Source organism: Halobacillus litoralis (assembly GCF_009856415.1).
In the GTDB taxonomy this organism is placed as follows: Bacteria; Bacillota; Bacilli; order Bacillales; family Halobacillaceae; genus Halobacillus; species Halobacillus litoralis_C.
Window position 1 is genome coordinate 55,785 of record NZ_WMEZ01000002.1, and the last position, 57,394, is coordinate 113,178.

The following is a 57,394-nucleotide window of genomic DNA, read 5'->3' on the forward strand; positions in this document are numbered from 1 at the left end:
GAAATTGGAAGGTGAGAAAAAAGGCTTGAGTATATGGGTCTACCATATTATAGATTAATTACCATATATCCTTAGTAGAGAGAATAGAACAAAAAGAGAGTACGGAACGTTGAACGTTCCATACTCTCTTTAATGGTTTCTTTTCATTTTTACTCCGTTGGTTGGCTATGATTAAATTTGTGAATGATAAAGGCAACGACGCCTACAATGATTAACGTCAAGAGCAACGGCAGCCAAACTCCGCCAGTTAGTCCTAATATCACATAACCGATCGAAGCAGCTCCTGCAGCGATAAGCGCATAAGGAAGCTGTGTGAGTACGTGATCGATATGGTTCGATCCTGCCCCTGTCGAGGAAAGAATGGTCGTATCGGATATCGGTGAACAGTGATCTCCAAAAACAGAGCCAGCGAGTACTGCTGACAGCGCCGGCAGAATCAGTGTAGGATCAGATACTGCTGCGATTTCTCCTGCAATTGGAAGCATAATCCCGAATGTTCCCCAAGATGTACCTGTAGATAAAGCCATGAAGCCAGACAGCAAGAAAATGATAAGAGGCAGATAGGCAAGGTTGATATCTGCTTGAGTGAACTGTTGGGCTAAATATTCACCGGTTTGAAGTTGGCCGATGATATCACCGATCATCCAGGCAAAAACCAAGATGTAAATCGCTGGTAACATAGCTTTCATCCCTTGACCAAAGACTAGAGGAACTCCTGATTTAGGCTTGGGTTGACTGATATACAGAACAAGTGCAATAACAACCGAGACAACTCCACCTATAAACAGTGAAATATTCACATTTGTGTTGGCAAAAATGGACAGAAGATCAACACTGCCTTCCGTGTTGCGAATTCCGGTGATAACCATTGTTAACACTGTACCGACAACGAGAGCAACAATCGGCCAAATAAGATGAGAGATTTTGCCATGGTTATGCTCCTTGAATTCATCATTCAAATCACCAGGAACGTCGCCTTTTTCAGGGTTGTTCAACTCTCCAGTTTCAATGGCTCGTTTTTCATGAACTTTCATCGGACCAATGTCCATACTTAAGTAAATCGTCAGAAATACGAGTAATAATGCCGCAAATACATATAAATTTGCTGGAATCATCAACACAAATGCTTCGAACGCTTGATACTGTGTGATTTCATTGGCAGCCAGAATACTTCCGATCGTTCCAATAATATAAGCGCCCCAGCTGGAAATCGGTGATATGACAGTAATTGGAGCCGATGTGGAATCGATATAATACGCTAATTTTGCCCGGGATACTTTATATCGATCGGTTACTGGACGGGCTACTTGTCCTACGGCCAGTGCATTGAAGTAATCATCAATAAAGATGATGATTCCAAGAAGAGCCGGAACAAGTGTTGCTCCTTTTCGTGTACGAATTCGTTCGACTGCCCAACGACCAAACGCACGGCTTCCTCCTGATGCTGTCATGAAGGCGGTGGTAATTCCTAGTAAGAATAGAAATGATAACAAGTAAATGTTTCCCATATTCAGTGCGCCTTCACTGACGAAGATGTTCGCGAAAATCGACCAGATTAACGATATACCTCCGCCAATATCCATTTGTGTGAGCAAGAACGCTCCTACGATGATCCCGATCCCTAAGGATAGGATAACTTTCCTTGTCAGCAGAACAAGGATTAACATTAATACTGCTGGAATTAAAGAATAGATGGTTCCTTCCATGATGTTTCCCCTCCGAAAATCTTGATGTAACGGGATTGGAAGGCTACTGCGGATAAAAATGAGGAATAAAAAAAGACAATGATAGAAAATAACCTACCATTGCCTTGTAAGTGGCAATTTGATTATCCTCCATTTCGATCAGTAGCGCCCCATGCACCCAAAAGCATGCATGACAGTGTATCTCTTGTTCAGATATACACCAGCGTCTTACAGCATGACGAACTATAAAACACTTCGGCAAACATCCCCTTCCATCAATCATCGTCGCTTGTCTGGCTCCAATTGATTACTGATGGTGTTTGCACCTCTACCTCACCGATCTGATAAGGTCACGCATATTCAATTCTCGATAATTTTAACAATTCCAAGCATTTATTGCAAGGGGTCCATTGGATAAGAAAATGATGGATCTCCTTCTCCCCCCATACCACCATAAAAATTAGGTACTTTTCCGAGGATGGTGGCTTGATCAATTGGAATGTTATTCGTTACGACAGTTGTTTCTGTAGAAAAAGGAATAACGATTCGAACATTCACTTCAAAATGAATCGTCAGTTCAAATAAAGCAGCGTTAATCCCATATTCCGTCATCTTAATATCAACTTCAGATTGTACGTCTCCAATCACTCTAAGTTGCACAGGGACTTTTGGTCCTAAGTTCGCAAGTAAACTGTTGTTTGTCGCTACGCCGATGGGAAGTTCGATAAGAGTCGCTGGCTGTTCTCCTAATTCTTCCTGTGTGCGATCAGGATCAATATTAGGCTCTAAAGAAGTATCCTCCATAGGAAGCTCGCCAAGCTCCATCCTTTTTAAAAAGTTTTGGACACGTATGGTCGTATCACGAAGCGCTCGGTTTACCACAACAGAGTTCCAACCCATATAAACGATGTTTCCTTGGTTATCTTTCTCCATATTTACGAGGTCATTGAATTGTAAATCTTCTGCGATCGTTTTGCTGACTGCTTCATTAATGGCATCCCTTGCCAGCTGCTGAGCCTTCGTTTCAGCAATTTCAACGAGCGCCGGGGTCACACCTCTGTTAATGAACCAGAGGCTTAACGCTGTGAAAAGGGCGAAAAACAGCAGACTAAGCACAATCCTTTTTCCGATCGTGGAACCAGTAGTCGCACTCTTTTTTGGCATAGAACAACCCTCCTCATCTATCTATATGAAAGAAAAGAAGGGTTTAAGCATCAACTTACCGATGTCAGATGACAATTTGCGATCATAATATTCAATTCTTTGGACAAGTCGATGTCTCGTCCTCTTGTCCCATCACTGTTTATTTCCCTTACGACGGGACGATCACACAGGTTTGGGTTTTGTTTAACGACAATCGCATCACGTCCATCATCCAGTTGAACAGATAATCCGTTTGGATAAACCGCAATACAGCGCCTGAAAGCCTCAACCATGCTTTGATCAAACAAAGAACCCGATCCTGAATATAAGATTTCTAAGCCTTCATGAGGAAGCATGGCTTCCCGATATACACGATTACTGGTGACAGCATCAAATACATCGGCAATGGCTAGAATCTTTCCGAATAGATGAATGTCATCACTCTTGATTCCCCTCGGATATCCTGATCCATCCATCCTCTCGTGGTGTTGGTACGCGCAATGCGCCGCTAAAAGAGGAATGTTAGGTGATTGGCGCAGGATTTCAAACCCAGCTTCTGCATGTGTTTGAATAGCTTCGAATTCATCCCCCGTCAACCTGCCCGGCTTGAGGAGGATCTCTCTCGGTACGTTCATTTTCCCTACGTCATGAAGGATGGCACCTAGTCCGAGTTCCTCTATCCTAGGAGATGTCAGGTTCAACTCTTTCCCTAAAGCAAGAGCGTACATGGTGACGTTCAATGAATGGGTAAAGATATAATCATCATGGGTACAAACATCCGACAACAATGACATGACTTCTCCATGATTCCGTAATTCTCTAATTAGAGAACGCACAACCCCACGCATTTCTTTTCCCGTTTCCTCTAAAACATAGCGATGTTCCGATAAGACAGAGTGATGGATGGTGGAAAAGGACTGTTTAATAGAATGGATCGCCTTCATCCGTGTCTTTTCAGAGAGAGGAGAGTCGGCAATGATATCTGATGTTCGTCCATCTTCAATATACACATAAGTAATATCAAAACTTTTTAAACGTTCGATGATCCGCGGTGTAAAAGCGACACCTTGTTGGAGAAGCGCTTGACCGCTTTCATTGTAAATGGTTTTAGCTAATACAGCCCCTGGTAGCAGTGAATTTGTTGCAACGACTCTCATAATAAACTCCTTACGATCCGTTATGTAAGAGAGCTACCTAAGAAGGTAGCTCCACGTGTTAAGACTTAAGTGCTTCAGATAAAAGATCTCGCAATAATTCCGGCATAAAATATTTCTTTGACTTCGCATAAGCGATTTCAGGAAAGAATCGACCAAACGTAAAGGTGTCAGCTGTAGCGAACTGATACGTCCGATCATAATCAATCGGTTCACCAGCAAAGGTAACACGCTTTACATGTTCACCACCATCATCATCCATTCCCATTTCTATGTCAATACCTGCAAAAACCATTTTACCGATCACTTCGCCTCTGAAGCCAAACCCTTTCAGCCTTATTTCCGTAAGTTCTTTCGTATGTGCCGCTCGTACCACTTCCAGCAGTTCATCACCTTTCAATTCGACAAGACAGGGATTCATCGGATGGGGACAAATACGATGAATATCTTCATAAGTAATCTCTCCAGCAGATAAATGATCGAGAAGCACACCTGCATTTAACATCGCTATATCCGCTGATGTCCACAAGCGTAATTGATCAGTCAAGCGTTTCATAAGCGGGGTGTCTTGAAACCATGCGATGTGCAGAGGTTCACGGAGATAAGTCACGGGAGTGCCTAGTTCATGAACAGCTTTAGAACGGATCTCCTTGACTTTTTTTGTTACTCCATCATCTTTTTTCAGTTGTTCCGTTGGTATGGCATAGGCCTCTTTCTTTTCCAGGTGGCGGGTGTCGATGTTCCATTCTACAGCAACTTCACCGAGGTGTGTCCCATGTTTACCTGCTGCTGTCAACAAGACCCCATCAATATATTCACCATTCTTGAAAAGATGGTGCGTGTGCCCTCCAATGATAATATCAATGTCTGAATAACGTCTCGCGATTTCCTCGTCTTCATTAATACCTAGGTGTGAAAGTAAGATAATGATATCCGTTTGATTTCTCAACTCTTCGATTACCCCATCCAAGATATCGAATGGCGAAAGCACATCCCACCCTAGTTGCTGGTAGAATGCTTGAAATGGAGCAGTCAAACCTAATACGCCAATTTTCGTCCCATATTTGGACTCAAGAATGTGGTAGGGCTTTAACCAAGCAGGTGAAGAGGAGCTCTTACAATCCAAATTGGCACAAACGACCCGAAAAGTCGCATGATCGTATAAGGAATGAAGATCTTCGCTCGCTAAAGTAATGCCTTCATTATTCCCGATCGTTGCCACATCATATCCAGCTTCATTCAATAGTTCTACGTTGCCTTTTCCCATCAAGCCTTCCGCTATCGGATGGAAACGATCAACATGATCGCCATTATCAAAAAGCCAGTACTCTTCGCCTTTTTTCTCGTGTTTCTTTTTTTGATCATTAAAATACCCGACGATTTGTGGCCAATTTTCAAAGTGACTGTGCAGATCGCTTGTATAATAAAAGTATAGTTTTTCCTTCATCATCAGTCTCCTCACCCTAAACCTTGCCAAATTAAACGTATGCCAATCAATACGAGCAGTACTCTCAGGAATCTTTCCACTACTTGTCCATCAAGCCGTCGATTGACCCATGCCCCAAGCGTTCCTCCTAAGTAAGCTCCCGGAATAAACCAGAGGGTGTGACTCCAGTCCACATGACCTAAAACAACATGTGTCGCAGAGCTTGTTATGCTCGCAAAAAAAATCATGAACATAGAAGTCGCTGTAGCAATATGAGGGGGTATGTTCAATAGTAAAATCATAGCTGGGACCATTAGAGATCCTCCACCTATGCCTAATAAACCAGAAAGCATGCCTACACAAAACGATAAGATGAATCCAACCCAAAAAGGCATCCGGTACTTATACACTTTCCCGTCCACTGTTTTCTCTCTCGACATACCTGTTTTAAATAAGGACTGTCCTGCTTCTCTTCTCGGAATAAAAAACAGTAAAGAAACCGCAATCATAACAATTCCAAAGAAAAGAGAAAAACCATCCGTTTCAAAAAATTGATTCAGCCAGGAGCCTAAAATGCCTCCCGGAATGCTGCCACTCAAAAAAACTAGTCCAATTCCTGTATCAACACGGTGGTGCTTCATATACGAGATGGCTGAGGACATCCCCGTAAAAATCATCACAACTAAAGAAATTCCCACGATTGTCTGGGGGGTAACCCAATCGAAGGAAGCAAAATGATCACCTAAAAATAGGAGAACAGGAACTAAAATAACGCCTCCTCCAAGGCCTGCCACACTGCCAACCAGGGCTGTGATTAAACCGATCACAAACATAATCAAAAACATATCGAATCTTCCTTAACTCTTAATAGATAATATTATAGTATCATGTTTTGTATTCATAAAACATCTTGCCTCCACTGGAGTATCAAACATCCCCATTAATTATAGAAAAGCTCCTTATTCTTAAAGACTTGATTTCGAGACTTTTGTTGAGTGGATGGGGGCTGCGGGGAATAGCTCGCTTTCCGCGGGAGCGCGGTGAGCCTCCTCGGACTGCGTCCTGTGGGGTCTCACCCTGCACTTTTTTCCCGCAGGAGTCTCGCCATTTCCCTCCGCCCCTTTGCCATGGAAGATTCTCAAAACCACTACTAAAAGGTCAGCTCGTATAATTATGGGAAGTGGATTATAGAACACCTCTATAGCACATAAAAGCTTGATCCTGAGCGCTTTATACCTCTCCCAATACGATAGTGAAAGACCATGCAACTTGGTACAGGGGTTCGTTTCTCCCTCACATCGAAAGGGGTTGCTGGGAAGCTGCGAGACTCCCGTGGGAGAAAGGAGATAGGCGAGATCCCGCAGGGCGTAGCCCGAGGAAGCTCGGCACTCCCCCACAGGAAAGTGTTCAAATGCGGAATCGCCCTGGTAGACACGACTGGCATAAGCAGAACAGCAACGGAATGTCCCTTTCATTCCTTTGCTGTTCTGCTTATGACGCGAGTGTCTGGGCGATGGAGCTAGACGAGTAGCTTCCCAGCCACCCCTGGCGCTCAACCCGGGCAACGAACCCCGAAAAGTCTCGAAACTGAGTCTTCCACAATCCTGCCATATACTTATATAACTACTAAGCAGAATCAATTTACCGGTCCACGATGAAAAAGCCGTGCAGATGATATCTGCACGGCTTTATATCTTTTATTAACCGATGGAACCTTCCATTTCGAATTTGATTAGACGGTTCATTTCTACGGCATACTCCATTGGGAGCTCTTTAGTGAACGGCTCAATGAAGCCCATGACGATCATTTCCGTAGCTTCTTCTTCAGAAAGACCACGACTCATCAAGTAGAACAACTGCTCTTCTGACACCTTAGAAACTTTCGCTTCGTGCTCAAGAGAGATGTTCTCGTTCATGATTTCATTGTAAGGAATCGTATCTGATGTAGACTCGTTATCCATGATGAGCGTATCGCACTCAACGTTGGAACGAGCACCTTCAGCTTTACGACCGAATTGAACAATTCCGCGATACGTTACTTTACCACCATGTTTAGAGATGGATTTAGAAACGATCGTAGAAGAAGTGTTTGGTGCCAAGTGGTGCATTTTAGCACCGGCATCCTGGTGCTGCCCTTTACCAGCTAGAGCGATGGAAAGCGTCATTCCACGCGCGCCTTCACCTTTAAGAAGCACAGCAGGATACTTCATCGTCAATTTGGAACCAAGGTTTCCGTCGACCCATTCCATTGTAGCGTTTGACTCTGCAACCGCACGTTTTGTTACAAGGTTGTACACGTTGTTCGCCCAGTTTTGGATCGTTGTATAACGGCAATAAGCGTTATCCTTAACAAAGATTTCTACAACGGCACTATGCAGAGAGCTTGAAGAATACGTTGGTGCTGTACAACCTTCTACGTAGTGAACAGAAGACCCTTCGTCAGCAATGATCAACGTACGCTCAAATTGACCCATATTCTCAGAGTTGATACGGAAGTATGCTTGCAAAGGCGTTTCTACTTTCGTATCTTTCGGTACATAAATGAAGGAACCTCCGGACCAAACCGCAGAGTTCAACGCTGCGAATTTGTTATCAGACGGTGGAATAACTTTACCGAAGTACTCTTTGAAAAGATCTTCATTCTCTTTAAGTGCAGAGTCCGTGTCCTTGAAAATAACACCCAAATCTTCAAGGTCTTTTTCCATGTTGTGATAAACGACCTCGGATTCATACTGAGCGGATACACCAGCAAGGTACTTCTGCTCGGCTTCTGGAATACCCAGACGGTCGAATGTGTTTTTAATTTCTTCAGGTACTTCATCCCATGAACGCTCTGAACGTTCAGATGGCTTCACATAATAAGTGATGTCATCAAAATTTAGTTCAGATAGATCGCCGCCCCACTGAGGCATCGGCATTTTATAGAACTGCTCCAAAGACTTCAAACGGAAGTCTAGCATCCACTTCGGTTCTTCTTTATAGTTGGAGATTTGTTCAACGACTTCTTTCGTCAAACCTTTTTGCGTACGGAAAATCGAAACATCTTTTTCGTGGAAACCGTATTGATACTCTCCCACTTCTGGCGCTTTTTTGGCCATGTTATATACCTCCTTTTGGTATAGAAAAGCTTAGTCTTCCTTCTCTACATCTACACCCTTTTCCATTGCTTTCCAAGCTAGTGTCGCACATTTAATACGGGCAGGGAACTTGGAAACTCCCTGTAGGGCTTCAATATCTCCAAGGTCTATGTTGCCTTCGTCGATATCTTTCCCCTGCATCAGGTCAGAAAAGAGCTCAGACATTTTCAGTGCTTCGTCAACTGGCTTTCCTTTGATTGCCTGTGTCATCATGGAGGCTGAGGATAGGCTGATAGAACAGCCCTCACCATCGAACTTAGCATCCTTCACAATGCCATCGTCGACCAACAACTGCAGCTGAATGCGGTCCCCACATGTAGGATTGTTCATATCTACAGTCATAGGATTTCCTTCGATGGAACCACGGTTGCGCGGATTTTTATAATGATCCATGATGACTTGACGATAAAGTGTATCCAGGTTATTAAAAGACATCGCCAAAATACTCCTTTGTTGTTTTTAATCCTGCAACAAGTTTATCAATTTCTTCTTCAGTATTATACAAGTAAAAGCTTGCTCTTGCCGTCGCTGAAACTTCCAGCCAACGCATCAATGGCTGCGCACAATGGTGCCCTGCACGTACAGCGATTCCCTCAGCGTCTAAAACCGTAGCAAGATCGTGAGGGTGGACATCTGATAGGTTGAAAGTGACAAGACCGGCCCTATGCTCTGGGCCATAAATGGTCATGCCATCGACTTTATTCATTTCTTGCATGGCATAAGAAGCAAGTTTCTCTTCATGATCCTTGATTTCATCTAATCCGATATCTGTAAGAAAATCAATGGCAGCACCTAGGCCGACAGCTCCACCAATGATGGGTGTGCCTCCCTCAAACTTCCAAGGGAGTTCCTTCCATGTCGAATCATAAAGATTGACGAAATCAATCATTTCCCCACCAAATTCAACAGGCTCCATTTTCTCAAGAAGTGCCTTCTTCCCGTATAGAACTCCGATTCCAGTCGGACCGCACATCTTGTGACCTGAGAAAGCGTAAAAATCAGCATCCAAGTCCTGAACATCGATCTTCATGTGAGGAGCACTTTGTGCACCATCAACAAGCATAACAGCTCCTTGGTTATGGGCAATTTGAGCAATCTCTTTCACCGGATTGATTGTCCCAAGAACATTCGACACATGCATGACAGAAACAATTTTGGTATTGGATGTCACTGTCTTTTGTACATCCTCTAAAAGAATGGTGCCATCAGATTGCAATGGAATATACTTCAAAGTAGCTCCAGTTTCCTTAACAATCTGCTGCCATGGAATAATGTTGCTGTGGTGTTCCATCGGAGTGATGACAACTTCATCACCTTCACTCAAGTTCGCACGGCCATAGCTCGCCGCAACGGTATTGATGGCTGTTGTCGTCCCACGTGTGAAGATGACTTCCTGAGTACTGGACGCATTAATAAAGCGTCTCACTTTCTCACGCGCGCCTTCATACTCGTCTGTCGCTTTTGTGCCAAGCGTGTGAACACCTCTATGGACATTAGAGTTGTATCCGCGATAGTACTCATCAAGCTTCTCGATCACCTTGATCGGTTTCTGAGAAGTCGCTGATGAATCCAAATACACGAGCGGATGTCCATTTACTTCCTGGTGTAGAATAGGAAATTCGTCGCGTACCGCTTTTACATCCATTAATATACTTTCCTTTCAATCACTTGCTGCAACTGGCGCTTAACAGCTTCAACAGGCAATTGGTTTACTACTGGAGCAAGGAATCCGTGAATGATTAATCGCTCTGCTTCGAACTTGGAAATTCCACGGCTCATCAAATAATACAATTGAATCGGGTCCACACGTCCAACAGAAGCGGCGTGTCCCGCTGTTACGTCATCTTCATCAATGAGAAGGATCGGGTTCGCGTCACCACGAGCGTCACTGCTCAGCATAAGAACACGTGATTCCTGCTCGGCATTAGACTTGCTTGCCCCATGTTCAATTTTACCGATTCCGTTGAAAATAGCCGACGCTTTATCCTTCATCACCCCGTGTTGAAGAATGTAACCGTCAGAGCCTTTTCCGAAGTGCGTGATGTTAGCTGTAAAGTTTTGCTTCTGTTTTCCACGTCCAATAGCAACTGTTTTCGCGTTGGAGTGTGAGTTGTCACCAATCAAGTGTGTGATATTCTCAGAAACGGTATCGCCTTCGTTCATTTGTCCAAGCGCCCATTCAATAACGGAATCACGATAAGCAACTCCACGGCGATTGGCATAAACGGTCGTGCCTGCTTCAAAGTTGTCGACCGCACCGAAGGATACTTTTGCTCCATCTTTAGCGATAACTTCTGTCACAATGTTCGCGGAAGTTTTCTCTTCTTTATTGTGAGAAATATAGTTCTCTACATATGTCACGGAACTATTCTCTTCGGCCACGACTAAAATGTGGTTGATCAGGGAAGCCTTTGGATCTTCCTGCCAGAAAATCGCCTGAATAGGATCTTCTATTTGCACATTCTTTGGAACGTAAAGAAAAATTCCTCCGTTCATAAGAGCAGCATGAAGGGCAGTCAAACGATGCTCATCCATGTGAACGGCATCGTTCATGTAATACTTCTCCACCAATTCACTATGCTCTCTAAGGGCTGTACCGATATCAGTGAAAATGACACCCTGATCTTTCAATTTCTGATCAATGGTTCCGTAAGCCACTGTATGGTTACGCTGAATGACCAGGTTCTGCTGTTCTTTTTCTTCATCTAAGAAATCTTTGATTTCAACTGGAAGTTCATCAAGAGTTTCAATACGATCACCCGTTACGTGATGCTCGAACTCTGTGAAGTTCCATTTGGAGATATTCGTTTTATCTGGTTTCGGAAGCGGTAAAGATTCCGATTTCTCCAGGGCGCTTAGACGAAGGTTCTTCATCCATTCAGGCTCATTCTGCCCTTGGGAGAATTGTGAGATGTACTCTTTGTCATATGGTAGTGAGACTTCTACTGTCATGGTTACCCTCCTATCTTAATTACGCGTTAACGGTTTCGTCTTCGATGCCAAGTTCCTGTTTAATCCAGTCATAACCTTCCGCTTCAAGACGCTGGGAAAGTTCTGGTCCACCAGATTTAACAACACGTCCTTGCATCATAACGTGTACTTTATCAGGAGTGATGTAGTTCAATAGACGTTGGTAGTGAGTGATGATCAAGCAACCGAAAGCATCATTGCGCATTTCGTTGATCCCTTTTGCAACAACTTTCAATGCATCGATATCAAGACCAGAATCGATTTCATCCAAAATAGCAATGGCTGGTTGGATCATCATTAATTGTAGGATTTCGTTACGTTTTTTCTCACCGCCGGAGAAACCTTCGTTAAGATAACGCTGTGCCATGTTTTTATCCATATCAAGCGTATCCATTTTCGCATCCATCTCTTTGATGAATTTCATAAGGGAGATTTCATCGCCTTCTTCACGGTGAGCGTTAACGGAAGAACGCAGGAAATCAGAATTTGTTACGCCACTAATTTCGCTAGGATATTGCATAGCAAGGAATAAACCTGCTTGAGCTCGCTCGTCCACTTCCATTTCAAGAACGTTTTCGCCGTCAAGCAATACTTCACCTTTTGTTACTTCATATTTAGGGTGACCCATAATTGCGGAAGCCAGTGTAGATTTACCAGTTCCGTTCGGTCCCATAACAGCGTGGAATTCCCCACCGTTGATTGTTAAATTAACACCTTTAAGGATTTCTTGACCTTCGATTTCTACATGAAGATCTTTGATTTCTAAAGTTGATCCTGCCATAAATGAATACCTCCAGTATCTATTTTTATAGAATGTCCAAGTTGATCGGAAACAAAGAACCATTCTCAATTTATTCTCATTACAATCTTATATCATTTAGTGCTTGTTATCAACTTTTTCCGTTTTATGTGAAGCCAAGGAAATGAACATATAACAAACAAATTTCTACATTTTTCATGTGTATTATAACATGAAAAAATCAGGTGGCTAAACACACCTGATTTTTTCGTTACATCTCATGATTTATCTATGCAATCGACGGTCGACCTGGGCAATCATTTTCTGACTCTCTTCGAATTCACGTTGGCGTTTTTCTTCTACTTTCAAGCGTGTATCCAACTTTCTGCTGTACTCCGCATAACTCATGTTATGGGATTGGTGCATGGCTTTCTCCATATCAGCAGTATAATTCAAGTTCAGATCGTCACTAATAACGAATCAACCCTTTCAGATTATTTACACAATTTAAAGTACCACAAATACAATACCCAAATAAAACCTCACGAAACTTTAAATTATTTCAAAACAAATCTTTTTGGTTGATGTAAGCGTTTACCGCAGGCGTGTATATAGAATACATCCCATTTCCTTGAATTTTCTAATAATTTTATTAATTGACCGTTGTCGTTAAATCCATGTATGCATCCTGCACAAGCGTTACGGCCTGACTTAAAGCCGCTCCACCTCCAAATGCCGCAGCCACACCACAAGCTTCTAATATTTCCTTTTCTGTTGCGCCCTGGTCGACACAGCCTTTCGTGTGGTAGATCATACAATACTCGTCCTGAGCAACAATGCTGATTCCTAATGCCATCAATTGCTTTTCTTTTTTAGATAGTTCCCCAGCCTTAAAACATTCTTGTGTGAATTCATCGAACTTATGAGAAACTTCCGGCATGTGCTCTCTGAAGGCTCCCATTCCTTCTTTATAATCATGTAAATACGTTTGCGTCCACGTCATATTTTGCTCCTGCATATGAAAACCTCCCAATAAAAATAAGTGACTGCGGTTAGTATAAACCGCAGTCACCCATTTTATCCGTTATTCAGCATCACCCGATACTGGCACAACAGCACCGTCATATTCTTCTTTTATGAAATTCACGATCTCTTCAGAACGAAGAACTTCTACAAGGGTATTCAATGCTTCATTGTCCTTATCTTCACTATTAGCAGCCACAACGTTCACGTAAGGAGAATCAGATTCCTCCAAAATAATTGAATCCTCACTAGGTGATAGTCCCGCTTCAATGGCATAGTTCGTATTGATTGCTACGAGCACGTCTTCTTCACGTTGATAAACTTGTGGAAGGTTAGCTGCATCTACTCCCGTATCAAATTCGATATTTTTAGGATTTTCTACAATATCCTGTACAGTAGCCTCTACTTTTTCAACACTTTCATCCAATTTGATCAATCCTTCTTTCTCTAAGAGCGAAAGGACTCGACCATGGGTGGATACAGAACGACTCATGACTAGCTGTGTACCTTCTTCAACGTCTTCCAGGTTTTCATATTTTTGAGAATAAACTCCGATCGGCTCAATATGGATCCCGCCAAGGTTTGCAAAGTCATACCCTTTCTCTTCTTCTTGGGTTTCCATATAAGGGATCGTTTGGAAATAGTTCGCGTCAATACGACCTTCATCTAAGTCCTGGTTCGGTAAAATGTAATCTTGATATTCTTCAATCGTTAATGTAATTCCTTCCTCTTCAAGCATAGGTTTTGCTTTCTCTAGCACTTCAGCATGAGGGACACTGGTAGCTCCTACCTTAATCTCTTTTGTTCCACCTTCTTCTCCTTCAGATCCTGAAGCGTTTTCTTCCTCATTTGATGATCCGCATGCTGCGAGCACAAGGATAAATAATACAGCAATTAAACTCGTCCAGATTTTTTTCATTATAAATTCTCTCCCTTTTTCTTATTTTTATCTTTTATCCAATTTCCGTGAGATGGCATCCCCGATGAATTGGAAAATAAACACAATTAAAATGATTAAAATAGTACAAATGAATACAACATCAAAGTTACTTCTTTGGAAACCGTAGAAATAGGCGAAATCACCAAGACCACCAGATCCGATGGCGCCGGCTACTGCAGTGTATCCAATCAATGCGATCGCTGTTACGGTAATCCCTGATATCAGAGCTGGCATCGATTCCGGAAGCAATACTTTGAAAATGATGGTCGAATACTTAGCTCCCATAGATTTTGCGGCTTCCACGACACCTTTATCGACTTCTTTCAAAGCAATTTCCACTAAACGGGCATAGAATGGAGCTCCACCAATAATTAGTGCAGGTAGCGCTGCTTGAGGCCCTCGAATAGTTCCAATCAGAAAATCAGTAAACGGGAACAATAATAAAATGAGAATGATAAACGGAATCGCTCTAAATATGTTAACGACTGAGGCTGTAATCCAATTCAATGTTTTGTTTGCCCAAAGACCCCCAGGTCCGGTCAAATAAAGGAGGAGACCCAAAAGCAAACCTAAAACGAATGTCCCAGCGACAGAAACCAGCGTCATGTACAAGGTTTCATTTGTAGCTGTAATCATGTCTTCCATTCTTACGTTCGGGAACCATTGATTAAACATGTGGATTCACCTCCACTTCTACGGATGTTGATTCAATATATTCGATGGCTCGCTCGACTTCTTTTCGGTCTCCATCAAACTGAACGAACATTGTTCCATACGCACCTTTTTGTGTTTGGGTAATCTTTCCGTGTAGAATGTTGACGTCTACTTCAAACTTCCTTGAAAGATCACTAATCAGCGCCTGGTTTGTACTTTCTCCTACAAAATGGAGTCGTATGATCTCTCCAGATTGATATTTATCCTTAATTAATTCCAAGGAAGTTTCTTTTTCTGGATCGCCCATCACTTGATCGACAAACTTCTTTGTGACTGCCTTCTGAGGATGGAGAAAGACATCCAGGACTTCCCCTTGTTCTACAATTTTCCCTTGTTCCATAACCGCCACCTGATGACAAATTTTGCGAATGACATGCATCTCATGTGTTATCAGGACGATTGTGAGGCCAAGCTTTTCGTTAATATCCACAAGGAGATCAAGAATCGAATCCGTGGTCTCAGGGTCCAACGCAGATGTGGCTTCATCACATAAGAGAACTTTAGGGTTGTTTGCAAGCGCTCTGGCTATTCCCACTCTCTGCTTTTGTCCCCCGCTCAATTGGGATGGATAAGAGCCTCCCCGGCCTTTCAACCCGACCAATTCAATCAATTCATCGACACGTTTTTGCCTTTCTGCTTTAGGGATTCCGGCGATTTCCAACGGAAAAGCAATATTATCATGTACGGTTCGTGACCAAAGCAAATTGAAATGCTGGAATATCATTCCAATTTCCTGTCTAGCCAACCTTAATTTTCCTTTGCTTAAAGAAGTAAGTTCCTGATCATCGACAAGTACGCTTCCTTCTGTGGGATCTTCCAAACGGTTCAGTAATCGAATAAACGTACTTTTACCTGCCCCACTATAGCCGATCACCCCATAAATTTCCCCTTTGTTAATGTTAAGACTTAAATCATCCACTGCTCGAACTTCTTGATCTTTCGTTTGGAAGATCTTTGATAGTCCTTTAATTGTAATCATGCTGCTTTCCCTCCACTTCCAAAAAACGCCACTCTGTTTTGAGAACAGAGTGGCGTTTTTAATCATACCTAAAATCTGTTCTCTCATCTGTCAAAGCATAATGCTTTGCAGGAATTGGCACCTGAGCAAAAAAGTTTTGCCGGTTGCCGGGCATCATCGGGCCAGTCCCTCCGCCACTCTGGATAAGAGATTTTATCTTATTAAATTATTATTACTTTAATTCGTTTAAGTAGCACAAAGAGGATTTTAGCACCGTACGAATTTTGTGTCAACTTAAAAACAGATTGTTCAGAAAAAAGGTTGAAAATATAAAAGCTCTTTTAGCCAGAGCCTTGAAATTATATTGCTTATATAGCACCCATTCCTTAAAAGTTACCAAACAAAAAATCTCTTCTTTAATAGAAGAGATTACAGCTTTTAACATGTCTCATCTATCAAAGTCAATGACTTTGCAGGATTTAGCACCGTGCAGTTTACCTGCCGGTTGCCGGGCATCGTCGGGCCAGTCCCTCCGCCACTCTGGATAAGTGAAGATGTCGATATGAATTTAATAATTATGTTAGCATGGGAAATAGATAAGCGTCAATCCAAAACCTTCACCCGATAAAAGGAGAATGATTTTGAACAAACAAGCCCCTTTATTTGAACTGCCTTATATCAACAACCACTCTTCTATATATAAACTTGAAGAAGACTTAGGGAAAGTTATTGTGTTAACCTTCTGGGCTTCCTGGTGTCCAGATTGCGGCAAAGACTTACCTATGAAAGAACAACTGTTCAAAACCATGGACCACAACAAAGTAAAAATGCTGACGATCAATGTAACTGGAAGGGAACGGCATGTAGAGGAAGGCATCGAATTCACAGAAAAGTTTTTAACACAACCTACTCTTTCTGACGAAGGACGTTACGTCTATGACTTGTATAATTGTGATGGCGTTCCTTCTACCATCATTATTAATCAACAAGGAGATATCCATGCGAATTTTGACGATCAGTCCTCCTTTTTAGATATTGTAAGCAAATTAGGAGAAATCGTATGATGTTCATAATAATAAAGCGAGCAAGGACATTGGCATGTCCTTGCTCGCTTTTTTGATACCGAATAGCTCCCACATCACATCTAAGTATCGAGAATTTTTAACACTACAATAGTAGTCATTTCCTGGGAAATATGAACACTATTCAACAAAACCAACCACTTTCTCATACATATAGGAAACAGAGTGAAAAGCATAAATCTTTTCCTCTACCTCCCCGCCCCTCGTTACTATCAGACACGGGACACTTTTTATCTTATAATGCTGCATCCACTCAGGGTGCAGAGAAGCATTCATTTCCTTGAAAACTTCTCGATCGAATACAGACTCAAGTGTTGTAAGCATTTGACGTGCTAAGTGACAAGTGGCACAAAAGGGGCTGTGAACAAAGGTGAGGGTCGTTTGTGGAGCTTCAAAGAGCTTCTTTACATCTGTTGTATTTATTTCCTCCACAGCCATCCTCCTATATTAAATAGATCGACTTTACATTAAAATGTCTACTGAGTAAGGCTCTTGCCAATTCAGGTTCTGGCGTAGCTGCCACTTCCCTGAAAGCCTTATCTATATAGATATGTTCGGCGTGAGGAAGCTCTTCCGTCAATTGTTTTCTTAATTTGTAGCCAGAGTCATCTTCATCCACTAGAATATACACGGTCCGATCATCTAAGTTATGATCAAAAATCATTTCTTCCATCCGCTCGATTCCTAAAGTACCATGGGTGCAGATGATTTCAATCTCTTCATCAAGAACCTTATTCAACTTCTTTTTATCCGTGATTCCTTCAACAATGACGATTCGTTCTCCATCCATCTTCATCACCTACTATATAGAAACAGACCATGCCAATCAGGCATGGTCTGAACATGATTAAGATCAAACGTGATCATGTCAGACAAGGTTTCTAATAGCCCTGCCTGTCCAATGCACTATCCTTAGTCTTCATCAATCATTGCTTCATATTCTTCCGGTGTCATCAAGTCATTGATTTTAGAGTTGTCACTTGGTTCAACAACAACCATCCACGCTTTATCGTAAGGGGATTCGTTGACAAACTCCGGGCTGTCTTCCAGGTCTTCGTTTACTTCTACAACTTTACCACTAAGAGGAGCATAAAGTTCAGAGACTGTCTTCACAGATTCTACACTACCAAATGGCTCATCTGCTTCTAGTTCATCCCCGACTTCTGGAAGTTCTACGAATACGATATCCCCAAGTTCTGATTGAGCAAATTCAGTAATACCAACTCTGACTTTCTCTCCTTCTTCTTTCACCCATTCGTGTTCTTCAGAATAACGCAGATCTTTAGGTACGCTCATTTCAATTACCTCCAAAATAATTATAGTTTAACAACAAATATAAACATAAAAGCTATAGGCTTCTATTCCCAATAATGTGCTCACTGAGACCAAACGTTTTCAAACTCTTCTTCCTTGAATCCTACCGTTGTTTTTTCACCATCAGTTAGGATGGGCCGCTTTATCAGCATTCCATCAGATGCTAACCACTCAATCATTTGACCTTCATCTGCTTCTTTTAGCTTTTCCTTCATGTTCAGTTCTCTATACTTTTTCCCACTAGTGTTAAAGAATTTCTTTGCAGGCTTGTCACTAGTAGCGATAAAGCTCTTCATCTGCTCTTCTGAAGGGGGATGATCGACAATATGTACAGATTCGTAGTCAATCCCTTCCTCATCCAACCATTTTTTTGCTTTTTTACACGTACCACAATTGGGGTACCAATAGAAGGTTAAAGACATCTACACACCCTCCTTCATTCTTGTTGTCTAATATTTTATCATAATGAAGGTAAAGATTTCATTTATTTCTATTATTGTCTTCACAATCACCACATAAAGTCCCTCCATAATACCTCCCTATTCTTAAAGACTCAGTTTCGAGATCTTCATATGGCAAAGGTGCGGAGGGAAACGGTGAGACTCCTGCGGGAAGTGCGTGGTAGATGAGACCCCGTAGAGCGTTAGCTCGAGGAGGCTCATCACTCGCCCACGGAAAGCGAACCTTTTCCCGGATCCCCTAAACTCCAACAAAAGTCTCGAAATCAAATCTTACACAATGCTGCCATGTTGTTTAACAAAAAGAAGGTCAAAACGAAGGCCTGCACCTTCGCGTGTTCGAAAGTGCAGGCCCTGTGCCACATTTATCCGTTGATTTTTAAACCGTGTATTTTTCGGCTTCGATCAATGCTTTGGCAATCTCGCGCTTCTTAGGAATAACGTTCGTCGGCGTATGGCGCGTCAGTTTCCTTAATGCACCAAGCATCATTCTTAAGGAATCCCCAGATTCCGCTGCAATTAATGTTTCTTTTGCGTGTCCTTCAATTCGGTTAAAGGCTTCCTGCACATACACTTGTGTATAAAGAAGCTTTTGCTTGTTCTTTTCTTCACCCGATTTGTTGATGGCTTTTTCAGTACGAAGGACGGCAGATTCCATGTTATAAATCTCGCCTACCATATCCGCGATATTTACAAGGAGTTCTTGTTCATTTTCCAGTTTTTCTCCGTATTTCTGTGCGGCAAGACCTGCGGCAAGGAGGCCGATCTTCTTCGCATTTTTCAGTAAATATTTCTCTTGTTCCAGGACTTCTACGCCTGGTTCTTCCGGCATCATCATGATTTCTTCTTGAAGGGCTTGTGCTTGCTGAAGGATAGGCAATTCACCTTTCATTGCTTTCTTCAACAGTGTACCTGGGACGATCATACGATTGATTTCGTTCGTTCCTTCAAAAATTCTGTTGATTCGGGAATCACGGTACATTCTTTCTACTTCATATTCAGCCATGAACCCGTATCCACCATGAATTTGTACCGCTTCATCAACGGCAAAATCAAGGAGTTCTGTACCGAACACTTTGTTCAATGAACATTCGATGGCATATTCTGCGATAACTTTAGCAACAGCAGCGCCATCCTTTAGCTCTTCGTCAGACAATTTACCCATACTTTGTTCGAATAAACCTACCGTACGATACACGGAGCTTTCATTCGCATACGTGTTGGCTGCTACGGAACCGATCTTTTCCTGAATCAGTGGAAAGCTTGCAATTGGAGTCTTGAACTGTTTGCGGTCCTTTGCATACTTGACAGAAAGTTCAATCGCCCGCTTGGATCCACCTACTCCACCAATAGCCAGCTTATAGCGACCGACGTTTAGGATGTTGAAGGCAATGACGTGACCTCGGCCAACTTCCCCAAGAACATTCTCGACAGGGACTTCAGCATCTTCCAGAATCAATGTACGAGTGGAAGAACTCTTAATTCCCATCTTCTTCTCTTCCGGCCCTGTAGATACGCCTGGGTAATCACGCTCCACAATAAAGGCCGTAAACTTATCTCCATCAATTTTTGCATATACGACGAACACATCAGCGAACGCAGAGTTTGTAATCCACTGTTTCTCACCATTTAGCACATAATGAGTTCCTGCATCATTTAACTTGGCTGTCGTTTTCGCTCCAAGAGCATCGGAGCCTGAACCTGGCTCTGTGAGAGCGTAGGCTGCAATTTTCTCCCCAGTCGCAAGGAGTGGAAGATATTTTTGTTTCTGGTCTTCATTACCGAAGAAAACAATGGGTAGGGACCCGATTCCTACGTGAGCACCATGGGTAACGGAAAAGCCTCCAGCACGAGAAAACTTTTCAGTGATTAGAGAAGAGCTGATTTTATCTAACTGTAGTCCACCGTACTCTTCTGGTACATCAGCACCTAACAACCCCAACTCTCCCGCTTGCTTCAATAGAGCAACGGAATGCTCGAATTCATGGTTTTCAAGGTTTTCGATTTTTGGAACAACCTCACCAAGAACAAAATCTTCCGCTGTTTTTGCAATCATTAAATGTTCATCCGTAAAATCTTCCGGTGTAATCACATCTTCTGCAGTCAAATCTTCGACAATGAATCCTCCGCCTTTAATCATCTCTTTCAAATCGCTCATCCTTCTGTTCCTCCCCGAGTTAAATTAATTCAAATACTCCAGCGGCTCCCATACCGCCACCAATACACATCGTTACAACACCGAATTGTTCATTTCTGCGTTTCATTTCATGAATCAAGCTCAGCGTAAGCTTCGTTCCTGTACATCCTAGCGGGTGGCCTAAGGCAATAGCCCCACCGTTCACGTTTACTTTATCTTCATCTAATCCAAGTTCACGTATGACTCGAAGGGATTGAGAAGCAAAAGCTTCATTCAATTCAAAGAGTCCAATGTCGGATAAAGAAAGACCAGCCATTCGTAAAGCTTTCGGTACGGCTTCAATCGGTCCGACTCCCATGATCTCCGGCTCCACTCCCGCCACTGCAAAGGAGCGGAATTTGACTAAAGGTGTAAGACCTTCAGCTTCTGCTTTTTCCCTATCCATCACCATAACAGCTGCTGCACCGTCACTCATTTGCGAAGAGTTCCCCGCTGTTACAGAACCTTTCGTTGAAAAGGCAGGCTTCAGCTTACCAAGCACATCAGGCGTAGTACCTGCTCGAACTCCTTCATCCATTGAAAATAAGGTTTTTGTTTCTTTTACTTTGTGGTCTTTCCCAAGCTCACGGTTCGTCACTTCAACTGGAACGATTTCATCCTCGAATTTCCCTTCCTGGATCGCTCTAGCTGCACGCTCGTGACTCTGAACCGCAAATGCATCCTGATCCGCCCTTGAGATTTCAAAACGATTCGCGACTTCTTCAGCGGTATGACCCATGGACATATAATACTCAGGAGCGTTTTCGACCAACTGGATATTCGGCTTAATCACATGCCCCCCCATAGGGATGAGACTCATGGACTCCGCTCCGCCTGCGATGGCTGTGTCACTGTGACCAAGCATGATTTTTTCTGCGGCATAAGCGATACTTTGCAAACCAGAGGAACAATAACGGTTAACTGTAATCGCTGGTACTTTATGATGAAGTCCGGCAAGCCCTGCAATGTTTCTTGCCATGTTCATTCCTTGTTCTGCTTCAGGCATCGCACACCCGATAATGACATCATCGATGTTGCCCTCATAATTGTTGGCTCTTTTCAAGGTTTCTTTAATTGTCAAAGCGGCCAGGTCATCGGGACGCGTATGTGCGAGTGACCCTTTCTTCGCCCGACCGACTGGTGTACGAGCTCCTGATACGATAACTGCTTCTTTCACGGCTCTTCCCCCTCTTTTGGTTAAATTAATTACGTAGCGGTTTTCCTTTCATGAGCATGTGCTGCATACGTGCTTGAGACTTCGCCTCACCTACGAGACTTAAAAAGGCTTCACGTTCAAGATCTAACAAATACTGCTCATCCACGAGCGTTCCTTCTCTCAACTTTCCTCCTGATAGGACAAAAGCTAGTTTTTCAGCGATTTTAAGATCGTGTTCACTCGCATATCCACTTAGAGCGAGTGATTTAGCTCCTAGAACCATTGTTGCATAGCCCTGCTCGCCCACTACCGGTATTTTCGTCCGTTTAGGCGCCTTGTAGCCTGACCTCGCTAATCCGAGCACTTTTTGTTTCGCATCATGAAGGAGGTGATCTCCGTTGACACTAATCGCATCTCGTGAATCTAAGAAACCATTCTCTTTCGCTTCCTCGCCTGAAGTAGAAACTTTCGCCATAGCGATTTTCTCAAACACACTGTTCGCAACCTTCTGAAGGTCAAAGTCAATGCCTTCAGGTATGTTTCTCAAGTATTTGATATAAAGTTCTTTATTTCCACCACCACCAGGAATTAGACCGACACCAGCTTCTACTAGACCCATATAGGTTTCCTGTGAAGCCTGGATGGCATCAGCTGGCAGACAAACCTCAGCTCCGCCGCCAAGTGTCATTCCGAAAGGTGCGGCAACGACAGGTTTATCCGAATATTTCATTTTCATCATGCTATCCTGGAAACTTTTCACGACCATTTCGATTTCAAAGAAGTTGAAATCTTGCGCTTCCATAAGGATCATCCCAAGGTTTGCACCGACACAGAAGTTTTTCGCCTGATTTCCGATAACAAGACCTTCGAAGTTCTCATCTACATGATCGATGGCATAATTAATCATCTGAATGATATCAAGCCCAATCGCATTGCTTCTGGAATGAAACTCCAGGCCGGCAACCCCATCGCCAAGATCGATTAAACTGGCACCGGCATTTTTCTTAATAACCTCCCGCTCTTCTTTCAAGCGTTTAAGATTAATGACTTTTTCATTAAAGGACTGTTGCTTGTATTTTCCATCATAATAGAAGTAAACGTTTCCATTTTCTTTTTTATAAAATGTATCGATACCTTCATCCAACATCTTCTCTACCCACGTTGGAATCGTCTCTCCTTCTTTCTTCATACGCTCTACAGAAGCTTTCACTCCGATGCTGTCCCACATTTCAAATGGACCGAGTTCCCAGCCGAATCCCCAGCGCATGGCCTCGTCAATAGACGGTACATCATCTGCGATTTCACCGTATAACTCGGCTGAATAAAGTAGAACTGGTTTGACTACAGACCATACTAAGTCTCCCGCACGGTCCCCTTCTGCATTTACGAGCGTTTTCAATTTTCGCTGTGGACCTTTTTCCTGTTTCGCCATTTCAGTGGCCTTGGTTTTTAACTTGCCACGCTTTTCATATTCAAGGGTTTCAGGGTTAAGCTGCAGGATTTCACTTCCCTTTTCACCTTTCTGTTTCAGGAAGAACCCTTGACCACTCTTCGATCCCAACCATCCTTTTTCAAGCATGTTTTTCATGAAGTCAGGGGTTTCAAAAGCTTTTTTCTCTTCTCCTTCTACTTGATCGTACACGTTGTTGGCCACATGGATGAAAGTATCCAAACCAACAACATCAAGCGTACGGAAGGTCGCACTCTTTGGACGACCGATCATCGGACCGGTGACAGAATCCACTTCGCCGACGGAATACCCTTTTTCAAGCATTTGTTGGACGGTCACTAAAAGACCGTAAGTTCCAATTCGATTGGCAATGAAGTTCGGCGTGTCTTTCGCTTCGACGACACCCTTGCCAAGAACATCTTCTCCAAATTCTTTCATGAACTGAAGAACGTCTGGACTTGTATGCTTCGTCGGAATCACTTCTAATAACTTCAAATAACGTGGCGGGTTGAAGAAGTGTGTGCCTAGGAAATGAGCTTTGAAATCCTCGCTGCAGTCTTCGGACATGGCTTCAATGGATATTCCAGAAGTATTGGAACTTACAAAAGCGCCTTTCTTACGGTAGCGATCGACGTCAGCTAAAACTTTTTTCTTGATATCAAGATTCTCGACGACTACTTCAATGACCCAATCGACATCTGATAATCGTTCCATATCATCGGTAAAGTTTCCGACTTCAATGAGATCGAGATTTTGTTTACTCGTTAATGGTGAAGGCTTTTGTTTAAGAAGTGCTTTTTTATTTTCAGCAGCAATTCGATTTCTTACAGCTGTATCTTCCAGCGTAAGCCCTCTTTTTGCCTCTGTATCCGTAAGTTCACGAGGGACGATATCCATCATCAATGTAGGAATTCCTACATTCGCTAAATGTGCGGCGATCCCTGCGCCCATTACTCCTGATCCAAGGACGGCTGCCCGCTTGATTTTGTGATTCATTACATTTCCCCCTATCTCATTTGAATGAATACTCATTCATTTTACAGCCAAAAAAATAAGTACGGCTAATTCGTATCTATGTATAATATAAAATATTTTCAGACATTTCGCAATCCTTTTCTCCATAATTCTGTGAAATCTTCCCTTGGATTTTTCTGGTTCATGTATTCTATGCATGATCATCCTAAAGGATGCCCGCAAGACTGCGGGCTTCAGGTTATTTTCCGAACACACCTTTTAACACAAATGCAACGTTCGCCGGTCTCTCGGCAAGTCTTCTCATAAAATACCCATACCAATCATTTCCATAAGGGACGTACACGCGCATCTTATAACCTTCTTTCACTAACTCTTCTTGTCTTTCCACTCTAATTCCATATAGCATTTGAAATTCAAATTGTTCCTTTGATATATCCTTTTCTTCAACAAGAGATTTCGTGTATTCAATCATGCGATCATCATGACTGGCTACGGCTGTGTAATTCCCGTTCAGCAAATGGATACGGATGATCTTTTTCAAATTTTCATCTACGTCTTTCTTGTCGGGGAAAGCGACCTTAGGTGACTCTTTATAGGCGCCTTTAACAAGTCGTAAATTTGGGTTGTATTTGTCGAGATCTTTTATATCGTCAACGGTACGGTATAAATAGGACTGTAATACGGTTCCGATATGCTGATAATCCTCACGCAGCTTCTTAAAGATTTCAAGCGTCTTTTCACATCTTTCGTAATCCTCCATGTCAATGGTAACAAACACATCTTTTTCTTCAGCGACATCCAAGATCCTGCGCATATTCTCCATGACAAGGTCTTCAGATATATCCAGACCCATAGAAGTTAATTTCAGAGAAAGCTGGGAATCCAACTGATGTTCTGCAATTGCTTCGATCGCTTTTATACAGCCTTCCGCTGCCTCTCTTGCTTCTGCTTCACTATCAATAAATTCCCCTAGGTGGTCGATGGTCACAGCCATCCCTTTCTTATTTAATTCTTGGATTGTTTCAACGGCATCAGGAACAGTTTCTCCCGCTACGAACTTTCCTGCACCAAAGCGAAGGCCATATCTTTTTGCCAACTTTGTAAAAAACCGGTTTTTTGATAAAAATAGAAAAAAGTTTCTGAGTATCCGTTCCATTCTCCTACCCCCTAAACCTTGTTCCCGTTCACAAAAATTATTCTGATTTTTCCGTCATGTAATCGTTAACATACTACTATTTTATCATTTATTAGATGAAATGGGTAAAAATAATGTTTCCTTCGACAAACTCCCATCTCTTTCACCAAAGCAATCTTCAATTATCATGCATGAGATTTTTCTTATAGAAATGAAGAGGAGGGTCATAATAAAAAATGAAAAAAGAAGGAGGAAACGTGATGCAACAACAAAACCAATCGATGCAGCAATCCCAACCTATGTCTCAAGTACCTAACATCGTGAGCACAAAAGATCAGCTTTATCTTGCTGATATGTTGTCCTGGAACTTGAATGCTTGTAAAAAAGCTCATTTCTTCGCACAAAATTGTCAAACGCCGGAAATACAGGCCGCTTTAGAAGAGGCGGGTCAAATGCACCAACGTCATTATGATAAGCTGCTTAACCATTTGAATTCTCAATCCCAAACCACCAACTAAGGAGGAACATCATGAATCAGACGCAAAAGATACAGAATCCTGAAACAAACGTCCCTAAAACTCCACAAATGAATGAGCGAGACTTTGTTAATGACCAGCTGACAACAGAAAAGTATATGACCGCTTCATACAACATTGCATTAAATGAAGCGAGTAATCAAAACATGTATCAGGATCTTGCTACAATATTCAAGGAAACGCAGGACTGCCAACGGAACTTATACAACCTCATGTTTAAAAATGGGTGGTATGCGCTTGAGCAGGCAGAAAAACAAAAAATTGACCAGACGTATCAACAATTCACAGGGTATAAAACCCAATTGCCATACAACGTCCAATAATTCTCAGTGTTTATAGAGCTAAAAAAGAAGCCCGGGTCTGCCGGGCTTCTTTTTGTTTACCCTACAGGCTCATATCCCTGAGCCTCTACGGCTTCTTTCATCATCTTTTTGCTTACATAAGCTTCATCGTATGCAATGTTTACTTTCCCGCTGTTTAAATCAACTTCCACACCATAGACGCCTTCCAATTCTTGAAGGGCACCTTTCACGGACTGCTCGCAGTGATTACATGTCATACCATTTACTTCTAACGTCATTTCCATGATTTCACAACCTTTCTCAATGTAAGCTCTTGTTGAACTATTCCACAAAAGCGTATTTCTTTAACATATTTTTATAAAAGGATGTTTTTTAACCATTTAAAAACCCGCTTCCTATAAAAGGAGCGGGTTATGTTAATAGCTGCAATATTTTTTCAAAGCCTGATGAAGAGAATTAATAAAAGTAATTTCTGATGAAAAATGAATCATTTGAATACGTTTCACCTGCTCCGGACGAACTCCGGTGATGATGACTTGTGAGCCCATATAACATAAAGAGGTCATTAAATTTTTTAGTAATTGAGCGCCATCCTCGTCGATTTGTCCTACTGCGGTAAAATCAAAAAGAACCCTGTCAATATCCCCATCCTGAGTGGCTTGAAGCAATGGCTCTTCCACTGTGTACATTTTATCAGCCGTAATATGACCAAAGAGTGGGATTAAGGCGGTTTCTTCCGTTAAGCGGATAAACGGTGCGGACAGTCGATTCCCGTGCTGGATCGCCTCTTCCAATTTCTCTTTTTCCTCAAGCAGCTGAAAGTTTGTGTCATTTAAGCGTGACCTCAATTGATCCATGGTTTTCGTGACTTTTGATAACTGTTCATCCTTTGGAATAAGCAACACTTCTGCATACAAATCATTTTTCCACTTCACATGCATATCGCATGTAATAGGGTTCTGTTTTTCCTCTGAAGGCTTGAGCGCGATTTCGACAGTGAGTTTATGAACATCAGGGGTGACCCATTTTTCAATTTTAGACAGGCTTCCTTCATCCACGACATTCAATAGGTTGTTCACTTCACCGAACATCGCAACAGCTTCATCCGATAAGGATTCAATCTTAAAATTTTTATTGATGATAAAGTGTGGCAAAGGAAAGCTGCGTTCAACTCGTTTCATTGATCGTTTCTTCCCTTCCTTCATTGAACCAACGTTTAAGATGATCCAGATCCTTGACAACCATCACTTGGTCAGATTCAAATTCTTTCAAGTCGTATTTCTTCACTATTCTTCCGCCTATCATAATCAGCGGATTCCAATCGAATTGAGAAAAACGTTCCAACAACTTCTTGATTGTTTTCAAACGATAGGGCAATGCCGCTGAAATTCCAATAACATCAGGTCGATACTTTTCAATTTGAGTGAAAGAGTGCTCCAAAGGAAGAGCAGGTCCCAAATAACGCACTCTCCACCCGTGGTCTTTAAACGTATCGGCTACCATCTTCAAACCTATGTAATGCTGCTCTTCTTCTACACCGAATAACATAGCCTTGAAATTTTTTTGATGCTTTCTACTTACAGTACCGGTTTCCGAGTCTAATTTTGAAAGCACAAAGTCGCAAATGGCCGTAGCCAAATGTTCGTCTGCAACGGATATTTCATTTCTCTCCCAAAGTTCTCCAATATAATACATGGCGGGCGTTATGATATCTTCATACAGATAAGCCCGCGGATGTTTTTCCAATAAAGTTTTAATATACTCTGCTGCCCCATGTTCATCTCCTTGAAGGAAATAATGGGCTAAAGTTTCGTGTTGCACGTCCAAAGTATTCACCTCTTTGAAAGTGTATGCAAATGTTGTAAGGACTCGTCCAAATATTTGATATAACACTGTTTTTCGTCCTCGTCGACAACCTCCATGTTTTTCAAAAGGCGTACGAGGCGTTCATAGTTATCAATAATCAGCGAAGTGGGAACATCCCTTGAGGTAAGAACGGTATTGAGCCACGTCGTATAATCAATAAAAAAATCGACACTTTTCATCTCATAGGCTGCTTGTAAATGATCTAAATGATGAAAGTTATCTTCTTCGGTACGGTCTCTTCCGTTCTGACCGAACTTTTCCCAAAGGTATGGATAAGCTTCATAAATTTCATCTGCTACTAACTGAACTAAACGGCTCTGCTCCGACTTATTCATGTTGCCACTACCTCGTATTTAGAAACCTTCGGAACGATCCCTTGAAGTTCTTGATCGGGATACTGCTTTTCTAATTCATGGATTTTTTTGAACTGCTCACTACGAGCCCACTTGAGGTAGGCTTCTTTAGATTCCCACTCCAAGTGCACCGTCAGTTCTCCAGGCTTTCTGTCGTTCTGTAACAGTTGAAAAGAAATAAAACCATCGGCTTGATCTACTAGGCGAGATCGTTTTCTATATATATCAATTAAGTCATCCGCTTTATGGTCTGGTACCTTCACCATAGAATCTACGACGAACATGTGTAATTCCCCATTCTGATTTATTTTCATTAAATAATATTTTATCATACCTATTTCTTTTATGTATAATGTTAAGATTCTCCTCAAACCTAAATCAAAAAGGATGGGAACCCCTTGGAGAAAATAGAAACCTTGGCTAAGATTTAGGCAGCGTAAACTCATATTGCTATTCTAAACAACTGAACGTCCATTTATTTCACAACTCTCTAGACAATAAAAAGGTGCCGGCTCTATTGCCGGCACCTTTTTTTATCATCCTATTGTACAACTTCATCAAGCACATGCATTTCTTCATGATCCAGAAGATTCTTGTTGATCATATCATCCGCTTCTTTATTCATATGATCCTGTAGATCTTTCAGCTCTTCTTTATCTCCGACAAGGTAAAAACGCTCCCAGCCATAGTCTTTAGCTAGCTTATCAATCTTAGGAGCTACACTCTTGTACCAACGATAACGGTTGGCCTCGAAGCGCTCTTGAAATTGATCCCTCTTGGAGGTCTTGGCACCGCCAGATCCCATAGAAGGCTGGGCACGGTGTGGCCCTTGATGCTGCCTCCAATCTTCCGTATCCAGGTCAAGTTCAAACAACTGGGTGTCATTTAACGTTCCAAGTTCAGCATCAATCAATTTGATTTGATTTTTCTGAGTTAAGACAACACCTGTTTTAGGGAACTTTTTCTGCATCTCTTTCAATTGATTCAGAGCTGGTGTTTCTTCCCAGTAGAATTCTGTTTTCACAGGCATCTGGAAACGCTCGGCAAACCAAACCGTATCATCACCTGTTGCAAATAAAACAACACTCTTAGCGAAGTTTTGTTCATTTTCTTCTATGAATTGCTCCACTTTTTCTTTTACAGCCCAATAGTTTCTCTTTTCATCCGAATCGCCATCTTTTTGAAGATAGGATTCGAAATTATTCAACCCATTTTTTAAATGGATCTTCCATTCTCCCCCTTGTTGATCCGGGTCGGAAGGGTCGGTGTTTAAATACATCGTAAATACTTTTTGTGGTTTTTCTAAATGTACTGCCTCTAGTTTCTTTATTTCTTTATTTAAGTCCATAAAACAGCGACTCCTTTCAAGAATTGTAAATCGAATCTATACTGTATGTTTCCTGAAAAAGAAGTGCTTAAACTCATTTCCTAGAGGTCATTGCTTTTTCTCTACGATTTTTTGTTTCAGTTCTTTCAATTCAAGCGCAAATTGCTCTTTTTCCTCGTCTGTTAACGTTTGACTGCCATAACGCACTTTCTGATAAAAGACAGTGTAATCAATATCAAGCCCTATCCTATGAAACCAGTCCTCTAGTGATTCATTAGAATATCTGCCACATCCATTCCGGGCTGCAAAATGTTCAAATGCACGAAACTGTTTTCTCACCCATCCTTCTGTCCGGGACCTATGAAAAGAAAAAGAAGAGGAGGATCTCTTTTTTTCTTCTTCACTATATGCGTAATACTGATACTTGAGAGGATCAGATGCGGTTTCCACATCCATGGTCGCTCTTTTTCTCAAAAAGAAAATAGTGACCATGGCTAAAAGAAGAGCAACGACTATCAGGACGACGGTTCCTGATTCAATCGCTTCTGCTACTTTTCGAGTGGTTTCCTGATTGCTATCATTCATTCGTTGAAGCTCTTCTTGCCTTTCTTGAGATGAAAACTTCATTTCCGGCAAAGAACCTTCCTCCATGGACTCGATTTTAGAAACATCAAGACCTATTTTGGCGAGGAGTGTCAAAATTCCGTTGATTCCTATTAAAAAGGCGTACGAAACCCCACCCCAGAGTTTCCCCATCAATGAACGTAGAAATGGAAAAAGAAGCAACATGATGGAAGTTCCCGTGATCAAAGAGAAGAAGATGACAAAGAGACTTTTCCACCCTCCTTTCCTCTCCCTTTTGTCTACATTATAATAATGGGAAAAAGCATAGCCGCCCCACGTTACTACATACAAGGAAACCAGTGCGTAGACCAGGTCCCAGGACTGGAAGAAGAAGATCATAATAAATGTCAAAATCGATGTGGACAAAATTAATGATCGTTCATGATTCAAATCAGGATCCCTTTCATGACGGTAATATCTCCATCCAAGAAATGATCCGACGAAGAGTCCCAGCAATAAACTCGCGCCTACAAAATAGGCAATCGCTATGATTCCCGCAAAATTAAATAAATAGGGGATCAAGCCTGGTAACCACCTTCTTATTAGAAAGAAGAGAACGATACTCACGATCGCGTATGTACTAAACAGAACGTAGGAAAGGGACATGGACGTCCACTGAATCAAAGGGAAAAGAAGCACGAAGAAAAGCATCGCTTCCCCTAAGATCTGATAAACAAAAATGATATTCTTTTTACCTTCTACCATATTTAAGCACCCCCTCTTTGTAAGGCGGGGCGTAAATAGGCAGATGAACCGTCCATCTGCACCTGAAGCACAACCGTGCCTCTCGACTGCAAATCTTTTAACTGATTTATGATTCCATTAGGAATATCCCCTACTATAAGAACAACTTTACTGCTTAAGCCGCGCGATCCGAACCAGTGGAACAGTTGATCCATGGGAAGCAGCCGCTGTTCTTTATCAATCCGTGCCAACATCTCTAGTGATTGCCTTAAATGAACGCTTCCTTCCCCTTTTTCTTGATAGAAATAAGGGTGCCTTTGAGGTTTGCGCATGTTAATGATCATCTCATATGGATAGCCCCGCTCTGTAGCCGTATAGCATAAATAGCATGCGTAGGATAATAATGACTCGAGGCGAGGAGACAGGTGTTCATTTCCCAGTCTCGTTTGTTCCACTACGTTGACGATGATCGTCCAACTCCCATCCACCTGACGCTCCAATACTTTCGTCTTCAAAGATTGAGATTTCGCACTCGCTTTCCAGTGAATTTTATGAAAGGCGTCTCCCTGTTCATAATTACGCGTCCCCACAGGTGTTAAAACATCTTCATAGGGTGAAAAATTCGCGCGTTGTTCCCCGATGGACGGATAAATATATTCTTTGAGACCTCGCACGGGTTCCGGAGTTGGATAAACAATGAACTCTGTTTGATACGGTTTTTTATACCACATTTTTATAGGAGTGAAATTCAGTAAATGTGGAAAACGGAATGACAAATTCCTTGCTTTTGTTACCCCACGCATTTCAGCTTTCACCGGGATATGTACTACCGACTCCCCACGACTCATTAATGAATAGGGGATTTTGTAAGAATAGGAATGGTTTAATTCATTCATCATTTCTTTTCGGCTGCTTATCATTTTTCCCGTTTCAAATGAGAACGTTCCATTTAACATAGGCACCCTTGAATAATTGTTCACATGGATCTCCCACTCTGCTTCATCTCCTGGAAACAAACGAACGGAACGTTTAGCATTGTGCAGCTCAAAATCCGAACCACTATAATAATCGAAAACCTTACTTCCTAGTATAAAAATGATGAGCAGGCCTGTAGGGAAATAAAAAATTGGCTGGTTGATCACGAACCCGACCAATCCGGTGAGAATCACCGCAGATAAAACACCATCATAAAACCTTCTTCCCAACCCAAGTTGTTTTTCCCAATGGTTCACTGTACCGAACCTGTCTCAACGGGAACAGGAATTTCCTGGATCACTTCCTGGATCACCTGGCTTTTTGTTTTCCGTATGGCGCCCTCCATAGAAAGCACAATACGGTGCTCTAAGACATAAGGAGCTAGGAATTTCACATCTTCTGGGCGGACAAAATCATTTCCCAATAGTAACGCCCGCGCCTGACTCGCTCTCATAAAAGCAAGGGCTCCCCTCGTACTGACTCCTAACTCGATATCTTCATATTCGCGTGTCAATCGAACGAGGTCTAAAAGATAATTCATCGTATCTTCGGCCAAAGCGATATTTTTTGATTGGGCCCGTATATCCAAAATTTCCCCTAAGGAAATTTGGGGTGTCAGCGTCTCAAAGGGTTCATTCTTTTGATATGTTCTTAAAATATTCTTTTCTTCCTGTTCCGTTGGGTATCCCATGTCAATCTTGAACAAGAACCGGTCCAATTGGGCTTCAGGAAGAGGAAACGTCCCATGGTTTCCTTCCACAGGGTTTTGAGTTGCAATGACAAATAGTGGGGGAGCAATCTTCAATGTTTCACCATCGACCGTCGTTTGCTTTTCCTCCATGACCTCAAGCAGACTGGACTGCGTCTTCGGAGTCGCCCGGTTGATTTCATCTGCAAGGAGGACATTCGTCATGACCGGACCCTCGCGCAACTCGAATTCTTGGGTTTTAGGATTGAAGAATTGAATGCCTGTGACATCACTTGGAAGGACATCAGGAGTGAATTGAACCCTCGAGAAATGACCATCCATCACTTTAGCGAAACTCTTCGCTAGTTTCGTCTTTCCAGAGCCAGGCACACTTTCCAGAAGCGTGTGGCCATCTGCAATGATGGAAATAAACAACAACTCCACAACCTCGTCTTTGCCGAGGATCACGCGACCGATGGTTTCTTTCGCTTTTCTTATTTTCTCTATACTCATTATGTATAAGCTCCTTTGTACTAAAACTTCAGTTACCCATTATACCAAATGATGTTAGATAATTCTTTCAATTTCAGATGCATCCCTTTTCCATCGAAATTCCCAACATAAATGTTTAAAGGTAACATTTCAAAACTTCCTTCATATAACAGAATGTCAATTCGACTGAGTTGCCGACCGCCCCCACGCACGAGTCCCGAAATTGAATGATTTTTTATGTTTGTACAAGCAAAAAAAAAGACCCACTCTTCTCAGAGCGGGCCTTGGTGTATTATTCTTTTGTCCATTCATCGATAAGGTCTTGATGCTCATCAATCCACTTTTGAGCACCTTCTTGAGCATCGCCAGCTTCATTAATGCTAGCCATGAGGCTGCCAAGCTCATCATCGTTCAACATGAAGTTGTCAAACCACTTGACCACTTGAGGCTGATCCTTTTCTAAACCTTTGCGCGCAGCGTAAGAAATGTTTTCGGAATCGCCATAAACGTTTTTAGGATCTTCTAAGAACTTTAGATCCATTTCAGAAAATACCCAGTGCGGCTTCCATAGAGTCGCAACAATAGGTTCTTCACTTTCCATGGAACTCTTCAATTCTGTGATCATTGTTGGCTCAGAAGATGCTGCAAGTGTATAATCCAGTCCATATTCACTGATGACTTTCTCAGTGAGAGACATGATACTTGCCCCGGCATCAATCCCTACAATCTGCTTGTCAGGAAAGGCATCCGATCCTTTTAGATCTTCGATTGAATTAATATCTTCCATATAACTTGGTACGGCCAGTCCTAATTTTGTTCCTTCATACCAAGTTTCGCGCCAGTCGATATCTTCTTTATACTTTTCATAAAACGCTTTGTCCGTGTTCGGAAGCCAGATCTCCATACCGATATCTAAATCCCCACTGGATAAAGCCTCATATAGAAAACCTTTTTCTACTTGTTCCAGCTCTACTGTGTAGCCCTTCTCTTCAAGAACAAGCTTCCACATATTCGATACAGCAACGTTCTCCGCCCAGTTGTTCATACCAATTTTGACGGTTCCTTTTTCTTCTGAAGTTTCAGCATTTTCTCCTTCGTTATCGTTGCCATTGGATGTATCTTCCCCTGACTCGCCGCCACAAGCAGCTAAAGTTAAGAGAATACCCAGCAATACAGCTGGCAACCATTTGCGCCATTGTTTCATAACAGATGACCTCCTCTAAGTATTCTTTCATTTCCTATGTGATTCATCATTTAAACACAATTTGAAATTATACCATATAGTAATTTAAGTTCAAACAATTAAAACTGTACAGAATGTATTTTTGTATGATTATTCCACACCAGGTCATCCATATTATGGATGACCTGGTGTGGGTATATTTACCAATTATTGTTTTTTGTGAGCGCGGCGATCTGCGGCTTCTGCTCTTTGTTGAGCGATTTTATCTTCACGATCCGCTAATTCTTCAGAGAACTCTACATCAATGTTCTTCTGATTTTTAGGAGTTTGAGGTAACTTACGTTTCTGTTTCCCTTTGTTCTTACGGTGTTCGTCTCTACCCATGTTCTTCCCCTCCTTTTTAGTTGGAACAATGATAGTATTTTTCGAATCACCAAAAATATTCTTCAGATAAATCTTCAAAATCCTATTTCGGTTTAATCATCACATTTATGGGGGTTCACACACTTTTTACATAAAAAGAACCCAAAGTCCCCACATTTGTTAAGGAATCGTAAATCATGAATCATTGGTTGGAATCTCACTTTTTTTGGAAACTCTTACAAAATCTCTTTCAACCGCTTCCAATGCCTCTATAATCAGTCGAATGGTTCTTACGACTTATGGTAACGATTCCACATTTCCTTTATTGCCACTTTTTCACTCTCGGTATACAGTTGATTTGCGCAACCGGTTGACGCAAAAAATTCTATCGAGGTGAAAAATTAAATGCACAAACCATCCAAAAAAATCTCCCGCTTAGTTGCTACTACGGCTATTGCGGCTACGGTACTCGCAGCACAAGCACCGAACGTACTAGCGGTAACACAACCCCATCCTGATCAAGAGCTGAACCAGGAGGCTGTAAAAAAACAACTTCAAGTAGAAGGTGTGGAACAGCTTGAAAATGGAGTGAAGCTCGATTTATCCTCTGATCAAAACGCTTTTATTCGCCTTTTCTCTGAAGATATGGCGAAAGTTTCAATTTTAAAAGAAGGTGAAGAAGAGTATTTCTCTGAAGCCATCAGCAAAAAAGAGTGGGACACTCCATCTTTTGATGTTTCTGAAGAGAAAGGCGAAATCACCCTCACTACTGACGAAATCACCATCAAAATTAAAAAAGAACCTTTCGGCATTAAATTCCTGGACAAAGAAGGAAATGTGATCAACGAAGATTACATGCAAAATGGTTCTGGATATGATGGAGAAAAGCCTTACGTTTATAAAAAGACCACAGAAGATGAAGCCTTTTACGGATTCGGTGAACAATCCGGTCTTGAAGTGAACCAACGTGGGAAAAGCATCGGAATGTTCAACACAGATGCATATGCATATGAAACAGACACGAAATACTTATACACATCCATTCCATTCTTCATCGGTCTGAAAGATGAAAAAGCATACGGAATGTTTTTCGATAACACGAACCGTTCTTATTTTGAAATGGCGAGTGAAAGTGACGATTATTATTACTTCTACGCAGATGACGGTACGTTGAACTATTACTTCATGTACGGTCCTGAAATTGAAGATGTACTTGATCGTTACACAGAATTGACAGGTAAGATGGACAAGCCTGCCAAGTGGACGCTTGGTTTGCACCAGTCCAAATGGGAATACTCAGCTGATGATATCGAACGTGTAGCGGAAACGTATCGTGAAAAAGAGATTCCAGTAGACACCATGCACTTTGATATCGACTATATGGATGAATACCGTGTCTTCACTTGGTCTGATAAGTTCGGTGACGATGCGCTTCATCAAAAACTAGATGACATGAACTTCAAAAAAATCACAATCAACGATCCAGCCGTCAAAAAAGATCCTGGCTACTTCATGTACGATGAAGGTACAGCCAACGACTATTGGGCAAAGAACCCTGATGGATCTAACTTTGTAGGTGAAGTTTGGCCTGGAGATTCCATGTTCCCTGACTTTTCAAAGGAAGAGGTACGTGACTGGTGGGCAAGTAAGCATGACATCCTTTTCGACAAAGGAATCGATGGCGTATGGAATGATATGAACGAGCCTGCTGTGTTTGATGGTCCATACCACACCATGCCACTGGATGTGACATTCGGTGAAGGAGAAAACAAACGAACGCACGAGGAATACCATAACCTTTATGGACATGATGAAGCGGAAGCTACATATGATGCTTTTGAAATGTATAAGCCGAATGAGCGTCCGTTCGTTTTGACACGTGATATGTACGCGGGTTCTCAACGTTACGCAGCTCTTTGGACAGGTGATAATGTAAGTGAATGGGATCACTTAGAGATGTCTCTTCCAATGAACATGAACGTCGGCCTTTCCGGTGTACCATTCGTAGGAAATGATATTGGTGGTTTCGCTGGACGCCCGGATGCAGAAATGTTCGCACGCTGGATCGAAGTCGGCGCCTTCCTTCCATTTTCTCGTATTCACTATGATAGTGATAAGAAAGCAGAAGGCAAGAAACAAGCACAAGAACCTTGGGCTTTCGGTCAAGAGGTTGAGGACATCAGTAAGAAATACATCGAGATGCGCTACAAACTGATGCCTTATCTTTATAATGCATTCATAGACGCTGCCGAACAAGGGACTCCTGTTCAACAACCGCTTGTTTATCAATTCCAAGATGACGAAAATACTTACAATGTAAGTGATCAATTCATGTTTGGAAAAGCAATGATGCTTGCACCAATTGTTGAACCAGGACAAACCGAACGTGATGTTTACTTGCCTGAAGGAGAAACGTGGATTGATTATTGGACGGGTGAAGAGTTTGACGGAGGTCAGACCATCACGACAGAAGCACAACTTGATCACCTTCCGATTTACGTCAAAAAGGATTCTATGATCCCTACTCGTGAAGTACAGCAATATACAGGTGAAAAGCCACTGGAAAACCTTGTTCTAGACACCTACTTGGATGAGAAAGCCACTTATTCCTTCTATGAAGATGATGGGGCAACATTAGATTACAAGGATGGCGAGTACAATGTGACGGACCTGGAAGTAAAACGGAAAGGGAAGCACATTGAATTCAAGAAAAAAGAGAAAGCTACAGGCTACGATACTGACTTAGAATCTTACACGCTGAAGCTTAATGGCGAAGAAGCACCTAAACGTGTACGTGCTGCAAAAGCGAAGTACAAGGAAGTCAGCTCTGTAGAGGAAGTGAAATCGACGCAAGAGTCCTTCTTCTATGACAAGGAAGAACAAGCTCTGTATGTGAATGTTCCAGCTGATGAAAAGCATAAAGTGAAGATTTTCTTCAATGGTAAAAAGAAGTAAGCAGGCAAGCCTGAATGACCATCTAATCCTATCCTTATCGTAAGATGATTACACATTTTAAAGAAATTCCCATCTAACATATTCATTAAATCAACATGGCTAGCAGATGATCTGCTAGCCATTTGTTATAAGGCTGATCTACTTATGAGAACAAAAATACTGATGATACTATTCTTTCTAGTGGTCGTTCTACTCTTTGTCTTTCAATCGTTTGATTCTAGAGATGAGAGCACGGAAATCGAACACCTTTCAAAAGACCAAGCAAAGTATCAACCAGGCAATGAAGTACACTTCAATGCTCAATTAAACCATAACTCTTCCACTGCTTTTATTGTGAACTATTACTACAAAGGAACAAAGATTGATCAAATGAAGGTCACACCGGAAGAGTCGGTTATGGAGTGGAAATGGAAACCTCCTGAAACCGACCATCAAGGCTATTTAGTCGAAGTCCTCTCAAGTTCTACAGACAAAGAAAGGGAAACTATTGCCGTGGACGTCTCTTCTTCCTGGACGGCTTTTCCTAGATATGGGTTTCTATCTCATTTTTCCGGTATCGAATATGATCAACAACAAAAAGTAATGGACACCTTAGCTCGTTTTCATATCAATGCCATCCAATTTTACGACTGGCACGATGAGCATCACCAACCACTTAAATTTGAGAATGAAAAGCCATTGGATAGGTGGGCCAACATAGCCAGCGAACCCGTAGAATTTAAAACAGTAGAAGAGTATATTGATTTAGCTCATCATCATGGCATGCAGGCGATGGCATACAATCTTTTATACGGAACCCTATCAGGAGCGGAGCACGATGGTGTTCGTCCGGAGTGGTATGTGTATAAAGACAAGAGCACAACCGCAGTAGATCGCCACGCCCTTCCTGACAATTGGAAAAGCGATATCTTCTTAACCGACCCTGGAAATCCAGCATGGCAGAACTATATTTTTGAAAAACAACAGACTGTGTATGATGCTCTCTCTTTTGATGGATGGCATATTGATCAATTAGGGGACCGCGGGGATGTTTTCAAGCATTCAGGAGACCCTTTGTGGATGAAGCAAAGTTATCAATATTTCCTGGAAGCTGTGAGAGAAAGGTTTCCCGATTATTCTTTCATTATGAATGCAGTCAATCAATATGGCCAAGAGGAAATTTCCAATGCCGGTGCTCCATTTTTGTACACGGAAGTATGGGACCCCATCACAACCTACGAACAGTTAAAAAACATCATAATTGAGAATAAACAAAAGTGGAATAAAAACACCGTATTGGCTGCATACATGAATTATGACCGCGCCGATCAAGAAGGCGCATTTAACCTTCCTGGCATTTTGCTTACAGACGCACTAATTTTTGCTCATGGTGGTGCCCATATCGAACTCGGAGAACATATGCTGTCCAAAGAGTATTTTCCAAACGATCACTTGATGATGACAAAAGATTTAAAAGAGCGGCTCCTTCATTACTATGACTTCATGGTTGGGTATCAAAACCTTTTACGAGGACATGAACTTTCTCCGGATGAGTTAGCGATTTCTTCAAATACAGTGAATGTCTCCCTTCAACCAGAAAAGGGATCGGTCTATGCATTCAGCAAAAAAACAAAGGACAAAAAGATTGTTCACGTGCTTAATTTTACAGATGTAGAGCATATGAATTGGCGTGATCCGAACGATACACAAAAAAAGCCCGAAGAAAAAAAAGATATCTCTATGCAAGTAGATGAAACGCGCCAAGTGGACAAAGTTTGGATGGCGTCCCCTGATTCGAAGAAAGGGGTTCCTGTACCTGTTGAATTTGACCAAACCGATGGGCGACTCTCCTTCACCCTTCCTCACTTGGAATACTGGAACATGATTGCCATTGAATACAAAGGAAAATAAACAAAAACCCCACCGCGTCCGGTGGGGTTTTTGTGTTATTGCTGGATGGCTTCTTGTTTATACGTTTGTCGACCACGTGTAATGGAGAAATAGGCGGTGGCCAGTGCGACAAGCACAAAGAATCCTCCAACTGTAGCGTTATGAATAACGGAACTCTGCTCAATGACAATTCCACCGATGGAAGAACCAAAAGCAATACCGAAATGTAACGCAGAGTTATTCAAGCTTTGCTGAATATCTGACGTTTCAGGTGCCGAAGAAATCAGATAATTTTGTTGTGCAGGCGTTACTGCCCAGCTCAATGCACTCCAAATCACCATCACCATTAAGAATAATGGTAGGGAGAACGTGACATGCGGAATTGTGAAAATAGCGACCGCAAAGACTAGGATTATGCCTAGGATGCTTCTCTCAGATCCAAATTTGTCTGATAAGAAACCTCCGACTCCTCCACCCATAACGGCAGCGACACCGAAGATGAAGTAAACAATGCTCACCCAAGTCCCGTTCATCCCCATTTCCGATTTAAGGAACGGAGTCAGATAAGCATACAGGGCAAGGTGCCCGGTCAAAAACAAGAACGAGGTCAGCTGTGCAGAAAAAATCTTTTTATCTTTCAACGTCCGTAGTTGCTCTTTAACAGAAATAACAGGTTTCGGAGCAATATTACCTAACGAAATCCATACAGCCACAAAAGAGAGCAGAGTCATTACACTAATCAGTAGAAACGGTGCTCTCCATCCAAAGCTATTGCCAATGGTGAGCCCAATGGGTACTCCTAGAACAAGGGAACCACTAATGCCCATAAAGATGGTACCAATTGCTCTCCCTCTATACTCTTTAGTAACAATGGCAGAAGCAATCGTCACAGCGAGCACGACAAGCAATGATCCACTCGCTGCTGTTAATACTCTTGCCAGCATGATTGTAGAATAATTCGGACTCAAGTAGGCGAGCATGTTTCCAAGAAAGAAAATAACCAACGTGACAAGCATCAATTTTTTCCGGTCAAACCGAGCGGTTGCCGTAAGTAAAATCGGTGAGGCCACCCCAAATACCAAAGAAAAAATAGTGATCAATAGACCAGCTTGACCAAGGGTAATACCAAGATCATCGGCAACAAGGTCTAAAATTCCACCGATAATCAATTCAACGGTTCCAACGACAAAGGCAACAAGTGCTAACAAATAAACTTTTTTATTCATAATTTCATGACCCTCTCTATTAGGTTACCACTACAATGGTAACCATACAGAAAGGATAAAACAAGAGGAAATGTTTACGTTTTTCATTCCTCCATGTATTCTAAATCTAAAGCATCAATAAAATGATTCCATTACACTAAAGCTCCCGATTGTGGAAGACTCAGTTTCGAGATGTTCCCGGGGTTCGTTGCCTGGTTGAGCGTTAGGGGTGGCTGGGAAGCCACTCGCTTTCCTGTGGGGGAGCGCCGAGCTTCCTCGGACTGCGTCCTGCGGGATCTCGCCTATCTCCTTCTCCCACGGGAGTCTCGCAGCTTCCCAAACACCCCATTCCATGTAAGGGAGAAACGAACCCCTATACCAAGTTGGCCTGTCTCTCCATTATCCCACCGATAGAAGTATGAAGCGCTCTGTATCAAGCCTTTACGTACTCTGGAGCGGTTTATACGATCCGCTTCTTCAATCATAAATACCGATTATTGCGGAAGTGGTTTCGAGAATCTTCCATGACAAAGGGGCGGAGGGGAATGGCGAGACTCCTGCGGGAACAGAGTGCTTGGTGAGACCCCGGAAGGCGTTAGCCTGAGGAGGCTCACCGCGCTCCCGCGGAAAGCGAGTCATTCCCCGCAGCCCCACCCACTCAACAAGAGTCTCGAAACTGAGTCTTCCACAATCCTGCCATTATTGAAGAAGGTTATTCTACAACTCATCTAAAATCTGTTCACAAAAAGTGAGGTACATGATGTTACAGAAATTCGGATTTACTCAATATGAAAGCCAAGTTTTTGAAGTCCTTACAGCAAGCGAAGAACCGATGGATGCTACATCCATCGTCAAGTACTCCCAAGTCCCAAAATCGAAGATCTATGAAGTCCTTCAGCGCTTAGTTGAAAAAGGGTTGATTCTCACTTCTTTTCAAGAAAGAAAAAAACTTTACACGGCCCTTTCACTGGAAACGACCATTGATAAGCTGACAGATGAATTTCAAGCCAATATCGACGAAATAAGAAATACGACTTTTAAACTTCATGATTCGGATGAACGGGTTTGGACCATCCAAAATAATTCTTCCATCAATGCTTTGTTAAGAGAGCGAATTCAAAACGCGAGGAAAGAAATACTGGTGACCGGGTGGAGTGATGAATTAGCCCCTCTTCTTCCTCTTCTGGAAGAAAAAAAGAAAGAAGGCCTCGAAGTAGAGCTTCTTTCTGTTGGTGAACTGGACCCAGGGAAGCTGCATGCCCATGTCCTTTTACCGGACGAAAAACATGAAGCCCTTGAAAGGCACAAGCTCATGATCATTGACCACGAGGAAATTTTATTTGCAGGTGTGGAGGGCGATACGTTCCAAGGCATTCATACCTTATCCAAACCATTAGTGAAATTCTTTACTGAATTCTTCTATCATGATGTGGCATTGACTGAAATTACGAAGAAATACGAGGAAATACTCATGGCCGATGAAGAGATTAAGGAAATTCTTATGAAGCTAAGATACTGATGTTATAACGATAAAAAAGGCGCCCTTGTTGGACGCCTTTTTCTATACCTTTTCTACCACATAAGCTTTCTTTTCACGGAAATACTTTTCTCCATCCTCAGAGGAATGTTCAAAAAACCCTTCAAATGCATCGACGACTTTATACTCTCTTTCAGGTTCTGTGAAAAGTTGTGAATCATTGTTAGAAAGAACAAGTACATCTGTCGTGGATACAAAACTGTCTAACTCTTTTGCCTTGTAATTTTTACCGACTTCTACATCACTCAAACGATGTTGTGTCATGTCACATTCCACCTTTCTAATTCAGGGTTTTCCCAGAAAAATGGATAATCAAACAACAGAACCGTCTAAATCGGCAACAACCTTTTACGATACAAACGGATGATAAACTCTATAAAAAATCGCGGGAATTTTTTCGGGACATAGCGGCGCTGATAAAAGGTTTCATAGGCTTTTTTCAAGTCACGCCAATGCGGACAATCAAACTCCTGCGTGAAGCGAACCACATCAATCACTTTCACTTCTCCATCTGTAGTGAGCAGAATGTTCTTCAGGTGGGTATCAGAAGGATTAAATCCTAAACGACAGGCAAATTCAAGCGCCTCATCTACACGCTGGACCATCTCTTCCGTAATCGCTACCCCATTGACGAGACAGTCATAAAAAGTGATGCCTTCCACGTACTGCATCGTCAAATAGCCCTCTCCTTGTTCATAAAAAGCTGGAAAGAACTCATGGTTGTTCAGTTTTTCGTACACTTCCCCTTCAATATGTGCCAAGTCCTCATAACCTGGATAAAAAATCTTGATCGCAAGGGCAGTTCCCTTCAAACGGTAGACCACGGCACTTCTTCCCTGGCCAATCCACTGAAACTCTTGGGGAACAACGATAGCACGGTCCCCGTCAAACTGTACTTTTCCAACCAAATCTTTGATATTCCCCATAAAGATTCTCCTCTATGAAAAAGCCATTTTATATATATCATTATACCAAAATTATCAGAAAAAGAAGCGCATTTTTGTTTGACATTGATAATCATTATCAACTATTATTGTTTTATCACCTTGAAAGGAGAATGGCTATGGAGAATACCTTAACCGTTCTACAAACGTTCACATATGAAAAAGGCAATCAAGAATGTACGTGCCATGAAATCATTGAATTTACCCAAGGCGATCATCTTCACATCCTTGAAGATCCCTTTTATGTAGATCATGCCGGCTGGTATATCGCTGTTAGAAAAAATGATACGGATCCTTTTTATATGTCCATTCCTTTTATCGACGAAAAGTACGAAGATCGTTCACTCTATACAGAAATGGATTTAGAATTAGCAATTCTTGTCCATCAACACCAGATCGATCAGTCCCTTATATATAAGAATAAATCCGAATTCCTTTACCATAAAAAAGAACTGGATCAATTGATGATGATACACCCGAAACACATGTTAGCTAATAAAGAATAAGCTTTTTTAAAGAAGTTACGAATGTGTTAAAAAAGAGGCGCTGGTATGCGCCTCTTACTTTTGATCTTGTTCCATCTGCTGTTGTGCTCTGAGAATCAATTCTTTTACCATTCGGCCACCAATTTGCCCACCGATTTTACCGGCATCCCTCGTAGACAAATCACCATTGTTTCCTTTTTTTAAAGGGATCCCTTGTTCCTTTGCCACTTCATATTTCGTTTGATCGGGAGAGGAAGACTGGAGGAGGTCCGCTTTCATTTGATCAAGTCCTGCCCTCGCTTCTGGAACAAGCAGTTTATTTCTTCGGGCCATCTTCAGTCACGCTTCTTTCCTTTTTTGATAGCCTCACCTTTATGACTGATCAACTGACCGTTTTCATCCACTTCATCAATCTTGGCATCGTACGTACCCTCTGTCAGTGTGTCGGATACTTGCTCCTGTGTTATAGATAAGCCCTGGGAACTGAAGTCATCCATGTTTTGATTTTGATTACGGTTGGGTTTGTTTTGCTTTTGCTTCATACCTAACTCCTCCTTTGCGCTTAGCTTTTGCATGTTTGAACAACCCATTCGTTGTAAGCTTTTGCCTATAGAAAACATGGATAAAAACCGAGCATTCATCCAAAATAAGCGTTAGGAGGTGTGCTTATGAGTAAGAAAAGCAATGCATTCAAACGAAATGCCGGCAACACAGTAAACCCACAAGGACTTTCTGAAGATGTCGCAGATCAGCAGCCTCGCTCTCAGTTGGAACAAAAAGCAAAAAAAGCGAATGCTAAACGATAAAAAGCTGACATTTACTTGTCAGCTTTTTTTGATAAGAACGGTTGGATGGTTTCTAACGCTTTATTGTCATCATAAAGTTGGTAAATGGTTTGCGAGAGCCGTACAGGATCTCCGAAAAAGAATCGTTCATAGAGCGTTTGTCTGGAACCGAAACTGCTCATGGTCAAGTCCCAGGCTAATCGAAAAAGCGAGACTCGATCTTCTCCTTTTACTTCCACCCCTTGCAAGAAGTGATCCAGCTGTTTTCCGACTTCCCCTTCAAAATCAGCCTTTTGTGGAATCGACATCATCCCACTCGCCCCAAGAATCTGTAAGATTTCAGCAAACCTCGGATAGGATTCCTGAAACTGATTCACAGCCACATATAAGGGTTGTCTGGCAGGAACCATTATACCTGAAGCATCGACTGCCGCTTCATGTTCGGATTTGATGATCAAAGCCTTCATGACTTCCAACCCTTTGACTATTTCCACCACTTTACTTTGTACATGTTGATAGTCACCAATTTGTATCGTATCCACAATCCCCTGGGCAATTCCTAAGAGAAAATCCGTTTTAATGATTTGTCGTGAAACGATTTGATGTAACGTAAAAGGAACAAATTTTCCTTGCACATACAAACGAGTAGCAGCACGGATATTATCGTGTATGAAGACACGCTCCCACGGAACGAGAACATCATCAAAAATGACGAGAGTGTCTACCTCATCAAAACGTGAAGATAAAGGATAATCATAAGACACTCCCTCATTGGCGAAAGATTCCCTACATATAAATTTTAACCCTTCGGTGTTGCTCGGAATCGAGAAACAGTAGGCATGAGCATTATCCTGAGCACCAGGAGCGGAAAAGACAATAATCTCATCCGTTATCCCTCCTTGTGTGGCAAGAAGTTTTGCCCCTTTAATAATCAAACCTTGCTCGGTACGGTCCATGATTCGAGCATTGGTGACATCCTCTTCTAAAAAGGCTAATTTTGAACGGTTGCTTTGTGGATTTACGAAGGTATGTGTGAACGACAAATCATTCTCCCGCGCATATTCATAAAATTGCAGAAGCCGGTCCGGATAACAATTTGCTTCCCCGTCTAATACATCAATAGATGCAGCAAAGGCGGCGATTACAGTGTTCATGTAATCCGGGCTTCTCCCCATCACCCCGCCTGAATGAAGAGCCCACTGCTGAATCATTTTCCTCCTTCTTTCCAAATCCCCTTTCGTTTTTGGAATTAAGTAAGAAAGCCCTAACCTGTTCCCTGTCGTTTCCGAGGAAAAAGTCATATTGTCTTGATCATCACACTGAAGACCGTAGAGTTCTGCCTGGCTGCGGATGATCCCTTTGAAGGCAGGATGCTCGGAAATGTCCCCCGTCACTTTATTTCCGGCCACCCACACTTCCGCATTTATCGCGTTGATCCGTTTTTTATATTCTTCTCCTGAAATCACCGGCATGATATCACTCCTGATTTTCACAATCACTGAAAATAACTGATATCATACGATATTAAATTAGCGGAGAATTGTGATTTATGGTCAAGAAAAAGAAACGCCTGGAGGTTCACACTCCCGACGTTTCCCACTCACTTATATGCTCCGATTAAGAAGAAGGGCTGACAGTTTCAGAGTTGAATTGTTCGGTTTCTGTAGACCCTTTCAATGCCGTCGTGGAAGATGTTCCACCTGAGATCACTTGAGCGACTTCATCAAAATATCCTGTTCCAACCTCACGTTGGTGTCGTGTCGCTGAATACCCGTGGATTTCACTCGCAAATTCCGCCTGCTGAAGTTCAGAATAGGCTTCCATACCACGATCTTTATATTGTCGAGCAAGTTCGAACATGCCGTGGTTCAACGCATGGAATCCTGCCAAGGTAACGAATTGGAACTTGTATCCCATTTTCCCGAGCTCACGCTGGAAATTTGCAATCGTCTCATCATCCAGCTTCTTCTTCCAGTTGAATGAAGGAGAGCAGTTGTAAGCTAATAGCTTTCCAGGGTATTGTTCATGGATGGCTTCTGCAAAACGACGGGCTTCGTCCAAGTTAGGCTCCGATGTTTCACACCAAACAAGATCGGCATATGGCGCATAAGCCAAACCACGGGCAATCGCCTGATCCAACCCAGACCTTGTTTTGAAGAAACCCTCAGCTGTTCTCTCTCCAGTAATGAATGGCGCATCATATGGGTCCACATCACTTGTGATCAAATCTGCTGCATTCGCATCGGTTCTTGCGATGATGATGGTCGGAGTTCCCATGACATCCGCAGCAAACCTTGCGGAAATCAGGTTACGAACCGCCGTCTGTGTCGGCAAAAGGACTTTTCCTCCTAGGTGACCACATTTTTTCTCTGAAGACAGCTGGTCTTCAAAGTGAACGGCTGCTGCACCCGCTTCAATCATTCCTTTCATCAACTCAAACACATTCAGCTGTCCACCAAATCCAGCTTCGGCGTCTGCGACAATAGGCGCAAACCAGTCAATGTCCTCTTTGCCTTCCATATGATGAATTTGATCTGCTCGTTGCAAGGCTTGATTGATCCGTTTCACCACTTGGGGTACGCTATTAGCCGGATACAAGCTTTGATCAGGATACATATGCCCTGAGAGGTTAGCATCAGCGGCCACTTGCCATCCACTCAAATAGATGGCTTTCAACCCTGCTTTCACCTGCTGCATCGCTTGGTTGCCCGTCAAAGCACCCAGCGCGTGGACATAATCTTCTTCGTTCATCAACTTCCAAAGCTTTTCGGCACCTTTTTCCGCTAACGTATGCTGAATATCCATGGATCCTCTTAGCCGAATGACTTCTTCGGCTTCATATGGTCTCTGCACCCCGCTCCATCGACTCTCATCCTGCCACTGGTGATGCAACTTTTCTACACGCTCATTCATTATGAAATCCCCCTTAAGATAAATGGTTATAAGCTTCTAAAGTTAAAAACTCAGCAAAATCATCGTCACGTATCAATTGATCAAACAATTGAGCGGCTTCCTTATAGGAACCCTTATCAAAAGCATTATCTCCTACTTCCCAGCGAATCGCTTCCATCTCTTCTTCTTTCAACGAAGCGTAAAGCTCCATCGTAATTGCCCGGCCGTCTTCTAATTTCCCTTTCGGATGTCTGATCCATTGCCAAACTTGAGCTCTCGAGATTTCCGCAGTTGCCGCATCCTCCATTAAATGGTGAATCGGTGCCGCCCCTCTTCCATCGAGCCATGACGCCATATATTGAATGCCTACATTTATATTCGTTCTTAACCCCTGCTCTGTAATGGATCCTTCAGGTACTTCAAGCAATTGTTCCGCACGATAGGACTCGGACGCTTGATTTTTTTGTATCTGATTATCATCGGGCATATGTTTGTCAAAAATCTCCATCGCTGTCTCTACCATGGCCGGGTGGGCGACCCATGTCCCGTCGTGCCCATCATTGACTTCCCGCTCCTTATCCGCACGTACTTTTTCAAAAGCAGCGTCGTTTTTCTCTTGATCATTTTTCACTGGTATTTGGGCGGCCATACCACCCATGGCATGAGCGTTACGCTTGTGACAGGTTTGAATGGTTAACCGTGAGTAGGTTCTCATAAATGGAACCGTCATCGTCACATCCGCACGGTCTGGCAGTAAAAAGCTTTCATCATGACGGAACTTTTTCAAGTAGCTGAAAATATAATCCCAACGTCCACAGTTCAATCCAGCGGAATGTTTTCTTAATTCATAAAGGATTTCATCCATCTCAAAGGCGGCTAAAATCGTTTCAATTAAGACGGTCGCTTTCACCGTTCCTTGTGGGATGTTCATATAATCTTGAGCAAAGACGAACACATCGTTCCACAGCTTCGCCTCTCGATGGTTTTCAAGCTTCGGTAAGTAAAAATACGGGCCAGAACCATTTTCTATAAGTTTTTTAGCATTATGGAAAAAATAGAGGCCAAAGTCCACAAGACTCCCTGAAAGCCGTTCCTGATTGTAAGTCATGTGCTTTTCTTCTAAATGCCATCCACGTGGGCGTACTTTGAGTACAGCCGTCTCTTCGTTTAACTCATAGACCTTCCCGTTTGGATTCTCAAAACGAATGTTCCGCCTCACAGCATCTCTCAAATTGATCTGGCCATGTATGGTATTCTGCCAGGTTGGAGAGTTGGCATCCTCAAAATCAGCCATGAATACCTTCGCTCCTGAATTCAGCCCATTAATGACCATCTTCCGATCCACAGGCCCTGTAATTTCTACCCGACGATCTTTAAGATCGTCAGGTATGGGAGATATCGTCCACTCAGCATTCCTGATGTGCTCCGTCTCTTTCAGAAAATCCGGCCGTTCACCTTGATCCATTTTCTTTTGGGTCTTTATTCGATCTGCAAGTAACTGCTTTCTCTCTTCATTAAATTTCTCATGCAATTGAATGATGAAGGATAATGCTTCGTCTGATAAAATCTCTGCAAATCCCTCGTGCATCGTTCCATGAATTTGTATTCCAGACAATTTGATTTCCATTGCATCGCCACCTCTGTTGTATACTAATAGAAAATATTTAAATCTGATATATAACAGTTACACCAAAAAATTATTCATCTTTTTTGGAAAGGCAACGATCACATTCCATCATGTAATTGTAAGTATGACCTTCGATTTTTGAACCACACTGCGGACAAGGGACATTTTGTTGTTTTTTCATTTTAGCTCCTCCTTTGTTATAACAGAAATTATTTTGTTTATCTGTTATGGTACAGTTTACTGTGGGGAACCGGAAATTGCAACCGTTTTCTGAAAGTTTTTTAAATTTGGGCAGATGTTGGAAACAAAAAAGGCGCTGTCAAAGGGTTCAGCGCCTTTTTCATATTTTATAAACTGACTAAAATTATCTTCCCTACAAAAACCATACTGTTTTAATACAGGTAAAGCCTTCGTCATTTTTTCTTGTAAAGCAATTCGATAAACTTCTCCAGCGATGGAGATAACCACTTCTTTTGATGATGAACGATTTGGATATATAACGCTAATTCTTCATGGTCGAAATCTAAAGCACATAAGCTTCCCTTCTCAAGCTCATTGGCTACTGCAATTTCCGGAAGCATCGCTATACCCAGTTCGTCAATCACACATTGTTTGATGGCTTCAAGACTTGTAAAAGAAATCACAGAGCGGGGTTCGACGGCACGTTTCTTTAAAAGCCTTTCCAACATATTTCTATAAGAACAACCTTTTTCTGTCAGAATGAGGGTTTCGTCCTCTATCCGCCGCAAATGAACCCGTTTCTTACGAACAAGCGGGTGTTCCTTAGCAGCTACCATGACCATTCTTTCTTTTCGTAAAAGTAAAGTTTTCAAGAGAGGATGCTTTACTTCTTCATCAAGAACAACAGCCAGATCATAATGACTTTCTAACACCCCATCTTTAAGATTTGGACAGAGTCCGGATTCCAACTGAATACGCAAGTCCGGGTTTTGTTCTTTAAAAGCTTTCAATGACTTGGATATGAAATAAGCGGCCAAGGATTCAACAGCTCCGATCCTCACCGTTCCTCGCATCTGAACACTGTCTGAAAGCTTACTTTCTGCTTCTTCCATTAAATCGATGACCTGATCGACATAATATAAAAGCTGTTCGCCAGACTGGGTTAAACGCATCGTCTGTCCAGCACGCTCAAAAAGTCTCACCCCGTAGTAATCTTCGAGCTTTTTTATTTGGGTCGTCACACTGGACTGAGCATAACCGAGTTCTTCCCCCGTACGTGTATAGCTCCCCCACTTGGCCACTTCTTTAAATGTGTATAAATAGGATATGTCCATACGTACACCTCTATCATTATTTACAATAGTTATTATCAATAAGTATAGATAACAATGATGATATGTTCAATGATATACTTCTTTTAGAAGTGAAGGAGGCTGGATGTAATGAAGATATTAACTATATTGGGGAGTTCAAGAGATAACGGGAATTCTGAATACCTCGTCAACCAAGCGCTCGAAGGAATAGAACATACACAGTTACGTCTCAGTGAATATAAAATTAACCCAATCACCGATATGCGGCACACAGAAGAAGGCTTCTCACCTGTCGATGACGATTATGAATCAGTGCTGACTGATTTTTTAGCTCATGATCTCATTATTTTTGTCACTCCTATTTACTGGTTTGGAATGACTTCCCACATGAAGTTGTTCTTCGACCGTTGGTCCCAATATATGCGTGATGATCGATTTGACTTCAAAATGCAGGTTCACGGGAAGAAAGCCTATGTGGTTACAACAGGCGGGAGCAATCCATATGTCACAGGGCTGCCGTTAATTCAGCAGTTCGGCCATATTTTCGATTTTGTAGGGATGTCGTTCGAAGATTATGTGATAGGGAATGCCGTCAAACCTGGAGAAATTAAGGAAGATTTACTTGCCTTAGATAAAATGAAAGCATGGAACCATACCTTTAAGAAATAAACGAACGAATGTTCTTGTTTTATTCCTTTTACCACCTTATAATAATGATGATTAAATAAAATTCCAAAAGGAGTGTTTCACGGCTATGAAGCATCAAGCAACCCCTTATTTCACTTTTAACGGGAACGCAAGAGAAGCGATGGACTATTACAAGCAAGTCTTCCATGGGGAAATTCTCAATCTCCAAACCTTCGGGGAAGCAGATTTTGAAACACCGAAGGAAATGGATGAGAGAGTCATGCACGCACAGTTCAGAAAAGATGCCTTATTCTTTATGGTCTCCGATTCATTCACGGAACAGAGTGTTCAGACTGGTAACAATATTGCCCTCGTATTAGAATGTGAAAGTGCTGATGAAATTCAAACGTATTACGACCGGTTAAAAGATGGCGGAAATGTAGTAATGGAACTTCAAGATACTTTTTGGGGTGCTACGTATGCGAAAGTGAAAGACCCTTACGGAATAACTTGGGATTTAAACTACACAAAAGAACAATGAATAAAGCGGCTCACTCCTGAGCCGCTTCTCTTAATCCAAATGGATGGTACAATTAAAACGATCACAAAACCATTGGTCCTCTCTAAGATGAACTTCTGATAAAGAAGTGTTTTTCATATGTTCATCTCTAACATTTTTACCATCCAATGCCCTTAATAAATGACTGATTAAAGCACCATGACTTACCACAATGACCTTCTTCCCTGGGTGTTTTTTTAAAACATCATCCATAAATGACATTCCCCTAGAAACAACACACTCACGGGTTTCAATGCCCAAGTCCAAAGACCGCCAGTCCTCTCCCCACTTTTCGATTCTCTCCGGTTCTGTCGTCCCTTCGATCTGACCCCCACTCGCCTCTTCTATTCTAGAATCAAATTGGATGGCCAATCCTACCTTTTCACTAATAAATTCCGCAGTCTTCTCTGCTCTCTTAAGTGGGCTTGAATAAAGAACATCCCATGTTTCCTTATGTAAGCGTTCAGCTAATTTCCGAGCATCAGCTTTTCCTTCTTCGTCCAACAGAATATCAGAGCTTCCCTGCGCTCTTTTTTCTTTATTCCATGGTGTACTTCCATGTCTAATCCATGCAACCTTCGTCATATCTAATCAACCTCCCTCTTTCCTTTTCTACAACAAGATGACCATATCCTTTAAACGTAACTTCTTTATATATCCTTATTACACATAATGACAGGATTCTTGAAGACTCAGTTTCGAGACTTTTGTTGAGTGGATGGGGGCTGCGGGGAATAACTCGCTTTCCGCGGGAGCGCGTTGAGCCTCCTCGGACTCCGTCCTGTGGGGTCTCACCTAGCACTCTCTTCCCGCAGGAGTCTCGCCATTCCCCTCCGCCCCTTTGCCATGTAAGTGTCTCGAAACGCTGCTGGTCTACTCAAGCAATATGGATAACATCATACCCTCTACAGTAGCCATTGAAAGATCGAAAGCCTGATATTGAGCCCCTTATCCCTACTTCTGAGTATGGTGTAAACACCCCTCATCTTGGTATAGGGGTTCGTTTCTGTCCCAAATGGAATGGGGTGGTTGGGAAGCTGCGAGACCCCCGTGGGAGAAGGAGATAGGCGAGATCCCGCAGGACGTAGTCCGAGGAAGTTCGGCGCTCCCCCACAGGTAAGCGAGTACCTTCCCAGCCACCCCTGACGCTCAAAAAAAGCAAACGAACCCCGGTTATCTCGAAACTGAGTCTTCCAAAATCGGGAGCTTTAGTGGAAGATTGTTGGGGATAAATAGAAAAGCCCGGATCGGAGTCCGGGCTTTTCATGGAGCATATCCTATTATTATTCAAGATCCAAATCTGTAACGGCACCTTTGGAAGAGGAAGAAACAAGTCTGGCATACTTCGCCAGCACACCTCTGTTATGCTTAGGTTCTGGACGTTTCCACTCGCGTTTTCTGCGCTCATATTCTTCATCGTCAACTTCAAAGTTAATTTGCTGCGTATCACTATCGATAGTAATCGTATCCCCTTCTTGAAGAAGCCCGATTGGACCTCCGACCACTGCTTCAGGAGCGACGTGACCGATCACGAAACCGTGGGATCCCCCTGAGAAACGACCATCCGTAAGCAACGCAACCTTTCCACCAAGCCCTTTCCCTACGATCATGGCTGTAATAGAAAGCATTTCCGGCATGCCAGGTCCTCCTTTTGGACCTACGTTTCGTACGACGAGGACATCTCCTTCTTTGATTTCATCGTTGACGATTGCTTCCGTCGCTTCATCTTCACTGTTGTACACACGTGCAGGTCCTTCAAAACGGCTGATTTTCTGCCCGGACATTTTAGCTACAGCCCCTTCTGGAGCCAGATTTCCTTTCAGAACAACAAGTGGTCCTTTTTCTTTGATCGGCTTGTCGAAAGGAACAATGACCTTTTGGCCTTCTTTGAGAGAAGGAACTTCTGCCAAGTTTTCAGCAATCGTTTTTCCGGTAACGGTAAGGCAGTCCCCGTGCAATAAACCTTCCTCAAGAAGCAATTTCATAACAGCCGGTACGCCGCCACTTTCATACAAGTCCTGCATCACATATTTTCCACTCGGCTTCATATCTGCAATATGAGGGACTTCCTGTCTGATGCGCTCAAAGTCATCCAGTGTCAAATCCACTCCTGCAGAATGGGCCATAGCAAGGAGGTGAAGGAACGCATTTGTGGAACCACCGAGGGCCATAACGACGGTGATGGCATTTTCAAATGCTTCTTTGGTCATAATGTCGCGAGGGTAAATCTCTTTCTCAAGCAGCTCGATGACAAGCTCGCCCGCTTGTTTACATTCCGTTTCCTTATAATCGTTAACCGCTGGTGTAGAGGAAGATCCAGGAATACTCATCCCTAAAGCTTCTACTGCAGAAGCCATCGTATTCGCTGTATACATTCCGCCACAGGCACCCGCTCCTGGACACGCATGACATTCAACTCTATGCAGCTGTTCATCGTCAATTTGTCCTTCATGGTACTTTCCTACAGCTTCAAACGACGACACAATGTCAATATCCTCTCCATCAAGCTTTCCTGGCTGAATCGTTCCTCCATATACATACACAGAAGGAATGTTCAGACGCCCAATGGATATTAAACAACCTGGTGTCGTTTTGTCGCATCCACCGATGGCAACCAGACCATCCAACCTTTCAGCATTTGTGACCGTTTCGATGGAATCCGCAATCACTTCACGACTTGGAAGGGAATAAAACATGCCCTCGTGTCCCATCGCGATCCCGTCAGCCACTGTAATCGTATTGAAAATCATTGGTGCTCCGCCATTTTCACCGGCTCCACTTTTCGCTTCTTGTGCAAGTTTATCGATATGTACATTACAAGGAGTCACTTCACTCCATGTACTCGCAATTCCAATCATCGGTTTTTTGAAATCTTCGTCTGTAAATCCAACAGCTCTCAACATCGAGCGGTTCGGGACTCGATTGACGCCTTCACTGATGTCTTTACTTCTTATTCTTAGATCTTTTTTCTTTTTCTCCATCCCTAACACTCCTTATAAAAAATGGTCGAATCATTGCGTAAATGAATGAACTTACCATGATAATACTAACAAGTAAGGAGCATAGCAATGATTTTTCTGAATATAATAAACATTCCCTATAATTAAAACGCTTACATTAAGAGAAAAAAATGAAAAAAAGGCCTGCTGATAAAGCAGACCTTGTTCTATAGGGGGAATCTTACACATTTGCAGGTTCAAATGTTTTACAATCCGTTTCTTCACTGTGACTTGCTTTTTTACCTTTATGGCTGACAACGAAAATCTCATCCGCTCCGCAGGAAATTCCGTCATTGTTATGGACACAGTTTCGGACTTCACATTTTACATCCAGCGCCATCCTCTAACACCTCCCTATAGCCGTTATTTTCTGCTAATAGGACTTTCAATATACGTGTCAGTCCTGCCCATAAAAGCCTGAAGTAAAATCCTACACAATGACCACTTCGTTTTGTGATAGAATAGGAAGCGTGATTGTAAATGATCAAAATGAACTTTTCCCTCGTTCTTTCATATTTTATATTAAAAGAGATCGCTGGAAAGACTGATTGAGGTCCAATCAGAAATCAACTTATAATAGGACTGGTGTTTATGAATAAGAAACAAAAGATCTATAATAAATTGTTGGAACTCGTGAAAGAGGAAAATGTGAAAGTGGATGAAATGTTGAAAGACCACTTGTACACGAAGCTGGGCGGAAAAGCCGACTTTTTTATTACTCCAACATCCTACGAAGAAATTCAGAATGTTGTTAAGCTTTCGAATGAAGACAACATTCCTTTCACACTGCTTGGAAATGGATCCAACTTAATCATTAAAGACGGCGGCATTCGCGGAATCGTCATCAACTTAAAACATCTGGATACCATCTATTCTGAAGGCAATACAGTAGTCGCCCAAAGCGGTGCCCGGATCATTGATGCGTCTCGTTATGCTCTTGATAAGAATTTATCAGGATTGGAGTTCGCGTGTGGTATCCCTGGAACGGTCGGGGGTGCGTTATACATGAATGCGGGTGCTTATGGTGGAGAAATCAAAGATGTACTCGATTACGCGTTCGTCGTAGATAAGCAAGGAAACCTTGTGAAACGTCTCGCAGCTGAACTTGATCTTGATTATCGAACAAGTAACATTTCGGCAAATGGAGATATCGTAGTAGAGGCCACCTTCCATTTGAAACCTGCGAATTATGAAGATATTAAAGAAGTGATGGACGACTTGACGTACAAACGCGAGTCTAAACAACCCCTTGAATACCCTTCATGCGGAAGTGTCTTCAAGCGACCTCCCGGATATTTCGCTGGAAAGCTGATTCAAGACAGCGATCTGCAAGGCACCAATATCGGTGGTGCAGAAGTTTCGAAAAAGCATGCCGGGTTTATCATTAACAAAGATAATGCAACGACTTCTGATTACATTTCTCTGATTGAGCACGTTCAAAAAACGGTGAAAGAAAAATTCGGAGTCGACCTGGAAAGAGAAGTTCGAATCATCGGTGATGATAAAGACTAAAAAAAGAGCCTGCGCAACGCGCAGGCTCTTTCTCATTCTCCCCTAAGCTCCCTTATGAATAACAACATAGGATGATTCCTTAATAAGCCCCTTTAGAATAAGTCAATTCATAACTGTGAGTGTAAATTTCGAAAACATTGCCGAAAGGATCTTCTACGTAAACCATTTTGTACGGTTTTTCGCCAGGGTAATATTCGCGAATAGGCATACGCTGTTTCCCGCCCTTGGCTTTCACTTTTTCGACAACGTCTTCAATATTCGGGTCTTGAATACAGAAATGGAAGATGCCTGTCTTCCAATATTCGAAGTTATTTTCCGGGTCTTCCTGATGTGGAAATTCAAAAAGCTCTATGCCGATCTTATCTCCAGTCGATAGGTGAGCTATTCTAAATGTCTCCCAATCATTGCCGAAAACGTCCCGGCACATCTGACCGACTGGTGTATCATCGTTATGGACGTCTGATGGTTCCATAATGACATACCACCCGAATAACTCTGTATAAAACTCAATCGCTTTTTCTAAATTTGGTACAGACAAACCGATATGTGAAAAACTTCTTGGATAGGGGTACATAATTAAAAGCTCCTTCTCTATGATTTTATTTTCGCTACGATTTTACCTTTCACATGGCGTTCAGACAGACGTTCAAGAGCTTGTGGAACCTCTTCCAATGAGATGATCTCTTCCAGTAGAGATGAAAGTTTACCATCCCCCATCATCTCAAGCATCTGATCCCCGATAACAGCAAGATCTTTTTGAGACTTCATGTCAGCTTGATGGGTCGCTCCTAGAGCAATCTCGTGATAGGATACTACGTTAGTAAATGGCTTCACTTTAGAAAAGTCCGGCGCACCCGCGATGTACACAAGGTGCCCCATAAAAGCAAGAAAGTCCAATGATGCCGTCGCATTGTCACGGCTTACTGCGTCTACGACTGCGTCGACACCCTTGCCTTCGGTGATTTCTTTAACTCTTTGGTGAACATCTTCCTTACGGTAATCAATAACGAAATCTGCGCCTAACTGGCGGACGTGATCATGATTATGTGCAGAAGCTGTGGTAATAACCGTCTTCCCTGCCGCTTTTGCAAGTTGT

60 protein-coding genes and 3 riboswitches (1 of these 63 running past the window's edge) are annotated in these 57,394 nt (G+C 42.3%); of the genes, 11 read left to right on the plus strand and 49 right to left on the minus strand.

Annotation, left to right across the window (positions count from 1 at the left end; translation table 11 throughout):
* Positions 1–149: 149 nt before the first annotated feature.
* From GLV98_RS05980 to GLV98_RS06045, 15 genes are all read right to left on the minus strand, one after another.
* Positions 150–1,706, minus strand: coding sequence for a Na+/H+ antiporter NhaC family protein (locus GLV98_RS05980; RefSeq protein ID WP_160913112.1), 1,557 nt, complete (start codon positions 1,704–1,706; stop codon positions 150–152).
* 134 nt (positions 1,707–1,840) lie between these two features.
* A riboswitch (Lysine riboswitch) is annotated at positions 1,841–2,024 on the minus strand.
* A gap of 54 nt (positions 2,025–2,078) precedes the next feature.
* Complete coding sequence (yunB, locus tag GLV98_RS05985) at positions 2,079–2,849, minus strand: sporulation protein YunB (RefSeq protein WP_146816690.1); 771 nt, start codon at positions 2,847–2,849, stop codon at positions 2,079–2,081.
* 50 nt (positions 2,850–2,899) lie between these two features.
* Positions 2,900–3,985, minus strand: coding sequence for an HD-GYP domain-containing protein (locus GLV98_RS05990; protein ID WP_160913113.1), 1,086 nt, complete (start codon positions 3,983–3,985; stop codon positions 2,900–2,902).
* Positions 3,986–4,043: 58 nt separating this feature from the next.
* Positions 4,044–5,429, minus strand: a complete 1,386-nt coding sequence (locus GLV98_RS05995; protein ID WP_202409943.1) for a bifunctional metallophosphatase/5'-nucleotidase — start codon at positions 5,427–5,429, stop codon at positions 4,044–4,046.
* A gap of 11 nt (positions 5,430–5,440) precedes the next feature.
* Entirely contained in the window at positions 5,441–6,253 is an 813-nt protein-coding gene (locus tag GLV98_RS06000; protein ID WP_160913117.1) for a sulfite exporter TauE/SafE family protein, read from the minus strand.
* A gap of 855 nt (positions 6,254–7,108) precedes the next feature.
* A complete protein-coding gene (sufB, locus tag GLV98_RS06005) occupies positions 7,109–8,506 on the minus strand; it encodes a Fe-S cluster assembly protein SufB (RefSeq protein ID WP_146816698.1) in 1,398 nt (465 codons plus the stop codon).
* Positions 8,507–8,536: 30 nt separating this feature from the next.
* The gene (gene sufU, locus GLV98_RS06010; protein WP_160913119.1) at positions 8,537–8,980 is read right to left on the minus strand and encodes a Fe-S cluster assembly sulfur transfer protein SufU; all 444 of its coding nucleotides are present in this window, start codon (positions 8,978–8,980) and stop codon (positions 8,537–8,539) included.
* The gene (locus GLV98_RS06015; protein ID WP_160913121.1) at positions 8,970–10,190 is read right to left on the minus strand and encodes a cysteine desulfurase; all 1,221 of its coding nucleotides are present in this window, start codon (positions 10,188–10,190) and stop codon (positions 8,970–8,972) included. Before GLV98_RS06015 ends, sufU begins: the two co-directional genes overlap by 11 nt.
* Positions 10,190–11,497, minus strand: a complete 1,308-nt coding sequence (gene sufD, locus GLV98_RS06020) for a Fe-S cluster assembly protein SufD (protein ID WP_160913123.1) — start codon at positions 11,495–11,497, stop codon at positions 10,190–10,192. The genes GLV98_RS06015 and sufD overlap by 1 nt, the downstream gene beginning before the upstream one ends.
* 19 nt (positions 11,498–11,516) lie before the next feature.
* Positions 11,517–12,296, minus strand: a complete 780-nt coding sequence (gene sufC, locus GLV98_RS06025; protein ID WP_146816706.1) for a Fe-S cluster assembly ATPase SufC — start codon at positions 12,294–12,296, stop codon at positions 11,517–11,519.
* Positions 12,297–12,539: 243 nt separating this feature from the next.
* A complete protein-coding gene (locus GLV98_RS19955) occupies positions 12,540–12,680 on the minus strand; it encodes a hypothetical protein (RefSeq protein ID WP_202410004.1) in 141 nt (46 codons plus the stop codon).
* A 226-nt stretch (positions 12,681–12,906) separates the two neighbouring features.
* Entirely contained in the window at positions 12,907–13,272 is a 366-nt protein-coding gene (locus GLV98_RS06030) for a carboxymuconolactone decarboxylase family protein (RefSeq protein ID WP_089654166.1), read from the minus strand.
* Positions 13,273–13,338: 66 nt separating this feature from the next.
* Positions 13,339–14,196: a MetQ/NlpA family ABC transporter substrate-binding protein gene (locus GLV98_RS06035; protein ID WP_160913125.1), complete on the minus strand. Its 858-nt coding sequence runs from the start codon at positions 14,194–14,196 to the stop codon at positions 13,339–13,341.
* A 27-nt stretch (positions 14,197–14,223) separates the two neighbouring features.
* On the minus strand, positions 14,224–14,892 hold the full coding sequence (locus tag GLV98_RS06040) for a methionine ABC transporter permease (RefSeq protein ID WP_160913127.1): 669 nt from the start codon (positions 14,890–14,892) through the stop codon (positions 14,224–14,226).
* Positions 14,885–15,910, minus strand: a complete 1,026-nt coding sequence (locus tag GLV98_RS06045) for a methionine ABC transporter ATP-binding protein (protein WP_160913129.1) — start codon at positions 15,908–15,910, stop codon at positions 14,885–14,887. The genes GLV98_RS06040 and GLV98_RS06045 overlap by 8 nt, the downstream gene beginning before the upstream one ends.
* Before the next feature lie 80 nt (positions 15,911–15,990).
* A riboswitch (SAM riboswitch) is annotated at positions 15,991–16,099 on the minus strand.
* A gap of 235 nt (positions 16,100–16,334) precedes the next feature.
* Positions 16,335–16,440, minus strand: a riboswitch (SAM riboswitch).
* A 90-nt stretch (positions 16,441–16,530) separates the two neighbouring features.
* On the opposite strand from GLV98_RS06045, the gene GLV98_RS06050 reads away from it, so the two are divergent.
* Entirely contained in the window at positions 16,531–16,953 is a 423-nt protein-coding gene (locus GLV98_RS06050) for a TlpA family protein disulfide reductase (protein WP_423785003.1), read from the plus strand.
* Positions 16,954–17,091: 138 nt separating this feature from the next.
* Here the strand turns inward: GLV98_RS06050 and GLV98_RS06055 are convergent, their stop codons facing one another.
* The 8 genes from GLV98_RS06055 to GLV98_RS06090 all read right to left on the minus strand — a co-directional run bounded on the left by GLV98_RS06055 (position 17,092) and on the right by GLV98_RS06090 (position 25,656).
* Complete coding sequence (locus GLV98_RS06055; RefSeq protein WP_423785004.1) at positions 17,092–17,409, minus strand: thioredoxin family protein; 318 nt, start codon at positions 17,407–17,409, stop codon at positions 17,092–17,094.
* Positions 17,410–17,413: 4 nt separating this feature from the next.
* Positions 17,414–17,761, minus strand: coding sequence for a toprim domain-containing protein (locus tag GLV98_RS06060; protein WP_115822662.1), 348 nt, complete (start codon positions 17,759–17,761; stop codon positions 17,414–17,416).
* 122 nt (positions 17,762–17,883) lie between these two features.
* Positions 17,884–18,267 carry a glycine cleavage system protein GcvH gene (gene gcvH / locus GLV98_RS06065; RefSeq protein ID WP_146816721.1) on the minus strand — a complete coding sequence of 128 codons (384 nt, stop codon included), beginning with the start codon at positions 18,265–18,267 and terminating at the stop codon, positions 17,884–17,886.
* An 80-nt stretch (positions 18,268–18,347) separates the two neighbouring features.
* Entirely contained in the window at positions 18,348–18,707 is a 360-nt protein-coding gene (locus GLV98_RS06070) for an arsenate reductase family protein (protein ID WP_160913133.1), read from the minus strand.
* Positions 18,708–19,122: 415 nt separating this feature from the next.
* Positions 19,123–20,901: an acyl-CoA dehydrogenase family protein gene (locus GLV98_RS06075; protein WP_160913136.1), complete on the minus strand. Its 1,779-nt coding sequence runs from the start codon at positions 20,899–20,901 to the stop codon at positions 19,123–19,125.
* Between the two features lie 19 nt (positions 20,902–20,920).
* Positions 20,921–22,096: an acetyl-CoA C-acetyltransferase gene (locus GLV98_RS06080; RefSeq protein WP_160913138.1), complete on the minus strand. Its 1,176-nt coding sequence runs from the start codon at positions 22,094–22,096 to the stop codon at positions 20,921–20,923.
* Positions 22,097–22,121: 25 nt separating this feature from the next.
* Positions 22,122–24,521 (minus strand): 3-hydroxyacyl-CoA dehydrogenase/enoyl-CoA hydratase family protein, encoded by a 2,400-nt coding sequence (locus tag GLV98_RS06085; RefSeq protein ID WP_160913140.1) that lies wholly within the window; start codon positions 24,519–24,521, stop codon positions 22,122–22,124.
* A gap of 217 nt (positions 24,522–24,738) precedes the next feature.
* Positions 24,739–25,656 carry a proline dehydrogenase family protein gene (locus tag GLV98_RS06090; protein ID WP_160913141.1) on the minus strand — a complete coding sequence of 306 codons (918 nt, stop codon included), beginning with the start codon at positions 25,654–25,656 and terminating at the stop codon, positions 24,739–24,741.
* Between the two features lie 239 nt (positions 25,657–25,895).
* On the opposite strand from GLV98_RS06090, the gene GLV98_RS06095 reads away from it, so the two are divergent.
* Positions 25,896–26,153, plus strand: coding sequence for a hypothetical protein (locus GLV98_RS06095; protein ID WP_146816734.1), 258 nt, complete (start codon positions 25,896–25,898; stop codon positions 26,151–26,153).
* 11 nt (positions 26,154–26,164) lie between these two features.
* The gene (locus GLV98_RS06100; protein ID WP_160913143.1) at positions 26,165–26,494 is read left to right on the plus strand and encodes a spore coat protein; all 330 of its coding nucleotides are present in this window, start codon (positions 26,165–26,167) and stop codon (positions 26,492–26,494) included.
* 56 nt (positions 26,495–26,550) lie between these two features.
* On the opposite strand, the gene copZ is transcribed toward GLV98_RS06100, so the two are convergent.
* The 11 genes from copZ to GLV98_RS06155 form a co-directional block, all read right to left on the minus strand.
* Positions 26,551–26,757, minus strand: a complete 207-nt coding sequence (copZ, locus tag GLV98_RS06105; RefSeq protein WP_160913146.1) for a copper chaperone CopZ — start codon at positions 26,755–26,757, stop codon at positions 26,551–26,553.
* A 132-nt stretch (positions 26,758–26,889) separates the two neighbouring features.
* Positions 26,890–27,654 (minus strand): STAS domain-containing protein, encoded by a 765-nt coding sequence (locus GLV98_RS06110; RefSeq protein WP_160913148.1) that lies wholly within the window; start codon positions 27,652–27,654, stop codon positions 26,890–26,892.
* A complete protein-coding gene (locus GLV98_RS06115) occupies positions 27,641–28,294 on the minus strand; it encodes a cobalamin B12-binding domain-containing protein (RefSeq protein WP_337193737.1) in 654 nt (217 codons plus the stop codon). The genes GLV98_RS06110 and GLV98_RS06115 overlap by 14 nt, the downstream gene beginning before the upstream one ends.
* A gap of 11 nt (positions 28,295–28,305) precedes the next feature.
* The gene (locus GLV98_RS06120; protein WP_160913152.1) at positions 28,306–28,674 is read right to left on the minus strand and encodes a hypothetical protein; all 369 of its coding nucleotides are present in this window, start codon (positions 28,672–28,674) and stop codon (positions 28,306–28,308) included.
* The gene (locus tag GLV98_RS06125; protein ID WP_160911640.1) at positions 28,671–28,976 is read right to left on the minus strand and encodes an antibiotic biosynthesis monooxygenase family protein; all 306 of its coding nucleotides are present in this window, start codon (positions 28,974–28,976) and stop codon (positions 28,671–28,673) included. The genes GLV98_RS06120 and GLV98_RS06125 overlap by 4 nt, the downstream gene beginning before the upstream one ends.
* Before the next feature lie 257 nt (positions 28,977–29,233).
* Positions 29,234–30,040, minus strand: a complete 807-nt coding sequence (locus tag GLV98_RS06130; RefSeq protein WP_160913155.1) for a VLRF1 family aeRF1-type release factor — start codon at positions 30,038–30,040, stop codon at positions 29,234–29,236.
* 87 nt (positions 30,041–30,127) lie between these two features.
* Positions 30,128–31,348, minus strand: coding sequence for a hypothetical protein (locus GLV98_RS06135; protein ID WP_160913157.1), 1,221 nt, complete (start codon positions 31,346–31,348; stop codon positions 30,128–30,130).
* A gap of 2 nt (positions 31,349–31,350) precedes the next feature.
* Positions 31,351–32,559 carry a DUF58 domain-containing protein gene (locus tag GLV98_RS20335; RefSeq protein ID WP_160913159.1) on the minus strand — a complete coding sequence of 403 codons (1,209 nt, stop codon included), beginning with the start codon at positions 32,557–32,559 and terminating at the stop codon, positions 31,351–31,353.
* Positions 32,556–33,503, minus strand: a complete 948-nt coding sequence (locus tag GLV98_RS06145; protein WP_202409944.1) for an AAA family ATPase — start codon at positions 33,501–33,503, stop codon at positions 32,556–32,558. The genes GLV98_RS20335 and GLV98_RS06145 overlap by 4 nt, the downstream gene beginning before the upstream one ends.
* A 271-nt stretch (positions 33,504–33,774) precedes the next feature.
* Positions 33,775–34,686 (minus strand): glycine betaine ABC transporter substrate-binding protein, encoded by a 912-nt coding sequence (locus GLV98_RS06150; protein WP_160913161.1) that lies wholly within the window; start codon positions 34,684–34,686, stop codon positions 33,775–33,777.
* Positions 34,687–34,872: 186 nt separating this feature from the next.
* Positions 34,873–35,049 carry a YfhD family protein gene (locus GLV98_RS06155; protein WP_089654190.1) on the minus strand — a complete coding sequence of 59 codons (177 nt, stop codon included), beginning with the start codon at positions 35,047–35,049 and terminating at the stop codon, positions 34,873–34,875.
* 384 nt (positions 35,050–35,433) lie between these two features.
* Here GLV98_RS06155 and GLV98_RS06160 point away from each other — a divergent pair, with 384 nt between their 5' ends.
* Complete coding sequence (locus GLV98_RS06160) at positions 35,434–37,983, plus strand: glycoside hydrolase family 31 protein (RefSeq protein ID WP_160913163.1); 2,550 nt, start codon at positions 35,434–35,436, stop codon at positions 37,981–37,983.
* Positions 37,984–38,127: 144 nt separating this feature from the next.
* Positions 38,128–39,873 carry a glycoside hydrolase family 66 protein gene (locus tag GLV98_RS06165; protein ID WP_160913165.1) on the plus strand — a complete coding sequence of 582 codons (1,746 nt, stop codon included), beginning with the start codon at positions 38,128–38,130 and terminating at the stop codon, positions 39,871–39,873.
* Between the two features lie 35 nt (positions 39,874–39,908).
* Here the strand turns inward: GLV98_RS06165 and GLV98_RS06170 are convergent, their stop codons facing one another.
* Complete coding sequence (locus tag GLV98_RS06170; RefSeq protein WP_160913167.1) at positions 39,909–41,078, minus strand: MFS transporter; 1,170 nt, start codon at positions 41,076–41,078, stop codon at positions 39,909–39,911.
* A 739-nt stretch (positions 41,079–41,817) separates the two neighbouring features.
* Between GLV98_RS06170 and GLV98_RS06175 the strand changes: the two genes are divergently transcribed.
* The gene (locus tag GLV98_RS06175) at positions 41,818–42,576 is read left to right on the plus strand and encodes a TrmB family transcriptional regulator (RefSeq protein WP_160913169.1); all 759 of its coding nucleotides are present in this window, start codon (positions 41,818–41,820) and stop codon (positions 42,574–42,576) included.
* 42 nt (positions 42,577–42,618) lie between these two features.
* Here the strand turns inward: GLV98_RS06175 and GLV98_RS06180 are convergent, their stop codons facing one another.
* Both GLV98_RS06180 and GLV98_RS06185 read right to left on the minus strand, forming a co-directional pair.
* On the minus strand, positions 42,619–42,858 hold the full coding sequence (locus GLV98_RS06180; protein ID WP_089651410.1) for a hypothetical protein: 240 nt from the start codon (positions 42,856–42,858) through the stop codon (positions 42,619–42,621).
* A 65-nt stretch (positions 42,859–42,923) separates the two neighbouring features.
* Positions 42,924–43,520, minus strand: coding sequence for a serine/threonine protein kinase (locus GLV98_RS06185; protein ID WP_160913172.1), 597 nt, complete (start codon positions 43,518–43,520; stop codon positions 42,924–42,926).
* Positions 43,521–43,657: 137 nt separating this feature from the next.
* Between GLV98_RS06185 and GLV98_RS06190 the strand changes: the two genes are divergently transcribed.
* Entirely contained in the window at positions 43,658–44,044 is a 387-nt protein-coding gene (locus GLV98_RS06190) for a hypothetical protein (protein WP_160913174.1), read from the plus strand.
* A 54-nt stretch (positions 44,045–44,098) separates the two neighbouring features.
* Here GLV98_RS06190 and GLV98_RS06195 read toward each other — a convergent pair whose 3' ends face one another.
* Together GLV98_RS06195 and GLV98_RS06200 are read right to left on the minus strand one after the other, a co-directional pair.
* Positions 44,099–44,356 (minus strand): alpha/beta-type small acid-soluble spore protein, encoded by a 258-nt coding sequence (locus tag GLV98_RS06195; RefSeq protein ID WP_160913176.1) that lies wholly within the window; start codon positions 44,354–44,356, stop codon positions 44,099–44,101.
* A gap of 2 nt (positions 44,357–44,358) precedes the next feature.
* Positions 44,359–44,565, minus strand: coding sequence for a YozQ family protein (locus tag GLV98_RS06200; protein ID WP_160913178.1), 207 nt, complete (start codon positions 44,563–44,565; stop codon positions 44,359–44,361).
* A gap of 126 nt (positions 44,566–44,691) precedes the next feature.
* Here GLV98_RS06200 and GLV98_RS19960 point away from each other — a divergent pair, with 126 nt between their 5' ends.
* Positions 44,692–44,829 carry a hypothetical protein gene (locus GLV98_RS19960; protein WP_167356006.1) on the plus strand — a complete coding sequence of 46 codons (138 nt, stop codon included), beginning with the start codon at positions 44,692–44,694 and terminating at the stop codon, positions 44,827–44,829.
* Positions 44,830–44,840: 11 nt separating this feature from the next.
* Here GLV98_RS19960 and hpaB read toward each other — a convergent pair whose 3' ends face one another.
* The 5 genes from hpaB to GLV98_RS06225 form a co-directional block, all read right to left on the minus strand.
* Positions 44,841–46,280: a 4-hydroxyphenylacetate 3-monooxygenase, oxygenase component gene (gene hpaB / locus GLV98_RS06205; protein WP_160913180.1), complete on the minus strand. Its 1,440-nt coding sequence runs from the start codon at positions 46,278–46,280 to the stop codon at positions 44,841–44,843.
* Positions 46,281–46,425: 145 nt separating this feature from the next.
* Positions 46,426–47,721, minus strand: coding sequence for an isocitrate lyase (gene aceA / locus GLV98_RS06210; protein ID WP_202409945.1), 1,296 nt, complete (start codon positions 47,719–47,721; stop codon positions 46,426–46,428).
* A 13-nt stretch (positions 47,722–47,734) separates the two neighbouring features.
* Positions 47,735–49,327, minus strand: a complete 1,593-nt coding sequence (gene aceB, locus GLV98_RS06215) for a malate synthase A (RefSeq protein WP_160913182.1) — start codon at positions 49,325–49,327, stop codon at positions 47,735–47,737.
* Positions 49,328–49,397: 70 nt separating this feature from the next.
* Positions 49,398–49,508: a YhfH family protein gene (locus GLV98_RS06220; protein ID WP_115822687.1), complete on the minus strand. Its 111-nt coding sequence runs from the start codon at positions 49,506–49,508 to the stop codon at positions 49,398–49,400.
* A gap of 232 nt (positions 49,509–49,740) precedes the next feature.
* Complete coding sequence (locus GLV98_RS06225) at positions 49,741–50,622, minus strand: LysR family transcriptional regulator (protein WP_160913184.1); 882 nt, start codon at positions 50,620–50,622, stop codon at positions 49,741–49,743.
* A 108-nt stretch (positions 50,623–50,730) separates the two neighbouring features.
* Here GLV98_RS06225 and GLV98_RS06230 point away from each other — a divergent pair, with 108 nt between their 5' ends.
* Both GLV98_RS06230 and GLV98_RS06235 read left to right on the plus strand, forming a co-directional pair.
* Complete coding sequence (locus tag GLV98_RS06230; RefSeq protein WP_160913186.1) at positions 50,731–51,270, plus strand: flavodoxin family protein; 540 nt, start codon at positions 50,731–50,733, stop codon at positions 51,268–51,270.
* An 85-nt stretch (positions 51,271–51,355) separates the two neighbouring features.
* Positions 51,356–51,769 carry a VOC family protein gene (locus GLV98_RS06235; protein ID WP_160913188.1) on the plus strand — a complete coding sequence of 138 codons (414 nt, stop codon included), beginning with the start codon at positions 51,356–51,358 and terminating at the stop codon, positions 51,767–51,769.
* A gap of 30 nt (positions 51,770–51,799) precedes the next feature.
* Here GLV98_RS06235 and GLV98_RS06240 read toward each other — a convergent pair whose 3' ends face one another.
* The 3 genes from GLV98_RS06240 to GLV98_RS06250 form a co-directional block, all read right to left on the minus strand.
* Positions 51,800–52,372 (minus strand): histidine phosphatase family protein, encoded by a 573-nt coding sequence (locus tag GLV98_RS06240; protein ID WP_160913190.1) that lies wholly within the window; start codon positions 52,370–52,372, stop codon positions 51,800–51,802.
* Positions 52,373–53,070: 698 nt separating this feature from the next.
* Entirely contained in the window at positions 53,071–54,768 is a 1,698-nt protein-coding gene (gene ilvD, locus GLV98_RS06245) for a dihydroxy-acid dehydratase (protein ID WP_160913192.1), read from the minus strand.
* Between the two features lie 199 nt (positions 54,769–54,967).
* Complete coding sequence (locus GLV98_RS06250; protein WP_089651397.1) at positions 54,968–55,126, minus strand: DUF1540 domain-containing protein; 159 nt, start codon at positions 55,124–55,126, stop codon at positions 54,968–54,970.
* Between the two features lie 251 nt (positions 55,127–55,377).
* On the opposite strand from GLV98_RS06250, the gene murB reads away from it, so the two are divergent.
* Positions 55,378–56,298, plus strand: a complete 921-nt coding sequence (gene murB / locus GLV98_RS06255) for a UDP-N-acetylmuramate dehydrogenase (RefSeq protein WP_160913194.1) — start codon at positions 55,378–55,380, stop codon at positions 56,296–56,298.
* A 79-nt stretch (positions 56,299–56,377) separates the two neighbouring features.
* Here murB and GLV98_RS06260 read toward each other — a convergent pair whose 3' ends face one another.
* The gene (locus GLV98_RS06260; protein ID WP_160913196.1) at positions 56,378–56,872 is read right to left on the minus strand and encodes a lactoylglutathione lyase family protein; all 495 of its coding nucleotides are present in this window, start codon (positions 56,870–56,872) and stop codon (positions 56,378–56,380) included.
* Positions 56,873–56,889: 17 nt separating this feature from the next.
* On the minus strand, positions 56,890–57,394 hold the 3' portion of the coding sequence (locus tag GLV98_RS06265) for a zinc-binding dehydrogenase (RefSeq protein WP_160913198.1). It continues 476 nt past the right edge of the window; 505 of the gene's 981 nt are visible here — the last part of the coding sequence; its start codon lies beyond the right edge, outside the window; it ends in the stop codon at positions 56,890–56,892.

Bases quoted from the DNA above. Each gene is read 5' to 3' on its own strand.
- GLV98_RS06235 (WP_160913188.1), top strand. From the start codon at position 51,356: ATGAAGCATCAAGCAACCCCTTATTTCACTTTTAACGGGAACGCAAGA.
- sufC (WP_146816706.1), bottom strand. From the start codon at position 12,296: ATGGCAGGATCAACTTTAGAAATCAAAGATCTTCATGTAGAAATCGAA.
- GLV98_RS06130 (WP_160913155.1), bottom strand. From the start codon at position 30,040: ATGGACTTAAATAAAGAAATAAAGAAACTAGAGGCAGTACATTTAGAA.
- GLV98_RS06135 (WP_160913157.1), bottom strand. From the start codon at position 31,348: ATGGTAGAAGGTAAAAAGAATATCATTTTTGTTTATCAGATCTTAGGG.
- GLV98_RS06045 (WP_160913129.1), bottom strand. From the start codon at position 15,910: ATGATTACAATTAAAGGACTATCAAAGATCTTCCAAACGAAAGATCAA.
- GLV98_RS06060 (WP_115822662.1), bottom strand. From the start codon at position 17,761: ATGGATGGAGAACGAATCGTCATTGTTGAAGGAATCACGGATAAAAAG.
- GLV98_RS06000 (WP_160913117.1), bottom strand. From the start codon at position 6,253: ATGTTTTTGATTATGTTTGTGATCGGTTTAATCACAGCCCTGGTTGGC.
- GLV98_RS06125 (WP_160911640.1), bottom strand. From the start codon at position 28,976: ATGTTCGTCGTAGATTCTATGGTGAAGGTACCAGACCATAAAGCGGAT.
- GLV98_RS06055 (WP_423785004.1), bottom strand. From the start codon at position 17,409: ATGGCTGTGGAGGAAATAAATACAACAGATGTAAAGAAGCTCTTTGAA.
- GLV98_RS06185 (WP_160913172.1), bottom strand. From the start codon at position 43,520: ATGGGGAATATCAAAGATTTGGTTGGAAAAGTACAGTTTGACGGGGAC.
- GLV98_RS06155 (WP_089654190.1), bottom strand. From the start codon at position 35,049: ATGGGTAGAGACGAACACCGTAAGAACAAAGGGAAACAGAAACGTAAG.
- GLV98_RS06225 (WP_160913184.1), bottom strand. From the start codon at position 50,622: ATGGACATATCCTATTTATACACATTTAAAGAAGTGGCCAAGTGGGGG.
- GLV98_RS06180 (WP_089651410.1), bottom strand. From the start codon at position 42,858: ATGACACAACATCGTTTGAGTGATGTAGAAGTCGGTAAAAATTACAAG.
- GLV98_RS06230 (WP_160913186.1), top strand. From the start codon at position 50,731: ATGAAGATATTAACTATATTGGGGAGTTCAAGAGATAACGGGAATTCT.
- GLV98_RS06165 (WP_160913165.1), top strand. From the start codon at position 38,128: ATGAGAACAAAAATACTGATGATACTATTCTTTCTAGTGGTCGTTCTA.
- aceB (WP_160913182.1), bottom strand. From the start codon at position 49,327: ATGGAAATCAAATTGTCTGGAATACAAATTCATGGAACGATGCACGAG.
- aceA (WP_202409945.1), bottom strand. From the start codon at position 47,721: ATGAATGAGCGTGTAGAAAAGTTGCATCACCAGTGGCAGGATGAGAGT.
- murB (WP_160913194.1), top strand. From the start codon at position 55,378: ATGAATAAGAAACAAAAGATCTATAATAAATTGTTGGAACTCGTGAAA.
- hpaB (WP_160913180.1), bottom strand. From the start codon at position 46,280: ATGCCGGTGATTTCAGGAGAAGAATATAAAAAACGGATCAACGCGATA.
- GLV98_RS06260 (WP_160913196.1), bottom strand. From the start codon at position 56,872: ATGTACCCCTATCCAAGAAGTTTTTCACATATCGGTTTGTCTGTACCA.
- GLV98_RS06150 (WP_160913161.1), bottom strand. From the start codon at position 34,686: ATGAAACAATGGCGCAAATGGTTGCCAGCTGTATTGCTGGGTATTCTC.
- GLV98_RS06175 (WP_160913169.1), top strand. From the start codon at position 41,818: ATGTTACAGAAATTCGGATTTACTCAATATGAAAGCCAAGTTTTTGAA.
- GLV98_RS06075 (WP_160913136.1), bottom strand. From the start codon at position 20,901: ATGAGCGATTTGAAAGAGATGATTAAAGGCGGAGGATTCATTGTCGAA.
- GLV98_RS19960 (WP_167356006.1), top strand. From the start codon at position 44,692: ATGAGTAAGAAAAGCAATGCATTCAAACGAAATGCCGGCAACACAGTA.
- GLV98_RS06070 (WP_160913133.1), bottom strand. From the start codon at position 18,707: ATGTCTTTAACCTTCTATTGGTACCCCAATTGTGGTACGTGTAAAAAA.
- sufB (WP_146816698.1), bottom strand. From the start codon at position 8,506: ATGGCCAAAAAAGCGCCAGAAGTGGGAGAGTATCAATACGGTTTCCAC.
- copZ (WP_160913146.1), bottom strand. From the start codon at position 26,757: ATGGAAATGACGTTAGAAGTAAATGGTATGACATGTAATCACTGCGAG.
- GLV98_RS06200 (WP_160913178.1), bottom strand. From the start codon at position 44,565: ATGAAGCAAAAGCAAAACAAACCCAACCGTAATCAAAATCAAAACATG.
- GLV98_RS06040 (WP_160913127.1), bottom strand. From the start codon at position 14,892: ATGTTTAATCAATGGTTCCCGAACGTAAGAATGGAAGACATGATTACA.
- GLV98_RS06035 (WP_160913125.1), bottom strand. From the start codon at position 14,196: ATGAAAAAAATCTGGACGAGTTTAATTGCTGTATTATTTATCCTTGTG.
- GLV98_RS06120 (WP_160913152.1), bottom strand. From the start codon at position 28,674: ATGAATAAGTCGGAGCAGAGCCGTTTAGTTCAGTTAGTAGCAGATGAA.
- GLV98_RS06250 (WP_089651397.1), bottom strand. From the start codon at position 55,126: ATGGCGCTGGATGTAAAATGTGAAGTCCGAAACTGTGTCCATAACAAT.
- GLV98_RS05990 (WP_160913113.1), bottom strand. From the start codon at position 3,985: ATGAGAGTCGTTGCAACAAATTCACTGCTACCAGGGGCTGTATTAGCT.
- GLV98_RS06110 (WP_160913148.1), bottom strand. From the start codon at position 27,654: ATGAAACGAGTTGAACGCAGCTTTCCTTTGCCACACTTTATCATCAAT.
- GLV98_RS19955 (WP_202410004.1), bottom strand. From the start codon at position 12,680: ATGCACCAATCCCATAACATGAGTTATGCGGAGTACAGCAGAAAGTTG.
- GLV98_RS06030 (WP_089654166.1), bottom strand. From the start codon at position 13,272: ATGCAGGAGCAAAATATGACGTGGACGCAAACGTATTTACATGATTAT.
- sufD (WP_160913123.1), bottom strand. From the start codon at position 11,497: ATGACAGTAGAAGTCTCACTACCATATGACAAAGAGTACATCTCACAA.
- GLV98_RS06170 (WP_160913167.1), bottom strand. From the start codon at position 41,078: ATGAATAAAAAAGTTTATTTGTTAGCACTTGTTGCCTTTGTCGTTGGA.
- GLV98_RS06085 (WP_160913140.1), bottom strand. From the start codon at position 24,521: ATGAATCACAAAATCAAGCGGGCAGCCGTCCTTGGATCAGGAGTAATG.
- GLV98_RS06145 (WP_202409944.1), bottom strand. From the start codon at position 33,503: ATGAGTATAGAGAAAATAAGAAAAGCGAAAGAAACCATCGGTCGCGTG.
- GLV98_RS06190 (WP_160913174.1), top strand. From the start codon at position 43,658: ATGGAGAATACCTTAACCGTTCTACAAACGTTCACATATGAAAAAGGC.
- GLV98_RS05980 (WP_160913112.1), bottom strand. From the start codon at position 1,706: ATGGAAGGAACCATCTATTCTTTAATTCCAGCAGTATTAATGTTAATC.
- GLV98_RS06220 (WP_115822687.1), bottom strand. From the start codon at position 49,508: ATGAAAAAACAACAAAATGTCCCTTGTCCGCAGTGTGGTTCAAAAATC.
- yunB (WP_146816690.1), bottom strand. From the start codon at position 2,849: ATGCCAAAAAAGAGTGCGACTACTGGTTCCACGATCGGAAAAAGGATT.
- GLV98_RS06015 (WP_160913121.1), bottom strand. From the start codon at position 10,190: ATGGATGTAAAAGCGGTACGCGACGAATTTCCTATTCTACACCAGGAA.
- GLV98_RS05995 (WP_202409943.1), bottom strand. From the start codon at position 5,429: ATGAAGGAAAAACTATACTTTTATTATACAAGCGATCTGCACAGTCAC.
- GLV98_RS06100 (WP_160913143.1), top strand. From the start codon at position 26,165: ATGAATCAGACGCAAAAGATACAGAATCCTGAAACAAACGTCCCTAAA.
- sufU (WP_160913119.1), bottom strand. From the start codon at position 8,980: ATGTCTTTTAATAACCTGGATACACTTTATCGTCAAGTCATCATGGAT.
- GLV98_RS06160 (WP_160913163.1), top strand. From the start codon at position 35,434: ATGCACAAACCATCCAAAAAAATCTCCCGCTTAGTTGCTACTACGGCT.
- GLV98_RS06195 (WP_160913176.1), bottom strand. From the start codon at position 44,356: ATGGCCCGAAGAAATAAACTGCTTGTTCCAGAAGCGAGGGCAGGACTT.
- gcvH (WP_146816721.1), bottom strand. From the start codon at position 18,267: ATGAGCGTACCTAAAGATCTGCGTTATTCTGAAGAACACGAATGGGTG.
- GLV98_RS06090 (WP_160913141.1), bottom strand. From the start codon at position 25,656: ATGGAACGGATACTCAGAAACTTTTTTCTATTTTTATCAAAAAACCGG.
- GLV98_RS06240 (WP_160913190.1), bottom strand. From the start codon at position 52,372: ATGACGAAGGTTGCATGGATTAGACATGGAAGTACACCATGGAATAAA.
- GLV98_RS06095 (WP_146816734.1), top strand. From the start codon at position 25,896: ATGCAACAACAAAACCAATCGATGCAGCAATCCCAACCTATGTCTCAA.
- ilvD (WP_160913192.1), bottom strand. From the start codon at position 54,768: ATGGAGAAAAAGAAAAAAGATCTAAGAATAAGAAGTAAAGACATCAGT.